Annotated in this window: 48 protein-coding genes (2 of these 48 running past the window's edge); 40 read left to right on the top strand and 8 right to left on the bottom strand. The window is 28.8% G+C overall.

Annotated features, from left to right (window positions below):
• Together CLOPA_RS14405 and CLOPA_RS14400 are read right to left on the bottom strand one after the other, a co-directional pair.
• On the bottom strand, positions 1-1,045 hold the 5' portion of the coding sequence (locus CLOPA_RS14405) for a hypothetical protein (protein WP_015616179.1). Its footprint begins 374 nt before the window's first position; only the first 1,045 of its 1,419 coding nucleotides appear in the window; the start codon lies at positions 1,043-1,045; its stop codon lies off the left edge, out of view.
• A gap of 195 nt (positions 1,046-1,240) precedes the next feature.
• A complete protein-coding gene (locus CLOPA_RS14400) occupies positions 1,241-1,507 on the bottom strand; it encodes a DUF3343 domain-containing protein (RefSeq protein WP_015616178.1) in 267 nt (88 codons plus the stop codon).
• Positions 1,508-1,669: 162 nt separating this feature from the next.
• Between CLOPA_RS14400 and CLOPA_RS14395 the strand changes: the two genes are divergently transcribed.
• Both CLOPA_RS14395 and CLOPA_RS14390 read left to right on the top strand, forming a co-directional pair.
• The gene (locus tag CLOPA_RS14395) at positions 1,670-4,009 is read left to right on the top strand and encodes a U32 family peptidase (protein WP_015616177.1); all 2,340 of its coding nucleotides are present in this window, start codon (positions 1,670-1,672) and stop codon (positions 4,007-4,009) included.
• A 2-nt stretch (positions 4,010-4,011) separates the two neighbouring features.
• On the top strand, positions 4,012-6,378 hold the full coding sequence (locus CLOPA_RS14390) for an endonuclease MutS2 (RefSeq protein ID WP_015616176.1): 2,367 nt from the start codon (positions 4,012-4,014) through the stop codon (positions 6,376-6,378).
• Between the two features lie 152 nt (positions 6,379-6,530).
• Here the strand turns inward: CLOPA_RS14390 and CLOPA_RS14385 are convergent, their stop codons facing one another.
• Positions 6,531-7,994, bottom strand: coding sequence for an aminotransferase class I/II-fold pyridoxal phosphate-dependent enzyme (locus tag CLOPA_RS14385; protein ID WP_015616175.1), 1,464 nt, complete (start codon positions 7,992-7,994; stop codon positions 6,531-6,533).
• 210 nt (positions 7,995-8,204) lie between these two features.
• Here CLOPA_RS14385 and CLOPA_RS14380 point away from each other — a divergent pair, with 210 nt between their 5' ends.
• The 17 genes from CLOPA_RS14380 to CLOPA_RS14300 all read left to right on the top strand — a co-directional run bounded on the left by CLOPA_RS14380 (position 8,205) and on the right by CLOPA_RS14300 (position 30,783).
• Positions 8,205-8,828 carry a 50S ribosomal protein L25 gene (locus CLOPA_RS14380; protein ID WP_015616174.1) on the top strand — a complete coding sequence of 208 codons (624 nt, stop codon included), beginning with the start codon at positions 8,205-8,207 and terminating at the stop codon, positions 8,826-8,828.
• A gap of 228 nt (positions 8,829-9,056) precedes the next feature.
• Positions 9,057-10,790: a phospho-sugar mutase gene (locus tag CLOPA_RS14375; RefSeq protein WP_015616173.1), complete on the top strand. Its 1,734-nt coding sequence runs from the start codon at positions 9,057-9,059 to the stop codon at positions 10,788-10,790.
• 490 nt (positions 10,791-11,280) lie between these two features.
• Complete coding sequence (locus CLOPA_RS14370) at positions 11,281-12,351, top strand: tetratricopeptide repeat protein (protein WP_015616172.1); 1,071 nt, start codon at positions 11,281-11,283, stop codon at positions 12,349-12,351.
• A 403-nt stretch (positions 12,352-12,754) separates the two neighbouring features.
• Complete coding sequence (galU, locus tag CLOPA_RS14365) at positions 12,755-13,660, top strand: UTP--glucose-1-phosphate uridylyltransferase GalU (protein ID WP_015616171.1); 906 nt, start codon at positions 12,755-12,757, stop codon at positions 13,658-13,660.
• Positions 13,661-13,832: 172 nt separating this feature from the next.
• Positions 13,833-16,322, top strand: a complete 2,490-nt coding sequence (locus CLOPA_RS25660) for an Ig-like domain-containing protein (protein ID WP_015616170.1) — start codon at positions 13,833-13,835, stop codon at positions 16,320-16,322.
• Between the two features lie 269 nt (positions 16,323-16,591).
• Positions 16,592-17,461, top strand: a complete 870-nt coding sequence (gene rfbA, locus CLOPA_RS14355) for a glucose-1-phosphate thymidylyltransferase RfbA (RefSeq protein ID WP_015616169.1) — start codon at positions 16,592-16,594, stop codon at positions 17,459-17,461.
• A gap of 14 nt (positions 17,462-17,475) precedes the next feature.
• Positions 17,476-18,531: a dTDP-glucose 4,6-dehydratase gene (gene rfbB / locus CLOPA_RS14350; RefSeq protein ID WP_015616168.1), complete on the top strand. Its 1,056-nt coding sequence runs from the start codon at positions 17,476-17,478 to the stop codon at positions 18,529-18,531.
• Between the two features lie 12 nt (positions 18,532-18,543).
• Positions 18,544-19,101 carry a dTDP-4-dehydrorhamnose 3,5-epimerase gene (gene rfbC / locus CLOPA_RS14345; protein WP_015616167.1) on the top strand — a complete coding sequence of 186 codons (558 nt, stop codon included), beginning with the start codon at positions 18,544-18,546 and terminating at the stop codon, positions 19,099-19,101.
• 227 nt (positions 19,102-19,328) lie between these two features.
• Complete coding sequence (locus tag CLOPA_RS14340; protein ID WP_015616166.1) at positions 19,329-20,723, top strand: sugar transferase; 1,395 nt, start codon at positions 19,329-19,331, stop codon at positions 20,721-20,723.
• A gap of 75 nt (positions 20,724-20,798) precedes the next feature.
• Positions 20,799-21,590 carry an ABC transporter permease gene (locus CLOPA_RS14335; protein ID WP_242834198.1) on the top strand — a complete coding sequence of 264 codons (792 nt, stop codon included), beginning with the start codon at positions 20,799-20,801 and terminating at the stop codon, positions 21,588-21,590.
• 38 nt (positions 21,591-21,628) lie between these two features.
• On the top strand, positions 21,629-22,915 hold the full coding sequence (locus CLOPA_RS14330) for an ABC transporter ATP-binding protein (RefSeq protein WP_015616164.1): 1,287 nt from the start codon (positions 21,629-21,631) through the stop codon (positions 22,913-22,915).
• Positions 22,916-22,951: 36 nt separating this feature from the next.
• Positions 22,952-26,002 carry a glycosyltransferase gene (locus tag CLOPA_RS14325; protein WP_015616163.1) on the top strand — a complete coding sequence of 1,017 codons (3,051 nt, stop codon included), beginning with the start codon at positions 22,952-22,954 and terminating at the stop codon, positions 26,000-26,002.
• A gap of 20 nt (positions 26,003-26,022) precedes the next feature.
• The gene (locus tag CLOPA_RS14320) at positions 26,023-27,342 is read left to right on the top strand and encodes a glycosyltransferase (RefSeq protein ID WP_015616162.1); all 1,320 of its coding nucleotides are present in this window, start codon (positions 26,023-26,025) and stop codon (positions 27,340-27,342) included.
• Between the two features lie 210 nt (positions 27,343-27,552).
• Entirely contained in the window at positions 27,553-28,926 is a 1,374-nt protein-coding gene (locus CLOPA_RS14315) for a DUF2142 domain-containing protein (protein WP_015616161.1), read from the top strand.
• A 238-nt stretch (positions 28,927-29,164) separates the two neighbouring features.
• A complete protein-coding gene (locus CLOPA_RS14310) occupies positions 29,165-30,112 on the top strand; it encodes a glycosyltransferase family 2 protein (RefSeq protein ID WP_015616160.1) in 948 nt (315 codons plus the stop codon).
• Positions 30,105-30,452 (top strand): EamA family transporter, encoded by a 348-nt coding sequence (locus CLOPA_RS14305; RefSeq protein WP_041711503.1) that lies wholly within the window; start codon positions 30,105-30,107, stop codon positions 30,450-30,452. The genes CLOPA_RS14310 and CLOPA_RS14305 overlap by 8 nt, the downstream gene beginning before the upstream one ends.
• On the top strand, positions 30,445-30,783 hold the full coding sequence (locus CLOPA_RS14300; protein WP_015616158.1) for an EamA family transporter: 339 nt from the start codon (positions 30,445-30,447) through the stop codon (positions 30,781-30,783). Before CLOPA_RS14305 ends, CLOPA_RS14300 begins: the two co-directional genes overlap by 8 nt.
• Before the next feature lie 123 nt (positions 30,784-30,906).
• Here CLOPA_RS14300 and CLOPA_RS26155 read toward each other — a convergent pair whose 3' ends face one another.
• Together CLOPA_RS26155 and CLOPA_RS26150 are read right to left on the bottom strand one after the other, a co-directional pair.
• Positions 30,907-31,563 (bottom strand): IS630 family transposase, encoded by a 657-nt coding sequence (locus CLOPA_RS26155; protein WP_051115657.1) that lies wholly within the window; start codon positions 31,561-31,563, stop codon positions 30,907-30,909.
• On the bottom strand, positions 31,481-31,990 hold the full coding sequence (locus CLOPA_RS26150; protein WP_051115656.1) for a helix-turn-helix domain-containing protein: 510 nt from the start codon (positions 31,988-31,990) through the stop codon (positions 31,481-31,483). The genes CLOPA_RS26155 and CLOPA_RS26150 overlap by 83 nt, the downstream gene beginning before the upstream one ends.
• Before the next feature lie 246 nt (positions 31,991-32,236).
• On the opposite strand from CLOPA_RS26150, the gene CLOPA_RS14290 reads away from it, so the two are divergent.
• Entirely contained in the window at positions 32,237-34,810 is a 2,574-nt protein-coding gene (locus CLOPA_RS14290) for an Ig-like domain-containing protein (protein ID WP_172638619.1), read from the top strand.
• Positions 34,811-34,900: 90 nt separating this feature from the next.
• On the opposite strand, the gene CLOPA_RS14285 is transcribed toward CLOPA_RS14290, so the two are convergent.
• Complete coding sequence (locus tag CLOPA_RS14285; protein WP_015616155.1) at positions 34,901-35,890, bottom strand: glycosyltransferase family 2 protein; 990 nt, start codon at positions 35,888-35,890, stop codon at positions 34,901-34,903.
• Positions 35,891-36,182: 292 nt separating this feature from the next.
• On the opposite strand from CLOPA_RS14285, the gene CLOPA_RS14280 reads away from it, so the two are divergent.
• The 12 genes from CLOPA_RS14280 to CLOPA_RS14225 all read left to right on the top strand — a co-directional run bounded on the left by CLOPA_RS14280 (position 36,183) and on the right by CLOPA_RS14225 (position 49,036).
• Positions 36,183-36,734, top strand: coding sequence for a hypothetical protein (locus tag CLOPA_RS14280; RefSeq protein WP_015616154.1), 552 nt, complete (start codon positions 36,183-36,185; stop codon positions 36,732-36,734).
• A 36-nt stretch (positions 36,735-36,770) separates the two neighbouring features.
• On the top strand, positions 36,771-38,201 hold the full coding sequence (locus CLOPA_RS14275) for a DUF6056 family protein (RefSeq protein ID WP_015616153.1): 1,431 nt from the start codon (positions 36,771-36,773) through the stop codon (positions 38,199-38,201).
• Positions 38,202-38,434: 233 nt separating this feature from the next.
• Complete coding sequence (locus tag CLOPA_RS14270; RefSeq protein WP_015616152.1) at positions 38,435-39,337, top strand: glycosyltransferase family 2 protein; 903 nt, start codon at positions 38,435-38,437, stop codon at positions 39,335-39,337.
• Between the two features lie 158 nt (positions 39,338-39,495).
• The gene (locus CLOPA_RS14265) at positions 39,496-40,488 is read left to right on the top strand and encodes a glycosyltransferase family 2 protein (RefSeq protein ID WP_015616151.1); all 993 of its coding nucleotides are present in this window, start codon (positions 39,496-39,498) and stop codon (positions 40,486-40,488) included.
• Between the two features lie 23 nt (positions 40,489-40,511).
• Complete coding sequence (locus CLOPA_RS14260; protein WP_015616150.1) at positions 40,512-41,738, top strand: O-antigen ligase family protein; 1,227 nt, start codon at positions 40,512-40,514, stop codon at positions 41,736-41,738.
• Positions 41,739-41,906: 168 nt separating this feature from the next.
• Complete coding sequence (locus CLOPA_RS14255) at positions 41,907-42,638, top strand: WecB/TagA/CpsF family glycosyltransferase (RefSeq protein WP_015616149.1); 732 nt, start codon at positions 41,907-41,909, stop codon at positions 42,636-42,638.
• A gap of 258 nt (positions 42,639-42,896) precedes the next feature.
• Positions 42,897-43,739, top strand: a complete 843-nt coding sequence (gene rfbD, locus CLOPA_RS14250; protein ID WP_015616148.1) for a dTDP-4-dehydrorhamnose reductase — start codon at positions 42,897-42,899, stop codon at positions 43,737-43,739.
• An 83-nt stretch (positions 43,740-43,822) separates the two neighbouring features.
• Positions 43,823-45,253, top strand: a complete 1,431-nt coding sequence (locus CLOPA_RS14245) for a flippase (protein ID WP_015616147.1) — start codon at positions 43,823-43,825, stop codon at positions 45,251-45,253.
• Between the two features lie 31 nt (positions 45,254-45,284).
• Positions 45,285-46,409 (top strand): glycosyltransferase family 4 protein, encoded by a 1,125-nt coding sequence (locus CLOPA_RS14240; RefSeq protein WP_015616146.1) that lies wholly within the window; start codon positions 45,285-45,287, stop codon positions 46,407-46,409.
• Between the two features lies 1 nt (position 46,410).
• Positions 46,411-47,322 (top strand): glycosyltransferase family 2 protein, encoded by a 912-nt coding sequence (locus CLOPA_RS14235; protein WP_015616145.1) that lies wholly within the window; start codon positions 46,411-46,413, stop codon positions 47,320-47,322.
• A 135-nt stretch (positions 47,323-47,457) separates the two neighbouring features.
• The gene (locus CLOPA_RS14230; protein WP_015616144.1) at positions 47,458-48,024 is read left to right on the top strand and encodes a nitroreductase family protein; all 567 of its coding nucleotides are present in this window, start codon (positions 47,458-47,460) and stop codon (positions 48,022-48,024) included.
• 370 nt (positions 48,025-48,394) lie between these two features.
• Positions 48,395-49,036: a cyclodeaminase/cyclohydrolase family protein gene (locus tag CLOPA_RS14225; protein WP_015616143.1), complete on the top strand. Its 642-nt coding sequence runs from the start codon at positions 48,395-48,397 to the stop codon at positions 49,034-49,036.
• Between the two features lie 170 nt (positions 49,037-49,206).
• Here CLOPA_RS14225 and pdaA read toward each other — a convergent pair whose 3' ends face one another.
• A complete protein-coding gene (gene pdaA, locus CLOPA_RS14220; protein WP_015616142.1) occupies positions 49,207-50,034 on the bottom strand; it encodes a delta-lactam-biosynthetic de-N-acetylase in 828 nt (275 codons plus the stop codon).
• Positions 50,035-50,130: 96 nt separating this feature from the next.
• Between pdaA and CLOPA_RS14215 the strand changes: the two genes are divergently transcribed.
• Entirely contained in the window at positions 50,131-51,897 is a 1,767-nt protein-coding gene (locus tag CLOPA_RS14215) for an Eco57I restriction-modification methylase domain-containing protein (RefSeq protein WP_015616141.1), read from the top strand.
• A 168-nt stretch (positions 51,898-52,065) separates the two neighbouring features.
• Here the strand turns inward: CLOPA_RS14215 and speE are convergent, their stop codons facing one another.
• Positions 52,066-52,893 carry a polyamine aminopropyltransferase gene (gene speE / locus CLOPA_RS14210; RefSeq protein WP_015616140.1) on the bottom strand — a complete coding sequence of 276 codons (828 nt, stop codon included), beginning with the start codon at positions 52,891-52,893 and terminating at the stop codon, positions 52,066-52,068.
• Positions 52,894-53,481: 588 nt separating this feature from the next.
• On the opposite strand from speE, the gene spoIIAA reads away from it, so the two are divergent.
• From spoIIAA to CLOPA_RS14175, 7 genes are all read left to right on the top strand, one after another.
• The gene (gene spoIIAA / locus CLOPA_RS14205) at positions 53,482-53,817 is read left to right on the top strand and encodes an anti-sigma F factor antagonist (RefSeq protein ID WP_015616139.1); all 336 of its coding nucleotides are present in this window, start codon (positions 53,482-53,484) and stop codon (positions 53,815-53,817) included.
• A gap of 69 nt (positions 53,818-53,886) precedes the next feature.
• Positions 53,887-54,321, top strand: a complete 435-nt coding sequence (gene spoIIAB, locus CLOPA_RS14200; protein WP_015616138.1) for an anti-sigma F factor — start codon at positions 53,887-53,889, stop codon at positions 54,319-54,321.
• Between the two features lie 57 nt (positions 54,322-54,378).
• On the top strand, positions 54,379-55,134 hold the full coding sequence (gene sigF / locus CLOPA_RS14195; protein ID WP_041710902.1) for an RNA polymerase sporulation sigma factor SigF: 756 nt from the start codon (positions 54,379-54,381) through the stop codon (positions 55,132-55,134).
• Between the two features lie 284 nt (positions 55,135-55,418).
• Positions 55,419-55,871, top strand: coding sequence for a stage V sporulation protein AC (spoVAC, locus tag CLOPA_RS14190; protein ID WP_015616136.1), 453 nt, complete (start codon positions 55,419-55,421; stop codon positions 55,869-55,871).
• A gap of 5 nt (positions 55,872-55,876) precedes the next feature.
• Positions 55,877-56,887 (top strand): stage V sporulation protein AD, encoded by a 1,011-nt coding sequence (spoVAD, locus tag CLOPA_RS14185; protein ID WP_015616135.1) that lies wholly within the window; start codon positions 55,877-55,879, stop codon positions 56,885-56,887.
• 5 nt (positions 56,888-56,892) lie between these two features.
• Entirely contained in the window at positions 56,893-57,249 is a 357-nt protein-coding gene (gene spoVAE, locus CLOPA_RS14180; protein ID WP_015616134.1) for a stage V sporulation protein AE, read from the top strand.
• Positions 57,246-57,671, top strand: the 5' portion of a protein-coding gene (locus CLOPA_RS14175; protein WP_015616133.1) for a stage V sporulation protein AE. It continues 141 nt past the right edge of the window; only the first 426 of its 567 coding nucleotides appear in the window; the start codon lies at positions 57,246-57,248; the stop codon falls past the right edge of the window. Before spoVAE ends, CLOPA_RS14175 begins: the two co-directional genes overlap by 4 nt.

Genomic DNA, 57,671 nt, shown 5'->3' with positions numbered 1-57,671 from the left:
AATACTCGCTATTTTTTACATTAGTTTTGATATATAAATATATATTAGAAAAAATTAAATATTTTATATCATCATAATTTGTAATGTATATTTCATTAAAAATTGTATTTTTAATTTTTTCAAGTTTATTGGAAATATATATGACTTTAAAAATATATGTGGAATTTAATGATTGTTCATAAGGATAGGAACTAAAATTAATACCATTATTAATGGAAAAACTATTATAAATTTTTTTATCCTTTAACCAATAACACCATATTTGACCATATACTATAAAAAAGGAGCATAGCTCTATATTTATACCTTTAAATAATTCAATGCTTTTATAATTAGGACTTTTACCGTGTACATAAATTAGATTATCTATATTTTTTCCTTTTTTTATGTATAAAATATTTAATAATCCATTAACAATTAGTGCAGAATAATAACTAAAATAAGAAACGTTTGTATCAATTGAATTAAAGTTTGACCATTTTTTTGTATTTACATTAAAAGTTTTATAACCAAGTTCAAAATGACCTATAAATCTTTGATATAATATAAATAGTTCTTTATTTTGCAATGAATAGACATTAAAAGAAATATGATGATCATTTTTAATCTTTTCAATCATTTTGGGATCTGATAAGTTATTTTTTTCATCAACAATTTGATGAAAAAGGGTTACGGTATTATCTTTTTTGTTTAAAATACTGAAAATTATATTAATTTCATTGTTATGTACAATTGCTTTAAAGTAAGTACTAAATATTTCTCTTTTACTATTTTTCATAATTTGTTCTTCGTTCCATATTTTATTGTTATATTTACTTAATACAAGTCCTCCTGTTAAATTTTCATATAAAATAACTATACTGTCATCAGGAAGTATAATTGCTGAAAAATTATTTAAAGCCTTTTTTGTAAGTACATGATGATCTGACCAGGTAGTTTCCTTAAAAAACTTATACATAATACCCTCATCTTTATTATAAAAAAAATTCCAGGTGGTACCGTCAGATTGTTTTATAATATAAAAATTTCTATCAGAAATTATCATTAATCTTACTCCTTTCCATAAAATATTTCTTTATATAAAATATGATTAATTAGTTCATAATTATAACTTTAATTACAACTTAAATTGTAACAATGCTGATTTCCAGCTATTTTAGTATAGAAAATTATAAAAAAAGGCTATTGGAGGATGTCCAAAAGCCAAATTCTTATAAATTAAAAAGATAAATATTTATTACTATATTTTTATATAATTATAATCCTTATCGTTTTTAACCATATTATATATACCATCAATTTTTATTTTAATATTTTTAACCTCAAGCACAATTTCTTTTGTATCTTTAGAATTGAAAATTATAGACTTACTGCAGCCTGAAGAAATTTTTGCTGGTGTTGAAATGAATTCTACATTAATTCCTTTTTTCATTAGTTCATTGTATAAATAAGTTGCTTGACTATTAGAAGCAATAACCATAATATATTTGTCATCGCATACTTCCATAATACCCACTCCTAATTATTTGAAAGCCTTTTTGTAAAATAAAAGAAAGTATAGTTTCTTTAGTACATACTATGTTGTGGCAAATTTAATGTTAGTGATTTATTTTTAAATATAGATATTTTGTTGTATAATAAAAAGCAGAATGTTTTAGGAGAGATGAGAATGAAGAGAACAGAACTACTTGCTCCCTGCGGTAGTATGGAAAGTCTTTATGCAGCAGTACAAAATGGAGCAGATGCAGTTTATTTAGGAGGAAGTAGATTTTCAGCAAGAGCCTATGCCTTTAATTTTGATGATGAAAAACTTATGGAAGCAGTAGATTATTGTCATATTTATGGAGTTAAAGTATATGTAACTGTGAATACCTTAGTAAAGGACAGTGAAATAAAAGACATATTAGATTATATTAAATTTTTATATATAATAGGAGTAGATGCACTGATAATTCAGGATACAGGTTTAGCTTATTTAGTAAGAAAAAATTTCCCTGATTTTGAGCTTCATGGGTCTACTCAAATGACTATACATAATGGTGAAGGGGCTCAGTATTTTAAAAACCTAGGTTTTAACAGAATAGTATTGTCAAGAGAATTAAGTCTTAAGGAAGTAGAATACATTTCTAAGGATTTAAACATTGAAACAGAAATATTTATACATGGAGCTCTTTGTATATGCTACTCAGGGCAATGTCTTATGAGTAGTATTATTGGAGGAAGAAGCGGAAACCGTGGACGATGTGCTCAGCCCTGCAGGCTTCCCTATACTATTTTTAATGAAAATAACAATAAAGAATTTAAGGGATATATATTAAGTCCTAAAGACATATGTACGGTTGATAGCATAGAGGAGATAATTAAAAGTGGAACATCATCACTGAAGATTGAAGGCAGGATGAAACGGCCGGAATATGTGGCAGGAGTAGTAGGTATATACAGAAAGGCTATTGACAGTGTGTATAACAATAGTGAGTTTGATTACCCATCAGAGATTAGAAAACTTAGGCAGCTTTTTAATAGAGAAGGTTTTTCTAAGGCATATATGTTTGGAAATGTTGGCAAAGATATGATGTCCTATTCCTTTCCTAAGAATACAGGCTTATTTTTAGGCAGCGTGAATAAGGATTTCACTATTACTTTAGAGGAAGATCTAAGTGTAAAAGATGGTATAAGAGTTAAAGATGATGGATTTTTAGTAGAAAAAATTTTAAAAAAAGGTTTATCTGTTGAAAGTGCTCGTAGAGGAGATAGGATAAAGCTTATTCCTGAGTCTTATGCTGCCTTTGATAAATTGTATAAAACTTCAGATATAAACTTGCTGGATGAATTAAACTATAGTTTTAAAGATTCTTATGGTAAAAAAATTAATATAGATATTCAGTGTAAATTTAAAATTAATGATCCCTTTGAAATTACTTGCAGCTATGGAGGAGAAACTTTTAAAATTACTGGAGATACAGTTCAAAAGGCAATAAAGAGACCACTGGAAAGAATAAAATTAGAGGAGAATTTAATAAAAACAGGTAATACTCCCTTTAAGATTAAAAATATTGATTTTACAGATTATGAAGAGGGTTTTATGCCTGTATCCGCTATAAATTCTGCAAGGAGAAGTTTGATAGATGAAATTGTAAAATATCAGTGTGGTAAAAATAAGAGGACTTTTCATAAAGTAATTGATTTTAACAGAGAAGAAAAGACTCATAAATCTATGGAGAAACTTATAGTGTCTGTAGAAAATTCAGAGCAGCTTAAAGGATGCATTGAAGCAGGAATAAAAAATGTTGTAATAAATTTTTTTGGAAAAAATTCTGATATAAATATAGAAAATGTTGAAAATGTAGAGGTTTATTTAAAGATTCCCAATATAATTAAGGAAGAATTTAATGTCATATGCGGCTTTATAGATGATAATGTTCATAAAATTAGAGGAATTGTTACGGCTAATGCAGGAATTATAAATAGATATAGAGGGAAATTATGTATAATAGGAGACTATAAGCTGAATATATTTAATAAATATGCTTTGGATTTTTACAGTAAAGATTTGAATGGAACCTATATAAGTACGGAACTCAATAGAAATGAGATAATTAAAATTGTGAAAAGTTCACCTATACCCTGTGGTATACTTGTTTATGGGAAGCTGGAGCTTATGGTAAGTGAGTATTGCCCTATAGGCAGTACTCTGGGAGGAAAATGTACTGAAGCAAATTGTAATAATAAGTGTGTTAATGGAGAATTTAAACTTAAGGACAGAAAAGGTGAAGAATTTATAGTGAAAACTGACAGTTTCTGTAGAAGTTACATATACAATTCATTGCCCTTAAATTTAATTTCCAATTTGAAGGATATAAACAACCTGGGAGATATTAGTTACAGAATGGATTTTATAGATGAGAATAAGGAAGAAGTTATAAAAATTATAAAGGCTTATGAATCATGGAAATTTGAAAATGAATCAGAAAAATTTACACGGGGACATTATAAGCGAGGAGTTGAATAGTATTGAACGAAAAGGCCTTAAGAGTTTTGGAGTACCACAAAATTAAAGAAGAAATAAAAAAGTACACTCAGACCAGTGCGGCTAAGGAGATTATAGATAAGCTAAAGCCTTATGAAAATATATTTGAAATGAAGGAACATTTAGAAGAAACAGAAGAGGCTTTTAAGCTTCTCACTAAAAAAGGCTCTGCGCCATTTGAAGGAGCTTATGATGCAAGAGATGGAATAAGTAGGGCAGGTAAAGGGTCTACACTTATGCCTGTACAGCTTTTAAAAATAGCTAATATACAAAAATGTGCAAGAAGATTTAAGGAGTATGTAGCTCATAATGAGGAGGAAGAAAGCTTTCCGGTAATAGAAGATATATGTGAGGGAATTGTACCTTTAAGGACACTGGAAAATGCTATATTCAATGCCATCATAGGAGAAGAAGAGATATCAGATAGGGCAAGTACTGCACTGTTCAATATAAGAAAGTCTCTTAGGGATAAAATAGCCTCTGTAAAAAATAAAGTTAACTCTCTTGTAAGGGCTTATTCAAATTTTCTTCAAGAAAATATTTATACTATTAGAGGTGACAGATATGTTATTCCTGTAAAGGCTGAATATAAAGCACAGGTTCCTGGACTTGTACATGACCAAAGCTCTTCCGGGGCCACTTTGTTTATTGAGCCTATGGGCCTTGTAAATTTAAATAATGAGATAAAAGAAATCATGCTTAAAGAAAAGGCAGAGATAAATAGAATACTTGAGGAATTATCACAAAAAATTTATGAGAATATAGTACTGGTAGAAAATAATGCAAAGATTGTCTACGAGCTTGATTTCATATTTGCAAAGGCAAAATACGCCAGTGAAATAAATGCTATACGTCCAGGAGTCAACGACAATGGAATAATTGATATAGTTCAGGGAAGACATCCTCTAATAAATCCGGAACAAGTGGTAGCACTAGATGTATATTTAGGTCGTGAATTTACATCTTTAGTAGTAACGGGGCCAAACACAGGTGGAAAAACAGTCACTCTTAAAGCTGTAGGACTTCTAGAGCTTATGGCTATGAGCGGCATACTTATACCAGCAAGAGAGAATTCCACTGTAAGCTTCTTTAAGGAGGTATTTGCAGATATTGGCGATGAGCAGAGCATTGAACAAAGTCTATCTACTTTTTCATCTCATATGACCAATATAGTTCATATTATGGGAAAAGCGGATTCCAGTTCCCTGGTACTTTTTGATGAACTAGGAGCAGGTACAGATCCTACAGAAGGAGCAGCATTGGCGGTATCTATTCTTGAGAATTTAAGAAGTAGAAAGACAAAACTGGTGGCTACAACTCATTACAGTGAGCTTAAGGCTTACGCACTAAAAACCGAGGGTGTTGAAAATGCTTCTGTAGAATTTGATGTAGAAACTTTAAGACCTACCTATAGGTTATTAATTGGAATACCGGGAAAATCCAATGCCTTTGAAATTTCCAAAAGGTTGGGACTTCCAGATTATATAATTGATGAAGCTAGAAAGGGTATTTCAAATGATACACTTAAATTTGAAGATCTTATTCAAACTCTTCAGGAGAGAAGTATAAAAGCTGAGGAAAATGCCAGAAAATCAGAAATGTTAAAGCTTGAAGCAGAGAAATTCAAAGAAAAATATGAAGAAAAGCTTTATTCCTTGAATTCTGCTAGAGAGAAAGTCATAAGTGAGGGAAGAAGGGAAGCTAAAAATATTATTGCTGAGGCTAAAGAAGAGGCAGATGAGATATTAAAAAATATAAGAGAACTGGAGAGAATGGGTTATTCTTCAGAAACAAGGGCAAAGCTTGAAAAAGAAAGAATGAGACTTAAGGAAAGTCTCGATAATGTGGAAGAAAACCCATATGGCGATTTACAAAAGCATAAGGGATTAGCTAGTGTAAAAGAAGGAGAAGAAGTATATATACCTTCCTTGAATATGAAAGGTATTGTGCTTTCACAGCCAGATAGTAAGGGAGAAGTACAAATACAAGCTGGCATAATGAAGATAAATGTAAAGCTTGAAAACCTTACAAAGGGAAAAGAGAATAATGAAAGTAATAAAGAATTAAAAAAGATAAGGAAAAGAGAAGCTAAATTAAATTTAAGGCAGGTTGATTCCTCTATTGATCTGAGAGGAATGGATGGAGAAGAGGCAATGTATAGTGTAGATAAATATCTAGATGAAGCTTATGTTGCTGGACTTAAATCTGTAACGGTAATTCATGGCAAGGGTACGGGAGTACTTAGAAATGTCATCACTGACATGTTAAAAAGGCATCACCATATTAAAAGCTATAGACTTGGAAATTATGGCGAAGGTGGCGCTGGTGTGACTGTAGTGGAGTTGAAATAAAAAAGCACTATCAAGTTTATTCTCTAAATAAATTTGGTAGTGTTTATTTTTAGCAATTTACCCCAGGGGTGTAAGTTTTTTAGATTTTTAATCCTAGAGCTTTTTTCGTAGCATAGCCAAGAAAAAGCATCCTTATTAATTATTAATTTAAATTACACCTTAACTACTTTTATTACTTCAACTTCTGGATCTTCCGTTCCTTGAACGTAAAGGCCTGTAGCCTTAAGTCGTCTTACATAGTCTACTATTTCTTTAGTTATGATTTCTCCAGGACAGAGTACAGGAATGCCTGGTGGATAAGCCATTAAAAATTCTCCGCTTATCATTCCTATGCTTTCATTTATTGGAACAGGAACTTTAGTACTATTAAAGGCCTCTCTAGGAATTAAAATTTGCTCTGGTATAGGAGGGATATCAATGAAGTCTGATTTTTTATCTCCTTTTCCATAATACTTTTTACTTATTTCCTTTAAAATCTTTATCAAATAATCCATATTTTCCTTTGTATCTCCAAATGATCCTACTATTAAGACATTATATAAATCGGATAATTCCATTTGAATATGATATTCATCAGAAAGAATCATATCTAAGTCATAACCTGTAATGCCTAGATCTCTACAGGTTATAGTTACCTTTGTAGGATCGAAGGCATAGGCTCCATTATCTTGAAGAATTTCTTTTCCAAAGCAATAAAATCCAGGAATCTTATTTATTTCATTTCTAGTGTAAGTACAGAGATCTATTGCATAATCAAGAAGCTCTTTACCTTGTGTAGCTATCTGCCTTCTGGCACAATCGAGGGATGCCATTAAAATATAAGAAGGTGAAGTAGTCTGCATTATATTTAAAATTTGTTGAACTCTGTGCATATCTATTCTATCTGAACATACGTGAAGCAGTGAACACTGAGTTAGTGCCCCTATTATTTTGTGAGTACTTTGAGCACACATATCTGCTCCTGCATTTATGGCAGATATAGGCAATCTATCATTAAATCCAAGATGTGGACCGTGAGCTTCATCAACTATTAATGGTATATTGTAGCTGTGAACGATTTTTGCAATTTTTTTTATGTCCGTGGCTACACCATAATAAGTAGGATTAATTATTAAAACAGCTTTTGCATCAGGATTTTCTTTTAGGGTTTCTTCCACAGTCTCAGGTGAAACTCCGTGAGCAATACCTACCTCTTTGTCAAGCTCCGGCTGCATATATACAGGGACAGCTCCGCTTAAAATAATGCCACCTGTAACTGACTTATGGACATTCCTTGGTATAAGTATCTTATCATTATTACTTACTACAGACATAATCATAGCTTCTATAGCTCCAGAAGTACCATGGACAGATATATAGGCTGCTTTTGATCCATAGGCATCTGCAGCTAGTTCCTGAGCTTTTTTTATTGGGCCGGTAGGATGATGAAGACTATCCACTAATTTGAACACTGTAACATCAATTTTAAAAGGATTTTCACCCATGAACTTTTTAAATTCTTCGTCCATACCTTGACCTTTTTTATGACCAGGTACATGAAAGGGAATAGTATTTCTATTTACGTATTCCATTAGCGCATTAAAAAGAGGAGTTTCATTTTGATTAAGTTTATACAACTTTACATAGCACCTTCTTTCAATAAATACAGTCTAAGTCTTTTAAAATAAGGCTTGACATAGGTCTTTTTAAACAATACTTATTATAGTTTAAAGGTTATCCAAATGCAATAAAAATTAATGATAAATGATAATAATTTTTAAATAAGCAATAGATGTATAATTAGCAAAATATATGTCAATAATAGGATAATATAGGGAGGGATATTTATGGAATTAATTAATGCAAATATTAGGAATAAATCTGTTAATCATGCTGCAAAGAAAAATAGAAAAAGTGGTTTAGTACCAGGAATATTATATGGAAAGAATATAGAAAATACTTTGTTTGAAATAGGCGAAATGGAACTGCAAAGAGAGGTTGCCTGTAATGGTGAACATGGCATTCTAAATATAAATATAGATGGTAAAAAGCATAAGACTCTTATTAAGGAAATACAGAAGGATTCAGTAAAACATAAAATTTTACATATTGATTTGGAAGAATTGTCCGAGAACAGTAAATTAGTTACTGAAGTACCACTGACTTTCAAGGGAGAAGACAGTATAAGAAAGTTTGGGGGCATACTTCAAAAATCAAAGGATAGTGTAAAAATAAGATGTGAAGCAGACAATTTACCTAGGAATATAAATGTAGATATATCAAATTTGAGTTTTGGTGATTCACTGAGAGTAGCCGATATTGAAGCAAGTTCAGAAATATCTATTATAGATGATCTTAATAGTATAGTACTCACTGTTACTGGTGCAAGTGGCGGGGATATACCAGATGAAAGTGGTGAAGGTGAGGAAGATACAGAAAATCATAGCGAGGTTCCTTCTACAAGTGTATAAATAATAAGAAATGAAGAAAATTTTATAGTTATTTCGGTCATGTTAATAAATCCCTATTGAGAAATTAATAGAGATTTATTAATTTTTTTGTTTAAAATTGTAAATTGCTAATAATAAGCTTTCATATTTTTAAGAGAGTATATAAGGACTAGAATAGGTTTAAATATATATTCTATTTTATGGATTTTATAGTATAATAAGAATATGAAATATATAGGAGGTTATAGCATGACATTTAAAGAAAATTATGAACACTGGTTAAAATCAGAGTATATTGATGAAAATACTAAAGAAGAATTGACGGGTGTAAAAAATGAAAAAGAAATAGAAGATAGGTTTTATAGAGACTTAGAATTCGGTACAGGAGGACTTAGAGGAGTTATTGCAGCGGGAAGCAATAGAATGAATATATATACTGTAGGTAAAGCCACTCAGGGACTTGCCGATTATTTAAATAAAAACTATACAGGAGAAATTTCTGTTAGCATAGCTTATGATTCAAGGAATATGTCAAAGGAATTTTCTGAAAGATCAGCATCGGTTTTATGTGCTAATGGAATTACAGTGAATCTGTTTGAATCCCTAAGACCAACTCCAGTACTTTCTTATACAGTTAGGCATTTAAAAAGTAAAGCTGGAATAGTAGTAACAGCATCCCATAATCCTAAGCAGTATAACGGTTACAAAGTCTATGACGAGGATGGTGGTCAGGTAACTGATAAAGCAGCTAAAGAAATATTGGATTGTATTAGTGCTATAAGTGAATTTAAGAATGTTAAAACTATGGACTTAGAAAAAGCAAAAGAGGATAAGCTTTTAAATATAATTGGTGAAGAAGTAGATAAAACTTACATTGATAAGGTTAAAGCTCTTACTATAAGAGAAGAATTAGTAAGAAATAGTGCTAAAGATTTAAAAATAATATATACACCTATCCATGGTTCTGGAAATATACCTATAAGAAGAGTACTCAGTGAACTAGGCTATGACAATGTATTTGTAGTAAAAGAGCAGGAATTGCCTGATGGTAATTTTCCAACTGCTTCTTATCCAAATCCAGAGCAACCTTCAGTATTTGAACTAGCATTAAAATTAGCTAAAGAAGTAAATCCTGACGTAATTTTTGGTACTGATCCTGATTGTGATAGAATTGGGGTAGTGGTAAAGGATAAAGAGGGAGAATATAGAGTACTAACTGGTAATCAAACAGGTGTACTTTTAACACATTATATTGTCTCATCTTTAAAGGAGCTTAATAAATTACCGGAAAATGGAACGGTTATAAAAACTATAGTTACTTCTGAAATGACAAGAAGGATAACAGAAGATTTTAATGTTGAACTTATAGACGTGCTTACTGGTTTTAAATATATAGGAGAAAAGATAAAGGAATTTGAAAAAACTGGATCAAATACATACCTGTTTGGATTTGAAGAGAGTTATGGATGCCTTGCTGGAACTTTTGTTAGAGATAAAGATGCAGTAATAGGAGCTACCTTAATATGTGAAATGGCATTATATTATAAGAATAAAGGTTTAAGTTTGTATGATGCTTTAATAGATCTTTATAAAAGATATGGTTTTTATAAAGAAAGTTTAGTATCTTTAGAGCTTAAAGGTAAAGAGGGTCAGGAAAAGATTCAAAAAGCTTTAGAAAATTTAAGACATTCTATGGAAGATAATGTGGCAGAAGTAAAAATAGTAAAGAGTTTTGATTATAAATTAAGTATAGAAAAGGATATAATAAATAATTCACAAAGCGATATAAAACTTCCAAAGTCTAATGTGCTTAAATTTATATTAGAAGATGGATCTTGGTTTGTTGTGAGACCATCAGGAACAGAACCAAAGATGAAAGTGTACATGGCCGTAGTTGGCAAGGACCTTTCAGATGCTGATAGAAAATCTGATGATTTTAATAAGGCTGTTATGGAAATAATAAACAATGCATGTAATAACTAACATAAATCTTAATTTAGCGAATAATTTATGTGGAATTTTTTAAGCTAAATTAGTGAAGAGATTATTGTTGTGAGTCATTAGTATAATTGAACATTATATAGTAATTAGTATATAAAGGGGTTGTCTCACGATGTATATCTATGTATTGTGAGACAGCTTTTTAACTATTCTAATGTTAAATTAAAATATGATTTTTAATAAATAAATGAGGCTGTTCTCAAATTCAATGAATATTTATTCCTTTCAAGACAGCCCCTTTAAATTTTCTTTGAGTTTTAATATAATAATTTATATAAGGCATCTTTAAAGTAGTGATTTTTTATCCGATGGCTAGCCCCTCTAATACTCCCATCTGTTTCAAAGTGGGAGTATTAGAGGGACTGCGGCCCTGGATAACGATTTACCCTAAAGGACAACGATTTCTAAGTATCATAAATTCCAATACTAAGAACTCTGTTTATGCCTAATTATTTTACTGGACGGTGAAAGTATGGAAACAAAACTTAATTTTACAGAAAAAGTATCTAAACTTATTTTTTTAGAATTTAAAAAAGAAAGCATTCCAAGAATATTTAAAATAGAGGTAAATGAAAATTTATATTTACCTGTTAGACCTCTGAGAGTAGCAGATAAGGTTAAAAATAATGAAAAATTTGAAAAAATACCTGTTTCATTCTTTATTGAAGGAATGTTCTATGTACTTGGTGGAGATGAAAATTTTAAATTTAATCATATATATATTGATATATTAAATTCAAATAAAGAAGAAGCTGTTGAATACATAAAGGGTATTGTCTTTGAAGAAGTGAAAAAAAGCTCTTATGAGGATGCCTATATACTGCTTAAAGGACTTCTGGAAATTGAAAGAAATGTGGAAAATTATGATAAAATAATTATGATTTTAGAAGAACTCAGAAAAATTGATAAGAATTTTCAGCAAGAAGAACTATCTATATTAGATCAGGCAGAAAAGCTTCAGGGATATTATAAAGTTTATTTTAACAAAGCAGTAATATATTATGAACAAGAAAAATATGAAGATGCTTGGTTTTATATTAGTACCTATATAGAGAAAGGCAAGGATAATTCTAAGAATGTTCTGGAATTAAAACATATACTTTCTAACATAAGACAGTATGATAAGGGAAAAGCATTAGTATATGATAAACCAAAAGAAGCACTAATGTATCTTATACCTCTGTTAGATGAATTTTCTAACGATGCCATATTAAATTTTAACATAGCTGTAGCCTATAGAGTACTAGGTAACTACGAGAAAGCCATTTACTATCTAAATGAGTCTGTAGCCATTGATAGCAGCATAGTTGAAGTTATAAATGAGTTAGGATTAAATTATGCTGCTCTCAATAATTATGACATTGCCATAAAATATTTGAGGAAAGCTTTTGAAGCTACCAAATCTATAGAAGTTTGTACTAATCTTATAATGTGTTATCTGAATAATGGTGACACAAAGCAGGCAAAACTTCACTTTGATATTGCAAAGAAGATTAATCCTAAGGATGAAATAGTGCTTCAATTGAGCAAAGTTCTAGAGTAATAAGATTAATGGGCTAGTTTAGAGTCATCAAAATTGTTGACAATACTTAATTTTCTCGTAAAAATTCTATTATAAATGAATAAATATCAATGATTATAAAAATTACTTAACGAATATAAGCTTGAAATGATTCGCATAATATGGCAATCTGTAGTAATAATGAAAATATTGTATGCTATGAAATTAAAATTTAAGTATCTTATAATTGTAAAGTGTATAAAGGCAATATATAATAAGTATTAGTGGTATATGTAAAAGTAGAAAATAGTAAATTTCTTTAATGGGTATATTTACCATTAAAGAAGATAACAAATTCTGATGAAATGTTTGTAAAAATTTCTATTAATGTAGTATGCTGAATACTTATTAATTTAAAAATGTAAAGGTGTGGAGGAGAGATTTTATGAAAGTAAAAAAAGCCATAATACCAGCAGCGGGCCTCGGAACAAGGTTTTTGCCAGCAACAAAGGCACAGCCTAAAGAGATGCTTCCAATAGTGGATAAACCAACTATACAATACATAATTGAAGAAGCAGTTTCTTCTGGTATAGAAGAAATTCTTATAATAACAGGCAGGAATAAAAGAGCTATAGAAGATCATTTTGATAAATCTGTAGAACTTGAAAAAGAGCTAGAAAATCATGGTAAAAATGAACTTTTAAGTATAGTAAAAGACATATCCAATATGGCAAATATTTACTACATAAGACAAAAAGAGCCTAAAGGTCTAGGGCATGCTATTAATTGTGCAAAAACTTTTGTTGGAAATGAGCCTTTTGCTGTTATGCTGGGAGATGATGTAGTTGACAGTAAAGTTCCATGTTTAAAACAGCTTATGGATTGTTATGATGAGTATAAGACTACAATTCTTGGAGTACAACAAGTAGCTCATAAAGATGTATCAAAATACGGAATTGTTGATGCCATGCATATAGAAAATTCAGTTTACAAGGTTAAAAATTTAATAGAAAAACCAAAAACTGAAGAAGCACCTACAGATATAGCGATATTGGGAAGGTATATTATTACACCACAAATTTTTGATATATTAAGTAAAACAAAGCCTGGAAAAGGTGGAGAAATTCAACTTACAGATGCTTTAAAAATTCTTATGCACTCAGAAGCTATGTATGCATATACCTTTGAAGGAAAAAGATATGATGTAGGAGACAAATTGGGATTCTTAAAGGCTACAGTTGAATTTGCATTAAAGAGAGATGAACTTAAAGAACCTTTTGTAAAATATTTATTGACTTTAAGGGATAATCCTGTTTTTAAGGATTTGTATGATAGGAATATGGTTAAATAAAATTATTTTCATCTTCTTATCTGTATATAGAAATGGCATGAAAAAAATAAAATGTTTGTGACATTTATTATACAGATAAAATGTTAGTAAAATTTTATTGCTTTATTTATGTAATCAGGCTATAAAATTTTTACATAAAAATACGAATAATATATTGAAAGGAGGTGAAAAAGTGAGTTTTGTAAGAAATAAGAAGATATCTACTTTTATGATTTTTGTATTGATAATTATCTCCTCTATTTTAAATTTTTATAAAACACCTAAAATTTACGCGGGTTCATTGCCTTCACTAATATGCATAGATACACCTCAAAACAATTCAAATACTAATCAAAATCAGATAAATGTAGTGGGTTGGTCGTTGGATGGAAGTGGAATAGGTAAAGTACAGGTATATGTAGATGATGCATATAATGGAGATGCAAAAATAGGTTTATGGAGGCCAGACGTAAATAATGCATTTCCAGGGTATTTAGGAGGAACAACTAGTGGATATAGCTATTCGTTGGACTTAACGGGAGTTAAAAGTGGTGCACATACAATAATGGTAAAAAGTATAGGTAAAAATGGGACAACTATACAGCAAAGTGTTACAATAAATAAAACACTGCCGCCATCGTATATGGCTATAGATAATCCATTAAATAACATCGATGTTAAAAATCAAAACAATACAAATATAGTAGGTTGGTCACTAGACCCAAGTGGAATAAGTAAAGTACAGGTATATGTAGATGATGCATACAGCGGGGATGCAAAAATAGGTTTATGGAGGCCAGATGTAAATAATGCATTTCCAGGGTATTTAGGAGGAACAACTAGTGGATATAGCTATTCGTTGGACTTAACGGGAGTTAAAAGTGGTACACATACAATAATGGTAAAGAGTGTAGGTAAAAATGGGGCAACTATACAGCAAAGTGTTAGAATAAATAAAACACCGCCACCATCGTATATGGCTATAGATAATCCATTAAATAACATCGATGTTAAAAATCAAAACAATACAAATATAGTAGGTTGGTCACTAGACCCAAGTGGAATAAGTAAAGTACAGGTATATGTAGATGATGCATACAAAGGGGATGCAGAAATAGGTTTATGGAGACCGGACGTAAATAATGCATTTCCAGGGTATTCAGGAGGAACAACTAGTGGATATAACTATGCTTTAAATTTGTTAGATATTTCAGATGGTAACCATACACTATTAATTAAGAGCGTAGGTAAAAGCGGAACAGTTATACAGCAAAGTGTTAAATTTAATAAAATAACATCACCGTCAATAATGTGTGTAGATAATCCAGCAGCCTACTCATTTATAAAAAATGATCAATTTAATATATCCGGTTGGTCGTTAAATGCATATGGAGTAAAAAATGTGCAAGTATATTTTGATAATATATACCAAGGAGATGCAAGCATAGGTATTTCAAGACCGGATGTAAATAATGCGTTTCCAGGTTATACTGGTGGTATTAATAGTGGGTTCAATTACAATTTAAATACATCAATTTCAGAAGGCGTACATACAATAATCGTAAAAAGTACTGGGAATGATGGAACTACTATGCAGCAAAATATTTCAATATACAAATTATCTGATAATGAACAGACTTTATCTCCTATAGTGGCGATAGATACTCCTTCAAATAATATGTTTATAAAAAGTGAAAGTGGTAGTTTGAATGTAGGAGGATGGTCAATAAATGCTTTTGGAGTAAAAAAAGTACAAATATATGTAGATAATGCATATATGAGTGATGTGACTACTGGCGTTTTAAGACCAGATGTAAGAAATGTATATCCAAATTATCTAGGAGTTAGTAATAGTGGCTATAGTTATAATTTAAACCTATCATCAATTTCAGATGGAGTCCATACAATAACTGTAAAGAGTACAGGAAATGGAGGAGTAATTGCACAACAAAGTGTTAGGGTATATAAATTTTCTAGTGGTAATCAGTTTGGTACAAGTTATAATTTATTACTTTCAGATATGGTAAATACTCAAATAAATTATGGACAACCAGTTATGGAATCAGGTAATAATTGGGTAAATGCAGATAGAAATACTGTTCAACATTATGTAGATCCAATGAATTTTATGGATACTTATGGAGTTTATCAATTTTTAAGACTTGATTATATACAAGGTGTTACAGTAGATGATTTAAATAAAATACTTGCAGGAAAAGGTGTATTAGATGGAAAAGGAGCACAATTTCTTGCAGCTGCTCAGCAAAGCAATGTAAATCCAATATATCTTGTTTCACATGCATTACTGGAAACTGGCAATGGATATTCTAGATTGGCTACTGGAATAAATGTTAATGGACAAACAGTATATAATCTTTTTGGAATAGGTGCTTATGATTCAAATGCAAATTATTATGGTTCAGTTTATGCATATAACAAAGGATGGTTTAATGTAGATCAGGCAATTTATGGAGGAGCACAATGGATATCTGGTGATTTTATAAATAATAGTCAATATAAGCAAAATACTTTATACAAAATGAGATGGAATCCAGCTTCACCAGGAAATCACCAATATGCTACAGATGTTCGTTGGGCATACAATCAGGTTTATAATATCAAGAATCTTATAGATATGGTTGCAAATCCATCTTTAGAATTTGATATACCACAATATAAATAATTATTTTGGAATAAAAATTACTATTAATGTGATGCATTAATCAATCCATTTGTTGATTAATTGATAGTTTTTATTCTATACATAAAAAATAAGATGAATTTATTGAATAAATTCATCTTATTTTTTATGTGATTTACATAGAGTAAATTTTAAATATCTATAAATATTAATGTACATTGTATTTTAAAAATAGACAAATATTTTGCTTTGTTGTATAATAAATTTGTTTGTTTTAACATTTGTTACGCAAGTAAGGAGGAATTTACATAATGAAAGGAATTATTCTCGCAGGGGGCTCTGGTACTAGATTATACCCAATAACAAAAGCAGTATCAAAGCAAGTACTTCCTATTTATGATAAACCAATGATATATTATCCATTATCTGTATTAATGTTAGCTGAAATAACAGAAATACTTATAATTTCAACTCCAAGAGATATTGGAAGCTTTAAGGAATTACTTGGAGATGGTAGTCAGCTTGGATTAAATTTAAGTTATGCTGTTCAGGATGAACCTAGAGGGCTTGCAGATGCATTTATTGTGGGTGAAAAATTCATAGGAAATGACAGAATAGCATTGGTTCTAGGAGATAACATTTTTTATGGTTATGGATTTACAGAGAGATTAAAAAGGGCTGCAGCAAGAGAATTTGGGTCTACTATATTTGGATATCATGTAAGTAATCCAAGGGCTTTTGGTGTAGTAGAATTTGATGACAACAATAATGTTATTTCTATAGAAGAAAAACCTGAAAAGCCTAAGTCAAATTATGCAGTACCAGGATTATATTTCTATGATAACGATGTGGTTGAAATAGCTAAAAATATAAAGCCTTCTGATAGAGGGGAAATTGAAATAACTGCAGTTAATAATGAATATTTAAGAAGAGGTACTTTAAAGGTAGAATTATTCGGAAGGGGAATGGCTTGGCTTGATACAGGTACTCATAGAGGTCTTTTAGATGCAGCAAATTTTGTAGAAGCAATACAAACAAGACAGGGACTTTTTGTAGCCTGTATAGAAGAAATTGCATACAGAAACAAATTTATTAATAGTGATCAAGTTAGAAAATTGGCAGAACCATTAATGAAGACAGAATACGGAAAGTATCTAATTTCCTTAATCGAAGATAAATAGTAGGGGGCAAAAAAATGAAAACATATTTAGTGACTGGTGGAGCTGGCTTTATTGGTTCAAATTTTGTACACTATATGCTGAATAAGTATAAGAATATAAAATTAATTAATATAGATAAGCTTACATATGCTGGCAATTTAGAAAATTTAAAAGAGGTAGAGAATAATTCTAATTATACTTTTGTCCAGGGGGATATTTGTGATAAAGAAGTTGTAGAAAATATATTTAAAGAAAATGATATAGATTACGTAGTTAATTTTGCAGCTGAATCACATGTAGATAGAAGTATAAGGGAACCTGAACTATTTGCTAAGACAAATGTACTAGGTACTGTAAATCTACTAAATATTGCAAAACAATATTGGGAAACTGAAAATGGATTCAAAGCAGGCAAGAAATATCTTCAGGTATCAACGGATGAAGTATATGGATCTTTAGGGGAAACTGGATATTTTACAGAGATAACTCCTTTAGATTCTCACAGCCCTTACTCCTCCAGTAAAGCTGGTGCAGATTTAATGGTTAAGGCATATTATGATACCTTTAAAATGCCAATAAATATAACAAGATGTTCAAATAACTATGGGCCTTATCAATTTCCAGAAAAATTAATTCCACTTATAGTAAACAATTGTCTGGCTAAGAGAGAGCTACCTATTTATGGTGACGGTTTAAATATTAGAGATTGGCTGTATGTGGAAGATCACTGCAAGGCAATTGATATGGTAATAAACAATGGAAAACTTGGAGAAGTATATAATGTAGGTGGACATAATGAAAGAACAAATATTTACATTGTAAAGACTATAATAGAATACGTTGGCAATAATATAGATAGTACTGTAACAGAAAACTTAATAAAATATGTAGAAGATAGAAAAGGCCATGATAGAAGATATGGCATAGATCCAACTAAAATTAAAGAAGAATTGGGTTGGGAACCGGAAACTACATTTGAGGTTGGAATTAAGAAGACAATTAAATGGTATTTAGATAACAAACAATGGATGGATAACATAACATCCGGTCAATACCAAAACTACTATGAAAAAATGTATGGAAATAACTAAGGGGTGATTTCAGTGGGAAAATTTAATTTTCAGAAAACAGAAATTGAAGGAGTGTACATAATAGAACCTCAAGTATTTGGAGATAACAGAGGATATTTTATGGAAACTTACAATGAAGATGAATTTAAGGAAGCTGGCTTAGGCATGGCATTTGTACAGGATAATCAGTCTAAATCTAAAAAAGGTGTTTTAAGAGGATTACATTTTCAGACGCAGCACTCTCAGGGAAAATTAGTCAGAGTGATAAACGGTGAGGTATTTGACGTAGCAGTAGATTTAAGAGAGAATTCTAAAACTTATGGTAAGTGGGTTGGAGTAAAACTCAGTGATGAAAATAAAAAACAATTTTATATTCCAGAAGGCTTTGCCCATGGATTTTTAGTTCTTTCTGATGAAGCAGAATTTGTTTATAAATGTACAGATTTATATCATCCAGAATTCGAAGGTGGAATTGCTTGGAATGATCCAGAAATAGGAATAGAGTGGCCCACAGAAGGTATTAAAGAATTAATATTCTCAGATAAAGATAAAAAATGGAAAACTTTAACTGAAAGCAAAATAAATTTTTAATTAAAATTTTAGGCTATACCACGAAGTTGTTTACGGTATGCCTTTAATTTTTATTATATCTTATTAATGTATTGACATTTACGAAAAATAATAAAAAGACATTTTAATGTAGAATTTCTATGAAATAGGACTATCGTAGAAACATAAAATGCAGTATAATATTGAAGTGGATTTACAGGACAAGAATATATTATTTAGCAATGCCTGATATAAGAGAGGTTGGTTATATGAAGAAAAAAGCATCACTTACTAATTTATATGAGTTACTATTTACAATTATAGATATTATACTTGTAATTTTAGCAATTTATCTTTCATATATGATTAAATTTAATTTTAACCCTCCAAGATTTAATTATGAACCATTTATTATAACTGCACCTTTTACTATAATAATATATTTGATATTTATGTACGTATATGGATTAGCAGATTTAATTAAGCAATCTATTAGTGAAATTGTTTATTCTGTATTTTTAACAATAATAATGTTATGTATATCAACTATGGCAGTAACATTTTTTTTAAGGGCATTTTCTTATCCAAGAATGGTTATTTTATATAGTTCAGTTATTCAGATTGTTTTATTAAGTATATGGAAGTCCTTTGTATGGAAAATAAAGAGAAATATGTATGGGAAAAAAGATGTTATTATAATTGGAAATGCAAATACAGAGCATGTGGCGAAGAAAATACTCCTAAAGCAAAGTGATTTATATAATATAAAATATATTTGTCATCCGGATTTTGATAATGTAGTTGATTTAATCAATAAAGTAGAGATTGTAATACTGTGTGATGATATTAAAAGTGAATTTAAAGATTATATACTTGATAAATGTTTAATTGAACAAAAAAGCATACTTATAGTGCCTGCCATGAGTGATTTAGCATTGCTAGGATCCAAATTAAATAAAATTGACGATCTTCCGCTGCTAAAGGCAAAGCCTCTATGTTTAACTGAAGAGGAAAAAGCTATAAAAAGGGTGCTGGATGTTATTTTAGCATTTGTAGGTATTGTAATTGCTTCTCCTTTTATGCTGCTTATAGCTATAAGCATAAAATTGTCAGATGGCGGTAATGTATTTTATAAGCAAGAAAGGGTTACAGAAGGTGGAAGAAATTTTAATGTTATAAAATTCAGATCTATGAAAATGAATGCAGAAAAATTATCTGGACCTGTACTTGCCACAGATGAAGACCCTAGAATTACAAAGATAGGTAAAGTAATTAGAGCTATACGAATGGATGAATTACCTCAGTTATTCAATATATTAAATGGTGACATGAGTATTGTTGGTCCTAGACCAGAAAGACCTTTTTATGTTGATAAATTTCAAAAGGAAATACCAGATTATAAATATAGAACAGTAGTAAAGGCTGGTTTAACGGGTCTTGCCCAGGTGCTTGGGAAATATAATACTACTCCAGAAGATAAAGTTAGATATGATATTATGTACATTAAAAATTATTCTATTTTATTAGATATAAAATTAATATTTCAAACTATTAAGATTATATTTTTAAAGGAAAGCACTGAGGGTGTGAAAGAAGAGACAAGTTTAGATGAAATTATTAAAGATAGAAAACTAGATATTAGAATATACAAAAAGATTGAATAAACATAAATAATAAGTTAGTATAAATTTAGTTTGATTTAAATATTAACAATTGAAGGTGATTTGGTGATAAAAAGTATGAAGGATTTTATTGGATATATTAAAGAAATATATGATTCAAAGGAATTGCTTATTAATTTAACGTCTAAAGAATTGAAATTAAAATATAGAAATTCAGTTTTAGGGTTTTTATGGTCCTTTTTAAATCCGATATTGATGTTATTTGTCTATACATTTGCATTTAAAGTTATTATGCAACAAAAGACACCACATTTTACTGTGTTTTTATTATGTGGATTGCTTCCATGGAATTTTTTTGCATCTGGAGTCATGGGAAGTACTACTTCAATAATAGGTAATGCAAATCTAATAAAAAAGGTTTACTTTCCAAGGGAAATAATTCCATTATCTATTATATTTTCGAATTTTGTTAATTTTGTTATAACTCTATTGATTTTATTTGTTGCAATAGTAGCAGAAGGGCTTCATGTTGGCATTCCTCTTATAATGCTACCTGTTGTTTTATTGCTAATATTAGGATTTACAATTGGATTATCTTTGATATTATCATCATTAAATGTTCTATACAGAGATATATCACATTTAGTTGAAGTAATATTTAATTTGTGGCTGTATCTTACACCTATTGTATATCCGTTAACACTTTTGAATAATCATATTTTATTTAAAAGACTAATTATGTTGAATCCAATGACGTTGATGGTAGAGAGTGTGAGGTCAATTTTGTATACTAATACATTTCCATACTATTTATACATATTAGTACTGTTTATAATTGATTTTGTTTTAATATTCTTTGGATTTAGATTGTTTAGAAAGATAGAAGTGGTGTTTGCAGAAGAAATATAAAATGTGAAGAAATTATAGAAAAAGGTGTTGAACATGATATGTCAGTTATAGAATTTAAAAATGTGACAAAACATTTTAAAATATATCAAAATAAGAATTATTCTTTAAAAGAAAAATTTTTAGCAAAAGTTTTGAATAGAGATAAAGTACAGGTACAAATTATTGATGTTCTAAAAGATGCATCGTTCAAAATTGAAAAGGGAGAAACTGTAGGTATAATTGGAGAAAATGGTACAGGAAAGAGTACTAGTCTTAAATTGATATCGAACATATTAAAACCCAATGCAGGAGAAATAATTGTAAATGGTAAAATTTCATCTTTATTAGAAATAGGTGTTGGATTTCAACCAGATTTGTCAGGAAGAGAAAATGTTTATATGTATGGATCTATTTTAGGATTAACTAAATTAGAAATAGATAAAAGATATGATGGCATTGTGGAATTTGCTGAACTTAGTAATTTTATGGATACTCCAGTTAAAAATTATTCTTCTGGTATGTATATGAGGTTGGCATTTTCCGTAGCAGTTAGCGTAGACCCAGATATACTTCTTGTAGATGAAGTGTTAGCTGTAGGTGATGCAAATTTTCAAAAAAAGTGTTTAGATAAAATTCAATCTTTCAAAGAACAGGGAAAGACTATTGTGTTTGTATCTCATGATATGGGTATTGTAAAAAAAATTTGTAATAGAGTTATTTTTATTAAAAAAGGTGGATTTGTTATTGAAGATACGCCAGACAGAATGATTGGATTATATATGAAACTTCTTTATTCATCTAGTGATGAAAAAGAGAGAATAAATAAAGAAATAGAAAGTGGCAAAGCTGAAAAGATAATTGAGAAATCTGATAATATAAATCTTGATATTCATGAAGCAAAAGAATTTTCAACAACTGGGAATAGAGATGGAAATAAGAAATTAGAAATTACGAAAGTATATTTTTCAGATAATGCTGGTATGGCTAGAAATGTATTCAATTCAGGAGAGGATATAAAGGTAAATCTAGAGATTAAGAAAAAGGAAAATGTAGAGGCGACTATTTTATATTTTGACGTATTTAGTGAAGAAGGATGGAGACTTTCATACCATAATTGCAATCAGGATGGAATACTTATTACTGATATAAAGAATAGTAATTTTATTAGTTTTGTAATACAAAACAATCCTTTTTTACATTCAAAATACTATATTTCTGTGGGTTTATGTGATGAAAATTGTGACGAAATTTACGATTATAGAAATAAACACTATTATTTTATAATAAATGAAGGTAATATAAAAGAAGAAGGTAAAGTACAACTTAAATGTGATTGGCGTTTGTAATAACATATGATATAGAGAAAGTGGTGTTAATATAGTATGGACGGAGATAAATCAATTAGTTTTATTATAGTAAATTACAATGGTAAAGATCATTTGAAAGAGTGTTTTTCTACACTGAATAAACTTAATTACCCTAAAGATAAACTAGAATTTATTATGGTGGATAATGGCTCTAAAGATGGATCGGTACAATTTGTGAAAAGTAAGTATAAAAATGTAAAAATAATAAAAAATTCAACAAATGAAGGTTTTGCAAAACCCAATAATGATGCTGCTAAGATTGCTAAAGGGGATTATATAGCATTAATTAATAATGATATGAAAGTAGATTCCAATTGGATTAATGATATGTTAGCAACTTTGCATCAATGTAAAGATGATAGCTATGTTTGTGTAGGAAGTAAAATACTTAATTGGGACGGAAGTAAACTTGATTTTGCTGGTGGTGGAATAAGTTTTTATGGACATGGATATCAAGATGATTTTGCTATGGATATAGAAGAGGCTAATAAAAAGTATAATGAAGATAGAGATTTAATGTTTGCTTGTGGCGGAGCCATGATTATAGACAGGAAAATTTTTCTTTCTATCGGTGGATTTGATGAGGATTATTTTGCCTATAATGAAGATGTTGATTTAGGATGGAGACTATGGTTATTAGGATATAAAGTAAGATTTTGTCATGAATCTATCTGTTATCATAAACATAATAGTACATCAAAAAAATTAAAGAAAATTAAGCTTGATGTTATTTCAAATAGAAATACATTATTTACAATCTATAAAAACTATTCAGAAGATAATGTTTATAGAATTTTATCAGCTTCATTATTAATAAAGTCATATAATACTGATATAGATACAGAAGATCAATTTGGAGAAAATAAAGATATGAAAATTCAATCAGAAGTTATGTTTGAATTTACAAATAAATTATCTAAAATGAAGTTAAAAAGAGAGTATATACAAAAAAATAGAAAAATTACAGATGGACAATTTATAGATAAATTTATGAATCGTGCTTATGATAATCAATTGCTAAAGTTTTTATATAGAAACAATTTATATAATAATACCATAGAAAATTTAATTACTTCATTAAATGTGGAAAAACAGTTTGGTAAAAGAAAAAATAATATGCTTATAATTTCTAGTGATAAAATTGGAAATAAAATGGCTGGACCTGGAATAAGATATTCAGAAATTGCCAAGCAATTATCTGCTATATGTTCAATAACACTTGCAGCACCTAATCAATGTGAATTAAATTTAAAACAGTATGATATAAATTCAGTTGAGTTTAGTATTAACAAAACAAAAGATTTAGTGGATGCATTTAGAACAACTGATATAGTTTTGATTCAAGGTGTTTGGTTAGAACTTATACCAGAATTAAAGCAGTATTGTAATGATAGAATAATTATTGTAGATCTATATGATCCATTTACAATAGAAAATTTAGAAGTACATAAAGCAAAAGATATGGATACCAGAAATCTTTTTAATAATAGTGACTTAAATGCATTACTGAATCAAATTAGATTAGGTGATTATTTTATATGCGCAAATGAAAAGCAAAAAGACTTTTGGATTGGAATGCTCTCTGCATTAAATAAAGTTAATCCAAAAGAATATGATTTATCAAATAAATTAAATAGACTTATTGGTTTAGTACCATTTGGAATTAGTGAAATTGATCCTGTCCATACTAGAGATGCTTTAAAAGAAAAAATTCCCGGATTGAAAGAAAATGATAAAGTATTCATATGGGGGGGGGGAGTTTGGAATTGGTTTGATCCACTATCATTAATTAGTGCAATAGGAGAAATTAGTAAAACTAGAGATGATATTAAATTATTTTTCTTAGGAGTAAAACATCCAAATCCAGATGTTCCCGAGATGGAGATGCTTGCGAAGGCCTTTCACTTATCGGAAGAATTAGGAATAAGAGACAAGTATGTAATCTTTAATATGGATTGGGTAGACTACAATGATAGGCAAAACTTTTTGTTAGAATCATATGCTGGAGTAAGCTGTCACTTTGATAATTTAGAAACAAGATTTTCATTTAGAACAAGAATTTTGGATTATTTATGGGCTAGTCTTCCAATTATAGCCACTGAGGGTGATTATTTTTCCCAGGAAGTATCCGACAAAAAACTGGGTATAGTTGTAAAATTCAAGGATGTTGAAAGCCTAAAAAATGCACTTATAAAAATTGCCGATGACAAAAACTTCTATGATGAATGTAAGAACAATATAAAAGAATATAGAGAACAATATAAATGGAATATAGTTACAAAGCCTCTTAAAGATTTTTGTAAAGATCCTATTAAAAAACAATCAGATATTATAATTAAATCCTATAGTAAAATAGCTGATATTAATCAAATAGTAAAAGATGACTTAGTAGGCCCTATTTATGATTTTACAAGAGTTGGGCAGAAATTTAAATGTAGATATCCAAATTTAACAAAAATACAATTAATGGTGGGTACATATGCAAGACAAAACGATCATAAGATATTTTTTAAATTATATGATACTCTAACTAATGGTTTAATTATAGAGAAGAAAATTGATGCATCGTTACTTGTAGATAATTCATGGCTTGACATAGAATTTGAACCGATTTTAAATTCAGAAGGAAGACAGTTTTACTTTTATATTAAAGCAGATGAGAATGCCAGTGAAGAAAATTCAATAACGGTATTTAGAAGTACTGAAGTCAAAGATAAAGGCTCTATGATGATTGATGGTTCACCAGTAGAAGGAAGTTTAACATATAGGACAGAATGTATATTTACAGATGAATCAATTGATGAAGAAAAAGGAATTATTATTTCAGATAATTACAGCTTACCATTAGATTCAGATGGTAAAGTAAGCAATAAGTATAATGAAAGCTTAAATTTGGGTAATATTAAGCATATGGAAAATTCTATAAGAGATATGCAAGAGCAAGTTAATAATGTATCTGCTAATGTATATAAATTAAATAAGTGGAAAAAAATGATAGATGCCAGGTTTAATAAATTAAAAAGATTTAATATCTTGGGATTTATAAGAAATAATTCCAATAAATAAAATTTAAGAGGTATTTATATATGAAAAAGGTATTATTAATCAGTCCAGATACTATAGCAAAAAAAATGACTGGACCAGGTATAAGATATTTCAACTTTGCAGTGGAGTTAAGTAAAAATTTTAATGTTACTTTATATATACCAAATAGTAAAACAGATTTTAATTTTCAAGGGCAAAAATTTAATCTAATAAAAGGGAATAAAGATAAACTTATAGTCAGTGCATACGACAGCGATTCCATAGTTGTACAGGGAATCGCTTTTAGGCTATATCCATTTCTTAAGAAAATAAAAAAACCTATAGTTGTTGATATATATGATCCAATTACACTTGAAAACCTTGAGTTAAGGAAATTTATTAGTTTAAAGGATAGGCTTACTTACCATGAAACAGATTTGGACTTAATTCTTGAACAACTTTCTTTAGGTGATTACTTTATATGTTCTAGTGAAAAGCAAAAGGACTATTGGCTTGGAATGCTTGCAGCTATAAATAGGGTAAATCCTATAACTTATAATGATAATATACAAATGAAAAAATTAATTGGAGTTGTACCATTTGGTTTTGATAATAAGGGACCTATAAAGACAAAGCAAGTACTAAAAGGAGTATGGCCCAATATTAACAAAGAGGATAAAGTTATAATATGGGGTGGAGGGATATGGAATTGGTTTGATCCATTAACACTTATTGAAGCTATGAATGTTATATGTAAAAAAAGAAAAGATATAAAACTGTTTTTTATGGGGATAGGACATCCAAACATGAAGTGTGATATAACAGTTGCAGAGGAATGTATAAAAAAATCTAAGGAATATGGTTTGTTTAATAAAAATATATTTTTTAATGATTGGGTAGAATATTCTGAAAGACAAAATTTTCTTATGGAAGCAGACTTAGGCGTAAGTACATATTTTAATAATTTAGAAACCAGATTTTCTTTCAGAACTCGAATTTTAGACTATTTATGGTGTGAATTACCTATGGCTTTAACTAGAGGTGATTATATGTCAGAATTAGTTGAGAGTAATAAATTAGGATTTTGTTATAATGAAGGAGAGTATGATGAATTGGCCTCTATTATAATTAAAATACTTGACGATAAAGAAATCTATAAATTGATGAAATTTAATATTAAAATGATAAAGGAACAATTTATGTGGAATAATGTAACTAAACCATTAATGGATTTTTGTTCGAACCCATATATATCAAGTGATAAAGTAAAGAAAGTAAAAATATTCTATAGTTCTAATGGCTTGATAAAATATTATTTAATAAGAATTAAGAGTAAAATTAAATCATTTATAAAGAAAATTATAAAATATAAACTTATTTAAAAAATATGACCAATTATAAATAGAAAAATCTTAGATACATACACAAAACTTTAAAATTATATTATGATTATCCCACAAAAAGTATATTTAATAAGAACTGACCACTATATATTGTGAAGAATCAATGTTCAAAATATTACAAATTGTATGATGGAAATTTATTTATAGCTTATTGTGGTTTAATCATATTATATTTAAGAAAGGTGAATTATGAATAGAATAAGTTTTAAATATTACCATATAAAATTAGAACATATATACGTTATTTTAAGTTTAATATTCGGCATTATATTTGTATTTATTAATGGACCATTTCAAGCTCCAGATGAATATAGTCATTTTTATAGGGCATATCAGATATCAAAAGGTAATTTAATATGTGAACATCATAATAATATGAATGGAGCATATGTGCCCAAAAGTTTAATTATGTCAAATCAAATTAAACTTTCAGAAGATATTCCATTTCATTCTGATAAAAAATTTAATATAAAAAACATAATGTTTGAATTGACACATGTGCAGTTAAATCCTAAAGATGAGATGTTTGTGGCTATTCCTAATACATCAGCATATGCACCTATTATGTATTTACCACAAAGTATGGGGATAGAAATTGGTAAAAAATTCAATTTATCACCACTAGCATTAATGTATCTAGGACGTTTATTTAATCTAATTTTTTCTACAACTATGATATATTTTTCAATGAAAAATATATCTAGTAAAAAAAGTCTTTTGTTTTTGTTTGGATTGATGCCAATGTTATTATATGAATCTGCATCGTTATCGGCTGATGGAGTAACAAATTGTTTATCTATTTTTACTATAAGCTATTTTATTAAATTATCTAAAAATGGAAATGAAGGATTAAAAGTTAAAGAAGTTCTTATAATGTTTTTGTTAATTTGTTTAGTGTCATTAACTAAACAGGTATATTTTTTATTTTCGTTATTATATTTTTTAATTCCAAAATATAAATTTAAAAGTAAAAAACAGCACCTAATTTTAGGATTTTTTATAATAATATTGTCAATATTAATTAATTTATTTTGGATGAATATTTCTGGTGCAAATCATGTCTTGTCTACAAATAGTAATGCTTCACCTAAAGATCAAGTAATTTATATATTACAGCATCCTATATTGTTTATTGAAATATTTGCTAGAACAATAACACTAAATGGAGAATTTTATTTAAAAAGTTTTATTGGTATTTTAGGTTGGCTAGATACTAAATTGCCAAATTATATAATCTATAGCTATGTAATAGTATTGATTGTAGCTTCATTAATTAATAATGAAAATGAAAAAATTAATTTTAAAAATAGAATTATATTATTATTATTATTTTTATCAATTGGTATTTTAGTTGTAACTGCGCTTTATATTACATATACATTAGTTGGTGGCTCAACTGTTGAAGGAGTACAAGGACGTTACTTTATTCCAATAGCGTTACTATTATTTTTAGCATTAGGTATTAAAAATATTAAAATAAAATATTTTAATGTTTTTTGTGTAATTTATGTTATATTAGTGTTAATTTCAACGCAAGTTATACTTTTTAATAGATTTTATTAATTATAAAATTATAAATTTGCAATGTATAAATTAAAAAATAATAATAATTTTGTATATATAAATTATAGTTAAAATTGTAAAATTTTATTTGAAAGTAGTAAATTTATTTTTAAATGGTAGTATTATACTATATTATAAATATGCTATACAGAATGAGAAAAATACTAAATAGTATATAATATCTTTAATAATTCAATACTATTTAAAAAAATTTAAATTGAAGGATGGGTTGTATAATATGAAAATTGCAGTTTTAATTCCATGTTATAATGAGGAATTAACAATTAGTAAAGTGATAGGAGATTTTAAAAAAAAATTACCAAATTCAGACATTTATGTATATGATAATAATTCAAAAGATAGAACTTCGGAAATAGCACGTCAAAGTGGTGCCATAATTATAAAAGAGCCTAGGCAAGGCAAGGGAAATGTTGTAAGAAGTATGTTTAGAGATATAGATGCCGATTATTATGTGATGGTTGACGGTGATGATACTTATCCAGCAGAATTTGCAAAAGAATTGTTAAAACCTATTATAGATGGAGAAGCTGACATGACTATTGGAGATCGATTATCAAATGGGACTTATATGTCAGAAAATAAAAGAGCTTTCCATAACTTTGGGAATAATCTTGTTAAAGGTTTAATAGGAAAGTTATTTAAAAATGATATAAATGATATTATGACAGGATACAGGGCCTTTAATAAATTTTTTGTTAAAACTATGCCTGTATTAAGTGAAGGGTTTGAAATTGAAACTGAGATGAGCATACATGCTTTAGATAAGAAATTTTTATTAAAAGAAATACCTATTGACTATAGAGATAGACCAGAAGGAAGTACTTCAAAGTTAAATACATATAAAGATGGAATAAAGGTGTTAAGAACAATTGTATCTCTTTTTAAAGATTACAAGCCATTTCCATTTTTTTGTGTTTTATCTTTCATTTCATTTATTATTGGATTATTAGTGGGGATTCCTGTGATTTTAGAATTCATAGATACAAGTTTTATTACTAAGTTGCCTTCAGCAGTGCTAGCATTAGGTTTTGTATTAGTTTCAATAGTGCTTTTAACAAATGGGATTATTTTAGATACCTTGGTAAAACAACATAAACAAAATTATGAATTGTTTTTAAATGAATTTAAAATTAAAAATAAGGCTGTTGATGATAAAAATGAATAGTATAATTTTGTCTTTAAAGAAAAATAAAATAGGTATAATGTTGATATTAACAGCAGCCTTGTTTACTGTTGGTGGACAATATTTTTGGAAAATATCAAATATGCATAACATGTTATTTATATTAATTGGATTTTTATTTTATTCTATAGGTGCAGTTGGAATGATTATAGCATTTAAATATGGAAGTTTTTCAGTCATACATCCCATGATGAGTATGGGATATATTTTTACTGTGTTACTAGGGTATTATTTCCTAAATGAAATTATAAATATAGAAAAAATTATAGGACTTATATTGATCATGTTAGGAGTTGTATTAGTAGGTGTTGGTGATGAATAGATTCTTTTTAATTATAATAATTATTGTTATGACATTGCTTGGATCATTTGGAGGGTTCTTTTTTAAAAAATCTACAGTAGGTAATACAATAGTATCCATAATTAAAAGCAAATTTCTATATATAGGTGGCTTTATATATGTAGCTAGTGCTGTTTTAAATATTATAGTCCTTAAGTATATGCCACTATCAGTAGTTTTGCCAATGACAGCTATTACCTACATATGGTCTATGATTATCTCTAGAATTATTTTAAATGAAAAAATAACTGTATTTAAATTAGCGGGAATAATATCAATAATTATAGGGGTTATATTTGTTGCATTTTCTTAATAAAATTTATTTTTATAAATGTTTATTATGTAAATTGATTAAAAAAAAGTTTATGGTAAAATTATGATAAGAGTATTGATTTTAGCAAAAATCATACTATAGATATCCAAGTTCAATAATAAATTATTTATAGTAACTTTTGGCATTAACAAGAGGTTTTATAATAGAATGCATTTTATCTGAATTACAATGAAGAAATAGTTTTTCGATAAATTCTTTAAATTTATCAATAGATTCTCGAGCTTTACACTGAAAACATGTATCTTTAAGCCATTTCCATACGTTTTCTTGTGGGTTTAGCATAGGAGAATATGGTGGTAAATTAATCAGAAACAATTCTTCGTTATGCAGCTGTGCAAATTCTTCGATATTTTTTGCTTTATGGATATTGTAATTGTCCCATATTAAAAATATCTTCTTACCTTTGTTTTGCTCAAGAAGTTGCTTTAAAAACTCAAGCATTTCTATAGAAGTAATGGAATGCTTTGCTGGATATATATTGATTAAAGTATTATAGTTCTTAGATATTTCTGTAGCACCAATAATGTTGAAACCTGCGTGTGTGTTATTACTTTCAACTATAGGGGATTGCCCTACCGGGCTCCAACTTCTGCGATTAACAGATTCTATCCTTATTCCTGTTTCATCTTCAACATATAGGACGGAGTCCTCTGTGTTCTCAATGATAGGTGGTAAGTCAGCTATTTTTTTTAAAGATAGCTTGCAAATAAGGATCTCCTTTAGTTGGTTTATATTGACCTCTTTTAAAAGAAAAACCAAGACTTATTAGTAGTTGTCTTATCCATTCTGCAGAATAAGACTTGCCATATTTTTCTTTAATATATTGAGTCAATAGGGCTGTTGTCCAGCTGGAACGCATAAAACCGAAGGTTTCAGGTGATTTACTTAGGACTACGTCCTTTAAATCCTGAAGCATTTCATCTGTAAAACTACTTTCAGAACCACCACGATTATCTATAATTGAATCTATACCATATTTATTCCATTTATGAATATAAGTAGTTATAGATGCGCGTGTTCTGCAAATAGTTTTCATAATATCATCAGTATGAATTCCGTTATATCTCATTATGACAGCACTTAAAAGAGATTTGGTGTACTTACTCTTTGAACTATTAATTATTTCATTTAATTCATTTATTGTATATCCGTGTAAAGTTTTAACTTCTACTAAATGCATTGCCATATATTTCACTCCAATACTATATTTATTACTTATAGTATTTGGACTTTTATATAAAAAATTCATAAACCTTTATTTATGATATTGGATATCTATATTTATATAAAGATTTTGTTAGATTATACGATTATTTAAAATGTGTGTTGTAATCAATTTTCAATTCATTATGATTTGTTGGCAGATTAAAATATTTTACAACATAAATTTATGGTGGAAGAAGGTGAAATAGTGAAATTAAAACAAAGTATTATGAAAATCATTATTGGAATTTGTGCAATACTTATTTTCATAATAGGTTTTACAAAAGCAGGAACAGTAATGGCTGCTGAAAATAGTAGTTTACCTGCACTTGTATGTGTGGATACTCCTAAAAATAATGATAAGATAAAAGGTAATGTTATAGATATTGCTGGATGGTCATTAAATCAGTCAGGAGTAAAACAGGTACAGGTATCTGTAGATAATGGGAATGCACAAAGTGCGGAAACAGGCTTATCAAGACTTGATGTGGATAGAATATATTCAGCCTATAAATCAGCTAATAGCGGCTATGATTACAGGTTAGATATATCTTCGTTATCTCTTGGAGCCCATAAAATAACAGTAACAAGTACTGGAAATAATGGTGCAGTTGCAACACAGGATTTGACAGTATATAAAGTACCAGAGGATGGAAGAGATAAGACACCGTTAATGAGCATTGATAATCCGAATGATTCAACTTTGCTAAATGATACCACTAATAGTATTACCGTAAACGGATGGTCTTTAAATGGATACGGAGTGCAGAAAGTACAGGTATATTTTGATGATGTTGAGAAGGATGCCACAATAGGACAAGCAAGGGTAGACGTAAATAATATATTCCCAGGATATACAGGAGGATTAAACAGCGGTTATAGCTGTACAATAGATATCCCTAAAATTCCAGACGGAATACATAAAGTAAAAGTAGTAAGTATAGGAAATGATGGTTCTACAATATCACAAAGTATCGATGTGAAAAAAGTTTCTGAGCAGAGTATGCCGGGAATGCTGGCCGTGGATACTCCTAGAAATAATGATAAGATAAAAGGTAATGTTATAGATATTGCTGGATGGTCATTAAATCAGTCAGGAGTAAAACAGGTACAGGTATCTGTAGATAATGGGAATGCACAAAGTGCGGAAACAGGCTTATCAAGACTTGATGTGGATAGAATATATTCAGCCTATAAATCAGCTAATAGTGGCTATGATTACAGGTTAGATATATCTTCGTTATCTCTTGGAGCCCATAAAATAACAGTAACAAGTACTGGAAATAATGGTGCAGTTGCAACACAGGATTTGACAGTATATAAAGTACCTGAGGATGGAAGAGATAAGACACCGTTAATGAGCATTGATAATCCGAATGATTCAACTTTGTTAAATGATACCACTAATAGCGTTACAGTAAATGGGTGGTCTTTAAATGGATATGGAGTACAGAAGGTACAGGTATATTTTGATGGTATGGAGAAAGATGCTGAAATAGGACAAGCAAGGGCAGATGTAGATAAAACATTTCCAGGATATACAGGTGGATTAAACAGCGGATACAGCTGTACAATATATATTCCTAAAATTTCAGATGGCATACATACAGTAAGGGTAGTAAGTATGGGAAATGATGGTTCTACAATATCACAAAGTGTTAATGTGAAAAAAGTTTTTGCACAGAGTATGACGGGATTAGTAACTATAGATACTCCTAAGTATGTGCAAACAAATAGTGGAGAATTAGATGTAGCCGGTTGGTCACTTGACTTATATGGAGTAAAACAGGTACAAGTATCCTTAGATAATGGAACTGAACAAGATGCAGTAATAGGCGTATCAAGACCTGATGTCGCTAAACAATTTTTAGGATATGCAAATGAGGACTCCAGTGGTTTTAATTGTAATTTGGATATTTCATCTTTATCTCCAGGAGCGCATACTTTAAAAGTTACAAGTATAGGTGAAAATGGTACATCAGCGACAAGTAGTACTAAGATATATGTATTATCAAATGGACAAGGATCTCTACCAGATAGATTATGTGTTGACACTCCAAAAAATAATTTAGGTATAAAAGCACAGAATTATTTATTTGATGTTAGTGGTTGGGCATTAAATGCATTTGGTATACAAAAAGTTCAGATATATGTTGATAATCAAAATTATGGAGATGCGCAATTGGGAATATCAAGACCTGATGTAAATAATATATACCCTGGATATAGTGGAGGCGTTCAAAGTGGATATAAATACACATTGAATATTTCTTCTTTATCTTATGGTGCTCATATTATAACTGTGAAAAGCATAGGTGATGATAATTCTGTTACATCCAAAGATGTAGTTATCTATAAAGTACCTGATAATACAGATTCAGCATCTAAGCTTGTTTCATTTTTGTCAACAGGGAATAATGTACAGCAAACTGAGACTGAAGCGGTAAAACTACATGATGGAAATCAAAGTAATAATTGTGTTTATTTTTCAAGTACAGCATTGAGGTCAATAGGTATAAATGTACCAATATGGATGGAAAATACCAAACATTATGTTCCTTATATAACTTCACTTGGATGGACAAGGACATCTGATGTCAATCAATTATATCCAGGTAATATTGTCTTTACTGTTCCGGATTCTACAGGATATCCAAGTCATACTTATGTATTTATGGGCTGGGTAGATCCTAATGATCATACAAAAGCATATGTTGCTGATAATCAAGCTGATATTATTCATATTCGTAGTATGATTGATGCTCCAGGAATAGATGCATATGCTTTTAGTTTTTTTAATTAAGAATTATATCTTAATTAAAAGATGATTCGTAAATATCCCAGTGTAGAATACTAGCACTGGGATATTTTTTATAATATCAAATTTTATATTTTAAACGGTAGACTTTGGCTTTTCATTATTGGAAATTATATTTTCAGATAACCTTTTTTCAATTATATATTTAGGTCTAGCTTTAACTTCACTATAAATCTTTCCTATGTATTCACCAATAATACCTAAACATAGAAGTTGTATTCCTCCAATCATCCATATTGAACAGACAATACTAGTCCACCCAACAACAGTTCTTCCCAAAAACTTCATTATTAATGAGTATATAAAGAATAAAGTACTGATGATAAAAATTATGCCGCCTATAGCTGTAATTATTCTAATTGGTTTAACACTGAAGGATGTAATTCCATCGAAAGCAAAACATAGCATTTTTTTTAATGGGTATTTTGATTCTCCTGCGAATCTCTCATTTCTTTCATATACTACAATAGATGATTTAAAGCCTATAAGAGGAACAATACCTCTTAAAAAAAGATTAACCTCTTTAAATTGTTCTAGTGCTTCCAATGCTCGTTTGCTCATTAATCTATAGTCAGCATGATTAAAAACGATGTCTACTCCCAAGGCTTTCATAAATTTATAAAATGATTCTGCTGTAAATCGTTTAAAAAAAGTATCTTTTTCTCGTTTAGAACGTACTCCATAAACTATATCATTTCCAGCATAGTATTCTTCCACAAAGTTTTCTATGACATTTATATCATCTTGCAAATCAGCATCTAAGGATATAACCATGTCAGCATATTTTTTAGAACCCATTAAACCTGCCAGCAGAGCATTCTGATGACCTTCATTTCTTGATAATTTTAAACCTATAAATATAGGATCACTTATATTTAAATCTTCAATTATATTCCATGTACTATCTTTTGAGCCATCATTTACAAACATTATTTTACTATTCTGAGAAATATAATTTTTAAGAATCATTGCTTTCATCTTTTTGTTTAATTGTTTGGCAGTTTCTCGTAATACGCTTTCTTCATTGTAACAGGGAATTACTAAATACAATGTTTTATTTTCCATGCTTTTCTCCTTTCTATATTTATATATTAGTATAAATATTACCGCTATTAAATAGATAAATTATGGTTTTATTATACTTTAAATATTTTATTGTGTAAAATTAGAACTTTATATATTGGAAATTTTATTATACAATTTATACATTGAATATTCACAAATTTTTCTATAAATATTCTAATAATTTAATGAATATTTAAAATATGTTCATTAATTAATATAAATTTAAAGGATAAGTAGCTAAAACAAGAAATATATGTAAAATAGGATTATTGAAAAAAGGAGGAAGAAAAAATTGAAAGGGTTCAATAAAAAATTAATTTTAATTGTTACTTTTATCATAGCTTTAATGGCTACGATTTTGATAGGATATAATTCAGATAAAAAGAAACAGTTAAAGGTTATAAATCTAGGTAAAGATACTAAAATTGTAGAAAATGAAAAAGAAATATTATATAATATTGATTCTATAAATCTTTCAAATGGCTTAGGCAATATAACGGGATGGGCAATTATAAATGGTATGAATTCTTATAATATTATGCCTACCTTAATTTTAAAGAGTGAAGATGGAGATTTATATAAAGTAAAAACAAGAATAGTTAAGAGAAGAGATATAACGAAAATTTTTAATGGTGAATTTACAGATGATAATACTCATTTAACATGTGTAACTCCAAGCGGACTTGGAGTTACGAAAAATAAAAATGTATATGATAATTCTGGAATAATTTCTGAATTTAACATTGATAATTTAAGAAAAAATCAGAGCTATAAAATTGGTATACAATTACAAGTAAATAAAGCTAATTACTTTGTTTGGACAAATAAGAAAATGAGTTTATAGCAATAAAATTATCAAATACAGTATGGAGGATTAATAATGAAGTATCATATAGATAAAAAAAATGCACTGGGAAAAAATATAATATTAAATGTTATAACATCTAAAAAATTACCTTTTTTTATACTTTTTATAATTATGCTTTATGTTCATATATTGCATAATATGCAGCTAGGTGATGATTTTTGGTTTCAGCAAGCAACTAGAAGTTACTCCTTAGTAGATTATTTGCAGTTAAGATATATGAATTGGACTGGAAGGATCAGTGCAGAATTAATATTATATTTTATTTTTAGAGATGGAGGAGTTGTATGGAAATTTATTAATCCATTATTTATAACTCTTATGGCATATAGTATTAGTAGAATTATTGTAGGTAAAAAAAACGATAAAAATAATTATATATTAAATTGGTACATATGTATAGGTTGGTTATTAATAAGCAAATCTATAATTTTGGATTCAATAATGTGGATTACTGGTTCTATTGTTTATCTTTGGCCTATGTTAGCTGCTTTAGTAGCTGCTATTCCATTTGTAGATGCATTAAAGAAAAGTTACAATAAAAATTTTAGTATATTATATATTTTTTGTGCAGCTTTTGCGTCTATGGGTGAAGAACAAATAGCTCTTGTTCTTGTAGTTTTCATTACAATAATAAACGCTCATATTTATATTAGAGATAAAAAAATTTATAAATATCTAATAATAGAAAATATTATAACAATAGTAGGTTCGGTAGTACTTTTTATTGCACCAGGAAATTTAATTAGAAATCAGGAAGAGACTATTAATTGGCTGCCAAATTATCCTTTATACAGTAAATGGCAAATCATATTTAATGGAGTGCAGTGGCTATTAAATACATTGTTAAATGACAGTAAAATAATACTTTTTCTAGTACTTTTAGTTTTGAGTATATTATTATATAAAAAAAATAGAGGATTAAAAAATAATTTATCTATACTAATACCAATAATAGGATGTATACTTATTTTTAGCGCGATTATCTTCTCATTGGATATAGTTTTACCAAGTAAAATTGTACAGGAAATAAGATTTCCACATGCATATAACTATATATGGAATCATTTGAATACAGTGTTTTTTAATTTTAATATGCCTGATCCTTTTGCCATAAAAAAAATTTCTATAATAAAATTTATTATATGGCCTGTAATAATAGCAACAGTCCCATATTTTATATGGCAGCTCTATGATTTTGAAAGTAGAGGCCTTTATGTAGCTTTAGTTTATATAGCAGGAATATGTTCAGTTATTATTATGTTTATTTCAGCAACTATATATGCATCTGGATCTAGAACATTTTTCGTTCTTGCAATAATGTTTTTTATGGTATTCATTAGTTTGTTGAAAAAGTCTGAATTTCTATTGAAAAAAAGGTATCTATTTATTTTGGCTATTTTTGCAGTAGCTAAGTACATATATATTTTTATATACACTGGATAATTAAATAAAAAAATGCTTAACTCTGGAATATATTAAATTCTTGTATACATATATATTCATAAATTGACTATTACAAATCTAGATGTTAATATAAATTTATGATAGAAGTATTGATACTAGCTAATGGAATTTACTTAGTTAATCTTTTTAGTTACTGAGCTTAGCTAAGTTATTTAGAGTTAAGTAATTTTGATAGTATAATGTAAAACAAATTAGTGAATCGGGAGTAAACAATGATAGAATACGATTTAACCATAATTATAGTAAATTGGAATGCAAAGGAACTTTTAAAAAATTGTCTGGATTCCATATATGAAAATACAAAGGATATAAAATTTGAGATAATAGTTGTAGATAATAATTCTTCTGATGAAAGCTGTAGTATGTTAAAGGATAAATATGCAGATACAGAGGATTTTAAATTAATAGAGAACAAAAATAATAAAGGTTTTGCTGGAGCAAATAATCAGGCTATAAGAATTGCAAAGGGAAAGGCTATTCTTTTATTAAATCCTGATACTATTATTAATGGAGATGTTATACATAAAACTTATGAATGTTTAATTAATGAGGTAAAATTAGGGGTAGCTGGATGTAAGGTGCTTAACCCTGATGGTACACTGCAGCTTGCCTGCAGAAGAATGGCTCCAAGGCCTAAGGATGCCTTTTTTAAGTTGTTTGGAATAAGCAAATTGTTTAAAAAGAATAAAAATCTCACCAGATATAATTTAACTCATGTATCAGAGGATGAGTTTTTGGATGTTGATTCGGTGTCTGGATGTTTTCTCATGATAAAAAAAGAAGTTATTGATAAAATTGGACTTTTAGATGAGACTTTTTTTATGTATGGAGAAGAAATGGATTGGTGCATAAGGGCAAAAAAAGCAGGCTATATTGTGAGATATTGTCCCGTGGGAACAATCATCCACTATAAAGGTGAAAGCAGCAAGCAACTGGGAATAAAGGCAACCTATGAATTTTATAGAGCTATGATTATATTTTATAATAAATACAATAGAGAAGATAATTTATTTATTTTTAATTGGATAGTATATGTTGGAATAGTGCTGCTTGGAATGATTGCCATAGTTAAAAATATAGTAATTCCAAACGGAAGGGTTGGAACTAAAGGATAAGTAATCTAGTAATAAATAATTATAAAGATTACTTAAGGAATATAGGTTTATATATGAACTTTAAAAATTCTTAAATTTATGATTAATGCGTAACAGTATTTGGAAAAAGTAATAATGGAAATCATATAGAGCGCTATAAGAAACAGCAGGAGGACGAAATGGTTGATGTTTCTATAATTATTGTAAATTATAATACTAGAGATTTATTAAAAGATTGCATAAAATCTATTTTAGAAAATACTATACATATAAATTATGAAATTATTGTAGTAGATAATGCATCTAAAGATGATAGTATTACTATGCTTAAAAATGAATTTAAGCAGGTAAAGCTTATTGAGAGTAAAATAAACGGGGGCTTTGCCTATGCCAATAATTTGGGTATAAAAGTAAGTGGGGGAAGATATGTTTTTTTACTAAACAGTGACACTATTATACTTGAAGATGTAATAGAAAAAATGGTTGCATATATGGATGAAAATAAGAAAATAGGACTTCTTGGACCTAAGCTTTTGAATGGAGACAGAACTCATCAAACTTCTATTTCAGCTTTTCCTACTTTTAAGCGAGAAGTATATCATATGTATAAGCTGAAAAATGTATTGAAAATACCTTTTATAAAGAGCTTTTTTGTGAAGTTTGCTGATAAAATAGGATCAAAGGATATAGAACAATATATGAAAAATTTCCAAAGTATTCAGGAGCCAGAAGAGGTACAGGTTCTAGTTGGAGCAGCTTTGCTCATAAGAAGAAAGGTAATTGAAGACATTGGAATGTTGGATGAAAGATATTTTATGTATTATGAAGAAATAGACTTCTGCTATCAGGCATATAAAGCTGGCTGGAGTAGAGTATATTATCCCTATGGCGAGATAGTTCACTTAATTGGACAAAGCAGTGAAAAAATAGGGAATATAACCTTTTATGAAAGGTATAGAAGTATGATTTTGTATTTTAGAAAGAATTATGGCAGATCAAAGGAAATTCAGGTTAGAATAAATTTAGTTATTGCTTTGCTATTAAGAGTTATAGGAGTTACCTTTATGCAAATTTTTAAGTCCTCTGAAATTATAAAGGAGAACAGAAAAGTTTATATAAATACTATAAAGATGGCCTTTAATAAAAAGGCAATTGCAACTAATAGATATTAATTTTTAGAAAGTAGTGATTTGTTATGAAGAGTAAAAATAGTTTAATTTATTACATATTAATTGCTCTAATTATATTATGTCCCATTATGCCAGATGGATTAAGTATTAAAGGCTTGCATAAAATACCTGCCTCTGGCGATATAATGTTATTTATACTAATAATAGTTTTTTTAGTGAGTATTTTCAGATCAAAAGATTCTTTTATATATAATATAAGAAATTTTTTTAATGATCTAATGGGAATTTCACTTACAACTTTGTTAGCAATAATGGTTATATCCATAACTTATGCTGTAGATAGAAGTACCGCCAGAAATGAAAGTGCTAGGTTTTTATCCTTTGTAATATTATATTTTATTGTTAAATATAATATTGACAAAGAAAAGCTTAAAGGTTTAATAACTGCATATATGGTTATATTTACAGGTATAAATCTATACGGTATCTTTCAGAAGATAACAGGTTATGGTCTTTTACAAGGATATACTATGGGCAATAGTAATGTATTGAGAATTAATGCTACCTTTGATAATCAAAATTCCTTTGCAGCATTTTTAATTATTGGAGTTTTCCCTGTAATAATGATGATAATTAGAAGTAAGAGGTTATACAAAAAGAGTATCTACAGTATTTTATTTATAGTAACTTTGTGTAATATTTATTTTGCTGGATCCAGAAACTCATTTTTGGCATTAATAGTTGGAGGAGTAATTGTTTCATTATTATATAGTTGGTATTTCTTGGCTGCATTAGGTGGTATTACAGTAATAGCCTTTATTATACCTTCTGTAAGAGGAAGAGTGTTGCAAATTGCCGTTGGTGATGAAGGGAGAATACAAATTTGGAGAACAGCCCTTAAAATGATAGAAAACCACCCTATATTTGGTGTTGGAAATGGTAATTTTATTCAATTGTATGACAGCTATGTTGCTAAATATAAATATTTAGCCTATAAAAATTATTCCCATTATCCAACTCATAATTCCTATTTAAAAATAGAATCAGAGCTTGGAATAATTGGTGGACTATCATTCATCAGTATAATTGTAAACGCACTTATTAAGATTAAAAAGGTTATAGTTAATATTCATGATAAAGAAATAAATTTATTTTATATTGGATTTTTAGCTTCTGTGGTAGCATTTTTGTTTATGAATTTATTTGAAAATCTATTCTTTGTACCTTCAGTAATAGTTTATTTTTGGATATTTTTAGCTGCTGCTGATGGCCTATTATTCTCTGAGAGATAGTAGGTATCGTCAAAGAAATAACTAGCCAATATGTTAGTCTGTTTTGTATCACACTGCGGCTTACTATCATCAGAACCTGTCTACGTGTATGGTACAAAATATTTGCAGCATCTTTGTGTTGTTATTTATTTTCTGATGCCTTAGCTAATAAAAACTACGGAGGAAATTATGTTTTCTAAAGTACTAAATTATAATATATTCAATAAGAGTAAAAACGAATTAATAAAATATATAACAAATTTAAAAAAAATACATATTATATCGGGAAATCCGGAGGTACTCTATAGTGGTTTATATGATAATTCTATTTTTCAAGGATGCAGTGAAGAAAATTCTGTAATAATTCCAGATGGTATTGGTGTTGTTATAGCTTCTAAAATAGCTAAAAACCCAGTTAAAGAAAAAATTGCAGGCATTGAAGTAATGGATGAAATTATTAAGCTGTGTGAAAGAGAAGGGAAAGGTATATATCTTCTTGGAGCAAAACAGGAACTTCTTGATGAATGTAAAATTAGACTTAGAGATAAATATAAAGGTTTAAACATTGTAGGAAGCCATAATGGATATTTTGATATGGATAATTGTGAAGATATATTGCAGGATATAAAAAATTCTCAGCCACATGCTATTTTTGTGGCAATGGGTTGTCCACGTCAGGAGAAATTTATAAATAAGTATATGAGCGATCTTCCAGCATCTATCTATATGGGTGTAGGAGGAAGCTTTGATGTCATTGCAGGAAAGGTAAATAGGGCACCTAGATGGATGATAAATCTTGGGTTGGAATGGCTTTACAGAGTATCTAAAGAACCTTGGAGAATAAAGCGATTGGGAGTTATTCCAAAGCTTCTATTGAAAGTTATATATAACACATATATAATAAAACAGAAGGTTATGTAGATTAAATTTTCATATTGTTTATCTATATTAGCGTTTCTCATATTGATAAATATATCATACGTATTCAAAAAATAACTAAGCAACATGTTATTTATTTTTAAATATATATGTTGAAATAAATTATATTCATAATAAAATATTTATTTCATTTGAGTAGATGCTAACTAAATGTCATTTATTAAATGAGCAATTTTAATATGAATAAAAATTTTAATAGATAAGGTACATTAATTAATATAATTTGGGGAGTTGGTAATAATGAAAATATTAATAACTGGAGCAAATGGTCAACTGGGAAGAGAACTTCAAAAGCAATATAAAGGAAAAGCTGTAGAGCTTATTCCCACAGATGTAAAGGATCTTGATATAACAGATGTAAAGGCTGTATATAAATTTGTAAAAGAAAATAATCCGGATGTAATTATAAATTGTGCTGCTCACACGCAGGTGGATAAATGTGAAGAACAGGTAGATTTAGCCTATAAGATAAATGCCATAGGACCTAAAAACTTAGCTTCAGCAGCTTTTGCTATAGGAGCTGAAATTGTGCAGGTTTCTACAGATTATGTGTTTGATGGAGAGGGAAATACTGAACTTACAGAGTTTGATATAACAAATCCTCAAACAGTCTATGGAAAAACTAAATTGGATGGAGAAAATTTTGTAAAAACTTTAAATCCAAAATATTATATTGTGAGAACTGCCTGGTTATATGGTGATGGAAATAATTTTGTAAAGACTATGATAAAACTAAGTGAAAATCACAAGGAATTAAAGGTTGTAAATGACCAAGTTGGTACTCCTACCAGTTCAGCAGATTTAGCTAAAGTAATAATAAAGCTTATAGAGGAAAAGAATTATGGATTGTTCCACTGCACCTGTAAGGGAGTATGTTCCTGGTATGATTTTGCAAAAGAAATATTCAGATTAGAAAATATTAACATAAAAGTAATTCCATGTACTACAGAGGAATTTCCAAGACCAGCTAAAAGGCCTAAATATTCTGTGCTTAAAAATTATATGCTTGAACTTACTACAGGTGATATAACAAATCAGTGGCAAGAATCTCTTAAGGAATATATTGAAGAATTACATATATAATTTTAAAACTCGTACTTTAAAGGTGCGAGTTTTAAAATATATGTATTTGTGATTAGTCAAGCCTAGATGGGGAAGGTAATTAGATGAATAGAGTAGCTAAAAATTTTTTGTTAACAATTTCTTCAAGTTTAATATCTCAAGTAATAGTATTTTTTACTGGTTCCTATTATGCAAAAAAAATAGGAGCTTCCTATTTTGGTACTGTTAATACGGTTCAGGCAATGATATTGTATTTTACAATGGTAGTACTTTTTGGACTACAAACCTATGGTACCAGAGAAATTGCCAAGGAGAATAAAAGTATAAAGCAGGTAGTAGGAGATATTCTTGCTTTTAGATTTGCATTATTTATTTTTAGCTTTATAGTTATAATTATTATGTGTTTATTTTTTAAGACAAATGCAAATTTTATAAAAACCTTACTTGTTATATATGGATTAACTCTTTTGCCTACTGCAATGAGTATAGATTGGGTGTTTAATGGTATACAGAAAATGCAATACAATGCAGTGTATAATATTATTAAAAATATAATTCCTTTTATCTTAATATATATTTTTTTAAAAGAAAAGAGTCAGGTTTACTATATACCTTTATTTACCTTCATTGCATTACTTGCAGGGAGTCTATATCAAGTATACATATATTTTTTTAAAGAAAAATTTACTTTAAGAGTAAGTTTAAACAGGGAAAAAATTATTTCCTATATAAATTTCGGCCTTCCCTTTTTAATTTCTGGAATATTGGCCATGATAAATACTAATGTGGACAGAATAATAATAATGTTCAGTAGAGGAAGTGAAGAGGCGGGAATTTATGGCTCTGCGTATTATATAATCCTGTTTTTAATTAATATAGAGACCATGATTTTTACTCCCGTTTTTCCACTTATTATAAATTATTTCAATAGTAAGAATAATGAAGCACTGAAAAAGCTGATGGACAATACTTCAAGAATAATAACTGCCTTTATTATGCCCATGGTTGTTGGCGGAGTGCTTCTTTCAAAAGAAATAATAATACTTCTTTTTGATAATAGTTTTGAAGCTGCTTATGCACCATTTATTATATTGTTAGTATATGCTTTTATACTTTTCTTTAGAGAAATATATGGATGGGGTTTAAATGCTTGCAATATGGAAAAAAAATATCTAAAAGCGGTTACTTTATCTGCCTTAGTCAACCTAGTGTTGAATTTAATATTTACGCCTAAATATGGAATGAACATAGCTGCCATAATAACTGTTATTTCAGAAGTAATTAATATTATAATGATGAGACATTATGCTAAAAAGGTTATAGTAGTTTCAAATTATAAAAATATAGCTAAGGCTATTCTACCCTGCGCTGCCATGGCCATTGTCATAATTATTTTTAAGTATTTTAATGTAAGTACAGTTTTAAATATAGTTTTAAGTGCTTTAATTTATATTATATTGATACTTGTTACTAAATACATAACTTTAGAGGAAATAAAACTTATTTTAGGAGCACGAAAGCAAACAATAAGATGAAAAATATTTTACTTAGAAAGAGAGGTGTATTATGAAATACTGTGTATTATATCCTAAAGCTGAAAATGTTCATTTGATTAAGGATGTGGGAATGATTGCCTATAAACTTAATAGAATATATGGATATGATTCCTATGTAGTCAGCTATAATAATGATAAATATAATTATTTAAATGAAGAGGTAAAGGGTCTTAAAATGGATTTTATTGAAAGAAAACATAAGAATCTTATAAATATATTTTGCTATTTAAAGAAAAATTCTAAGAATATAGATGTACTGCAAATATTTCATATGACTTTCAGCTCAGTAATCTATGCATGTTTGTACAAGTTTTTTAATAGAAAGGGAATAGTTTTTTTAAAGCTTGATTGTACAGAATTACTTTTGGATAGAATAAAAAATATGAAAGCAGCTGAAAAAGTATTTTTTAATTTCTTTTTAAATAGAGTAGACATTATAGGAGTTGAACAAAAAAACATATTTCATAAATTAAAGCTTTTACTGGGAAAACATGATGATAAATTAATGAATATACCAAATGGTATAGATTTTAAAAGTGAATATTTTAAAGAAAATATAAGTTTTAATGATAAAGAAAATATTATTTTGAATGTAGGAAGAATAGGAAGTAGCGAAAAAGCTACGGACTTACTTATGGAAGCCTTTGCCTTAATAGATAAAAATTTAAGAAAAGATTGGAAGCTGGTTTTTGTGGGACCTATTGAGGAGTCCTTTGAAAATACTATAAATAATTTTTTTCAAAAACATGAAGATATGAAGGACAATGTAATATTTAAAGGTGCTATTTTTCATAGAAAAAGATTATTTGAAGAATATAAAAGGGCAAAAATATTTTGTCTAACATCTCAATATGAGAGTGTTGGCATTGCTTTAATAGAAGCTATAGCCTGTGGAGATGTTATTGTTTCTACTAGAGTTGGCATAGCTGAAGAAATTGTGAATGGTGACAATGGAGCTGTAGTAGAGGTTGGAGATGTTAGAGCTATAGCTAATGCTTTGGAAAAATTAATAAGCAGTAATAAACTCAGCAGTTTCTCACAAAGTGTACAGGAAAATTGCAAAGAAAATTACAATTGGGATAATATAGTCGAAAAATTACACTATAAAATAAATAGTATAAGAGGAAATAATTAATATGATGGTAAATCCAAAAGTTTTTATAATAATATTAAATTTTAATTCCTTTCAGGATACCAAGGAATGTTTACAGAGTTTGAAGCAGATAAATTATGATAATTACGAAATAGTAGTTGTAGATAATGCTTCTAAAGACAATTCTTATGAAAAACTAAAAGAGGAATTTGATTCCTACAATATTATAAAGTGCAATGAAAATCTTGGATATGCAAATGGCAACAATATAGGTATAAAATATGCACTAGAAAGAGATGCTGAATACATATGTATACTAAATAATGATGTGGTAGTGAAAAGTGATTTTTTAACTAAAATAATTAAAGTGATGGTGGATAGAAAGGATATAGGAATAGCTGGACCTTGTATATGTAATTATCAGGATAAAAATATTATACAAGCTATGGGAGCTAATATAAATCTCTATAGTGGACTTACTCAAGGTAAATATAAGGGCTATAAATATAATGATATTCCCAAGAGAGATATTTTAGTAGACTATCTTGGAGGAGCTTGTTTTGTCTGTAGGAGAGAAGTATTTGAAAAGATAGGTTTAATACCAGAAAATTATTTTTTATTTTTTGAAGAAACAGAATTTTGTTATAAAGCAGGTAAAAATGGTTATAGATTGCTTTGCATATATGAGAGTAGAATTTATCATAAAGGCTCCTCTACAATTTCAAAATATAGCGGATTAAGTTATTATTTTTTAAACAGGAATAGAGTTATCTTTATAAAAAGAAATGCAAATTTTTTTGAGAAAATTATATTTTCAGTATATATTTTCATAGAAGCTGTAGGGAGAATAATAATTAGAAAAGAATCCCTTACTTTGATTAAGAATATTATTAGTGGATTTAAGGCTGATGCAAAAAATATTGATATGGAAATAGTAAAGTCATTTGTAAAATAGTATACTTGATAATACTTCAATTTGTAATAGTGAGATATTCCGAATTAAAGATTAATAAGATAATTAATCTGAATAATGTCTATTTAACTACGCATAATAAGTTAGAGAATATTAACATGCGAGGAGTGTAGTTAAATGGATTTTTATGATGTAATAAATACTAGAAAAAGTATAAAAAAGTTTAAATCTACGGAAATTAAAGATGACAAGCTTGGCAGAATGATTAATGCAGCTATGATGGCACCTTCATGGAAAAATAAAACTTCTTATAAATTTATTATTGTAGATGATGATTATAAGAAAAATATAATAGCTTCTGCAGTAAATAATAGCTCAGATGAAGCTAAAGAAGCTATAAAGGATGCACCAGTGGTCGCCTTAATTATCGGTGAACCAGAGGATTCAGGTAATATAGATGAGAAACCTCTATATTTGGTTGATAGTGCCATTGCTATGGAACATTTTATATTAGCAGCTTCAAATGAAGGATATGGAGCTTGTTGGATAGCTTCTTTTGAAGAGAAATCCATAAAAGATATATTGAATATACCAGACAATTTTAAGGTAGTGGCTTTGACACCTATCGGTGAGATACAGGAAGAAAAATCTCATAATCCTATAAAGGATGTAAATGAACATGTATTTTTGAATACATGGAATACCCCATTCAGTAGAAAGCATGAGCAAACCTTACTTAGATAAAAATTTTTTGTCTAAATAAATAAGTGCTAGCTAGGTTTAAATTTGAAAAGTGTTATGAAAGTATGTTACACATTAGTAGGAATATGAAAGAAACTATCTTAAAATGTATCAATATACATTAGAGATAGTTTCTTTTTTATATTTAAAATTGAGAAGAAGGTAGTGGTCACTGGCCATGGATCTGGGTCTTGAACATTGATATATACCAAGTATTGATTAAATATGATGTCATTTTATAATTACAATTAATATTTAGTTCATCATATGAAGTTCATGAAAAAATTTTATCTACAAAATTTTTAATATATGTGATAAAATATTACTCGTGTGATGAGAATCTTACAATTTATTTATGAAGGTGGTGCTTAAAATGTATGAAAATATGACAATAGGAGAATTCTCAAAGGTACTTTCCAGTAGTTCACCAGCTCCTGGCGGTGGGGGAGCAGCAGCTTTAACGGCTGCATTAGCAGCTTCACTTACTTCTATGGTATTCAATCTTACTATAGGTAAGAAGGTCTATGAAGGTTATGATGACTCCGTTAAAGAATTATTGGGGAAGAGCTTAAAGGAAGCCGAAAGAGCAAAAGAAGAATTTATTACTTACATAGATAAAGATGGAGAAGCTTTTTTGGAGATAATTAATGCTTTTAAGATGCCTAAAGATACAGAGAGTTCAAGACAGCTGAGAAGTAAGGCAATAGCAAAGGGATATGAAGCAGCAGCCAGGGTTCCTATGGAATTAATTGAAAAGGCAAACAAAATATATGAAGTAATATCCGTTGCCTGTGAATATGGAAATAAATTTGCTGTATCTGATGCAGGTTGTGCTGCTATACTTGCTCATTCAGTGGTGGAGATAGCTATATTAAATATAGGTATAAATTTATCTGGCATAAAGGATGAAACTATAAAAGTTAAACTACAGGAAGAATCACAAAAATTGTTAGAACAAAGCAAAAACAATAAAATGGCAATATTATATGTAGTAGATAAAATGTTAGTCATGTAAATTTAATTTTTTAAATAATCAAGAAATTCTTTTAAAATCATAATTTTTACAAAAATAATAACATTAGTAAAATGCTTACAATATGAAATCATAATTAATTTATTAATAAAAATTTAAAAATTAGGATAAAAATTTGATTTTATCCTAATTTTTAAATTATAGTATAAAACTTATTGTAGATCATTTAAAGTTTTAAATTCATAGCCTCTGCTCTTCCATTCTTTTATAAGTGAATCCAGAATATCTGTATTAGTTTTTGAAACTGCATGAAGTAAATATATACCACCGGGATGAGTTCTCTTTAAAATAAGCTTCTTGGCCTGTTCAGGATTAGGCTGATTATCTTTAAGCCAATCTTTATAGGCAAGACTCCAAAAAATTGTTTTGTAGCCAAGTTTATTAGTATAATTTAGTGAAAGTTCACTATACCTACCCATGGGAGGTCTGAAAAATTTACTCATATCATGACCAGTAGCTTCCTTATAGGCTTCTTCAGTAGAAGTAAGTTGCCATTTAAATTTTTCTTCATTTGTAATAGTGGCCATGGATGGGTGCGTATTAGAATGATTACATACTAAATTGCCTTCATCTGCCATACGTTTAACTAATTCCTTATTTGATTTTATATAGGGTACTGTTACAAAAAATGCAGCCTTTACATTATTGGACTTTAATATATCTAAAATTCTTCCAGTATAACCATTTTCATATCCTTCATCAAAGGTTAAATAGATATATTTATTATTAGTATCACCTACATAATAGCCGTTGTATTTTTTTAGCCACTCCACATCTATGTCAACTCTTGGAATTTTTTCATCAGATGCAGGTACAATATACCAGCTGTTTTCCTTAGTACTTGAATTATCCCCAGTCTTTGTATTTAAATAAGTTTTATTTATACTGTCATTTTTAAATAAAATAGCAGCTGCTGCATTATTACAAAGAGTTGTAGTTAGAGTGATTACAAGGCTTAAAATAATAAATAGTTTTTTCATATTTTCTATCTCCTTGCTCTATGCTATAATTTAATATTGTAGAAATTAATTACTTTTAGTCGATAATATTTTGTACATACTGGAGAGAAATATACAATGGAGTTATTTGAAATATTGGACATTTTTTTAAATGAAATTGATGAATTATATAATACAATTTTACAGCCCATAGATAATGTTTATAAAATTATTTCAATTAAAAATTATAAGCGAAAAATGAATATAGAGGAAAATCAGTATTTTTCAGCGGTTTACTATGAATTTATGAGAAAAAATAAAGAAAAAGGAGTTGTATATACACCTTTAGAAATAGGAAATTATATGATTTTAAATACTATAAAGGTTGAGGATATAATAAAAAATCCCTTTATAAAAATATTGGATCCAGCCTGTGGCTGTGGGAATATTTTAATTTCCTGCTATAAATATTTATTTAAATTATATAGGGAAAATTTAGATATCATAAACAAAAATAATAATATTAAATTAAAGGAAGAAAGTATAAGTATTCACATAATAAAAAATAATTTATTTGGATTTGATATAGATAAAAATGCATTAAAAATATTATCAATAGATTTATTTAGTGAAAGCAATTGTCTATATAATGATAATTTTGTGGAAAGAGATTTTTTAACAGAGGATATAAAAAACAAGTTTAATGTAATTATAAGTAATCCACCTTATGTTGGTCAAAAAGCTGTAGATAGAGAATATAGTTTAAAATTAAAAAAATTATATTCTGAAATATATAAGGATAAAGGCGATATTTCCTATTGTTTTTTTCAAAAAGCCATTTTAAATTTAAAAAAATCTGGGAAGATATCTTTTATAACCTCTAGATATTTTTTAGAATCTCCAAGTGGGGAAGAACTTAGAAAGATTTTTAAAGAGCTATGCTCTATAGAGAAAATAGTGGATTTTTATGGTATAAGGCCCTTTAAACAAGTGGGAATAGATCCTGTTATAATTTTTTTAGTGAATTCTCAAAACATAAAAAAAGATATAGAAATTATAAAGCCTGCTGGTAATATAAAAGAGAATAAGACATTATTTTATAATTCTCTCTTTTTAAATGAAGGTGAATATTATAAAAAATTTTATATTAAAAAAAATATTCTTAATAATAAAGGGTGGATATTACGGGATGAAACAGAAAGAAATATTATAAATAAAATAGAAAAAAACAGTTTTACTAATCTGGCTAATATATGTAACAGTTATCAAGGCATAATTACAGGTTGTGATAAAGCCTTTGTAGTGGATGAAGAGATTATAGAAACTGAAGGTATAGAAAGAAATATATTAGAACCATGGATAAAAAGCAGCTTTATAAAAAAGGGCAGTATAGATAGTACCTGTAAATACATAATATATGCAGATAACATTGACAAAGAAGAAAACTATCCCAATGCCGTAAAGCACATAGAAACTTATAAAGATAAACTTTTGAACAGGAGAGAATGTAAAAATGGTATTAGAAAATGGTATCATTTGCAATGGGGAAGAAATAAAGATATTTTTAATGGGGAAAAAATTATATTCCCATATAAATCTGAAAATAATAGATTCGCATTAGATAGAGGGAGTTTCTTTAGTGCAGATGTATATGCTCTTAAACTTAAGGAAAATATGCCCTTTACCTATGAATATCTTTTATTTGTCCTCAATAGCAAAATATATGAATTCTATTTTAAAACCTTTGGTAAAAAGTTGGGAGAAAATCTGTATGAATACTATCCTAATAATCTTATGAAGCTTTGTATTCCAACTATGACAAATAATTTGGATGATAATTATTTATATGATGTGTTTCAGCTTACAGAGGAAGAAATTAATATAATAAAAAAACAGATTTTATAGAACATGAAAATCTGTTTTTTTATATTACAAAATAAATACTCAATTGAAAATATTGAGTTCATTACCTAGTTGTGTAGTTCATATTAAAAACAACAGGATATTTATGGCACATTCAAATAAATAACTACTAGTATCTTTGGCTACTATTTATTTTCATATGCCTAAGTATTACTTTATTAAGTCCTCTACATATTTTGGAAGCACGAAAGCTGCTTTATGAATTTTTTTAGTATAATATTTAGTATCTAAATCTTCATAGATGCTAAGATCTACATTTTCAGGATCATATTTTTTAGAACCTATGGTAAAACTCCAATATCCTCCTGGATAAGTTGGTATGGCAGCCATAAACAATTTTGTAATCTTGAAAATAGCTTTTGAATCATTAAACACCTTTTTTACAACTTCAGGCAAATAAAAAGGTGTCTCTGTTTGAGCTATAAATATGCCATCCTCTGTAAGGCATTCTTTAATTTTTTCGTAAAAACTGCCACCAAAAAGACCTTCAGCAGCACCAAAAGGATCTGTTGAATCAACTATTATTACATCAAATTCATTTTTGTGTTCATTGACATATTTTATTCCATCACCTATGAAAACTTCACATTTAGGATTTTCTAATGCACAGCTTATTTCAGGTAAATATTTTTTACATTCTTCAACTACATCACCGTCAATTTCACATAAAACCGCTTTTTCTACAGAAGGATGTTTTAAAACTTCTCTTATAACTCCTCCATCTCCTCCGCCTACTACTAATACTTTTTTTGGATTCGGATGTGTAAAAAGAGGAATATGGGCTATCATTTCGTGATATACAAATTCGTCCTTAATAGTAGTTTGTATTATTCCATCCAATACCAGCATTCTTCCAAAGAAATAAGTATCTAATATTGCTAAATCTTGATATTTAGTTTTTTTTGTCACTAAAGTTTCTTTAACTTTATAAGTCATTGCAGCGTCTTCAATTTGAGCTTCTTTTATCCACATTTCCATATGTAAAACACCTGATTTTCAAAATACTAAACAATTTTTATCTGTCAATATTTTTGCTAAATCAGGATACTCACCTACCCTTCATATTTTCATTTATTATACTCGCTAGTTGTTCGGCTTGCATTTTAAAATAGCACTAATATTATAACAATAAGTTTAAAATTCAGCAATATTCAATTATAAATATAGATATCCAATTTCATAATTAAACATTGTTTTAAGCTACAAGGCTTTTTAATTTTATATATTAAAACATAAATTTATATATCAAGTTGTTTATCTATAGTTTAATAGTGGCTAGTGAGAAAAGACGAACTAATGAATGGCAATATTTACGCCCCAGGGGTGTAATTTTTTCTGATTTTAGTTCGCAATCCCCTTATATTACTAATAAATAACCATATTAATTAGTATTTCCAATAACTATTTTAATATTATTTATACAATGGTGTATAAAAAAAATATTATTGGTAAAAATTTAATATGTAAAATATTTTATGGGAAAAGAAGGAAAATAAAGAAAAGTATAGAATTACTTTATATGCCTTGTGTTTACAAAATAAATTACAATAATGGGGGGAAGATTTGATGTATATTGAGTTTTACAAGAATGAAGATAAGTTAATCGTTAAATTAACAGGGGAACTTGATCATCATAGTGCAGAAGAAGTGAGAAATAAAATCGATGATAGAATTGCGAGAAATGGATCCAATAAAGTTATATTAGATTTTTCAAATGTAAACTTTATGGACAGCTCTGGTATTGGTGTGGTTATAGGGCGATATAAAAAGCTTTCTATGAAAAAGGGAGAAATATGCATAGCAAATGTGCAAGAATCTGTAAAAAGGGTATTTGAGCTTTCTGGGATGTTTAAAATAATAAAGTTATATAAAAGTGTACAAGAAGCCATTGAAGTAATCTAGAACTTAAAGTATTCTAACATAGATAGTAAATAAATATAAAATGTAATTATTTTATGCGGGGGGATTTTAATGTACGATAATATGATGAAGGTAGAATTTTTGAGTAAATCTCAAAATGAGAGCTTTGCAAGAGTAGCAGTGGCAGCTTTTGCATCACAGCTGGATCCTACAATCGAAGAAATTACAGATGTTAAAACAGCTGTTTCAGAGGCTGTTACAAATGCAATAATACATGGATATAAGGACAATAAGTCGGGAGTAGTTGAAATTAGAGCTGAATTGAATAAAAATGAAATTACTGTAATTATTATTGATCATGGCTGTGGTATTGAAAATATAGAACAAGCTAGAGAACCACTTTATACTTCAAGGCCAGACCTTGAGAGGTCAGGTATGGGATTTACCGTAATGGAAACTTTTATGGATAGTGTAGAAATAGAATCTAATGATTCTGGAACTAAAATACGTATGAAGAAAAAATTTGAATCTGTTGATATAGATTAGAAAAATTTAAGTTTTTATAACGAGAGGAGGGGAAAAGCGAGTTTTAGCTTATGGAATATGGTGAGAGATGTAATGAAAAGAGAAGGTTATGATTATAATGAAAATGTAAAACTTATTGCTGATGCTCAACAAGGTGATAAAAGTGCATTAAATAGGCTTATAGAAAATAATCTGCCATTGGTGTCAGCTATAAGTAAAAAGTTTTTAAATAGAGGTTACGAATATGATGATATTTTTCAAATAGGATGTTTAGGACTTGTAAAGGCAGTGAATAATTTTGATTCAAAATTTAATGTTAAATTTTCTACCTACGCAGTGCCTATGATAATGGGAGAGATTAAACGTTTTTTAAGAGATGATGGTATAATTAAAGTAAGTAGAAGCATAAAAAATGCTGCAAGAAAAATTCATTATGACAAGGAAATTCTTACTAAAAAATTAAATAGAGATCCTACTATTGAAGAGCTTTCAAGTTTTTCAGGGATGAATGTAGAAGAAATATTATTTGCCACAGAATCTGCAAATAATCTGCAATATCTTTATGATGTAATTCACCAAGATGATGGTTCTCCAGTTATGCTTATAGATAAAATTAGCGAAAATTCTGGGGAAGATGCTAAAGTATTGGATAGGATAGCGCTAAAGGATGCTTTAAATATTTTAGATAAAAAATCAAGGCAGGTCATAATGCTTAGATACTTTAAAGATAAAACCCAGGTACAGGTTGCAAAAATGCTTGGAATAAGTCAGGTCCAGGTATCAAGAATAGAAAAAAAAGTATTAAAAGTAATGAAGGAAAAACTTAGTGGATAGTGTGAAAATAATCACACTATCTTTTTTGATTTAAAAATTTATACAAACTATATTTGTATGTTTAAAAATATGTTAAATGCAGATAATATTTTTAGACAGAGTTAGAGGAATATGAAAATAAATAGTAAGTCAAAGATGATGCGAATATTTTGAACAATACAAGAAAACTGGTGAGCAGGATAGTTGACTATCTGAAGGTTCTGTTGACGCATTAAGATTGAAAATAGACTAGCATACTTAATATTATTTATTTCAATGTGCCTTGAAGGGAAGGAGTAAAATATATGGCGAGTCAAGAAGATAAAGTAAAAGAAAAATTTCATAGGGTGACAAAAGAGAATTCTCCAAAATCTAAAATATATAAAAACTGTATTTGTGCCTTTTTAGTGGGAGGTTTTATCTGTGATGTAGGTGAATTTTTTTATAATTTACTTGTTAGTATGGGCATACCAGTAGATGATACTCTCATATGGGTAACTATTATCATGATATTTATAGGTGCGCTATTAACAGGTATTGGAATTTATGATAAAATAGCAAGTTTTGCTGGTGCAGGAACAGTGGTTCCAATTACGGGATTTGCAAATTCTATAGTTTCTCCAGCCATTGAATTTAAAAGAGAAGGATATGTACTTGGAGTAGGAGCGAAAATGTTTGCAATAGCTGGTCCGGTTTTGGTATATGGAATAACTTCCTCGGTGATAGTTGGTATAGTATATTATTTTATAAGCAGGTGATGAATTTGGGAAAGAGAATGGGAAAGCAAACAATAAAAATTGAAAGTAAGCCTAGAATAATTGCTACATATTCTATAGTGGGACCAAAGGAAGGAGAAGGGCCTTTAAAGGACTATTTTGATTTCATACTAAAGGATGATTTAAATGGTAAGAATAGCTATGAAAAGGCAGAAAGCAGCATTCTATATAGTGCTATTACTGAATGTATAAAGAAAGCTAATCTTACAGAACAGGATATAAACTATTTGTTTGCGGGGGATCTATTAAATCAAATCAGTTCTTCAAATTTCGCTGCAAGAGATCTGAATATACCTTTTATAGGCTTATATGGAGCATGTTCTACTATGACAGAATCTTTAAGTATAGCATCTATTTTTATGGATGGAGGTTATGCTAATAATGTAGTAGCAGCTACATCTTCACATTTTTCATCTGCTGAAAGACAATTTAGATTTCCACTGGAGTATGGAAGTCAAAGGCACCCAACTGCCCATTGGACTGTTACTGGAGCTGGTGCAATGCTAATAAGCAAAGAAGGAAATTTTCCCTATGTAAAATATATAACTACAGGTAAAGTTAAGGACTATGGCATTACTGATGCTAATAATATGGGAGCAGCTATGGCTCCAGCAGCCATAGATACTATTAAACAACATTTTCAGGATACAGGGACAACTCCAAAGGATTATGATTTAATTGCCACTGGCGACCTTGGAAAGTATGGTAAAACTATAACTGAAAAATTACTTAAAGTTTATGGGTATGATATAAATTCTATATATATGGACTGCGGCGATAAAATTTATGGTGGTGACCAAGCTACAAATGCTGGAGGAAGTGGTTGCGGCTGCTCTGCCGTGGTGGATTGTGGATATATATATAAAAACATGTTAAATGGAAAACTAAAAAGAGTATTGATATTGTCTACAGGTGCACTTATGAGTACCACATCTAGCTTGCAGGGTGAAACTATTCCAGGAATAGCTCATGCTGTATCAATAGAATTTGGAGTGTGATATTAATGGATTATATATGGGCTTTTATTATTGGAGGTATAATATGTGTCATTGGTCAGATACTCATGGACAAAACTTCCTTTACCCCTGCAAAAATACTTGTAAGTTTTGTAACTGTAGGTGTAATTCTTGGAGCTTTGAATATTTATGATGTACTTGTAGATATAGGAGGAGAGGGTGCAAGGGTTCCGCTGCCAGGATTTGGATACGTTTTAGCTAAAGCAACTATGAAAGAAGTAGATTCACAAGGGCTTATAGGAGCTTTTATTGGAGGTATAAGGGGCTCTGCTGGTGGGGTTGCAGCATCAATAGTGTTTGGATATATAATGGCTCTCATATTTAACCCTAAAACAAAAAAATGAAAGATTTGAAAAGAAAGGTAATTATAGTTACAGATGGTGATAGAATAGCAAGAAAAGCGGTGGAAACAGCTGCTAAAAATATTCATGGAAGATGTATATCAATGTCCGCAGGTAATCCCACAAGTCTTAGTGGCAGCGATATTATACGACTTATAAAGACAGCAAAGCATGATCCGGTGGTTGTAATGGTAGATGATAGAGGTAATACAGGCAAGGGAAAAGGGGAAAAAGCCATGGAATACATTATTAAAAGTAATGAAGTCGAAGTAATGGGTATAATTGCTGTAGCCTCTAATACATCAGGTGGAAGAGGAGCGGAAGTAAACTTATCTATCGATAAATTTGGTGATTTAGCAAATTGCGCTGTAGATAAATATGGAAACAGACTAAATAATAAAATCTTAAGAGGGGATACAGTTAAC

Origin of the sequence: Clostridium pasteurianum BC1 (assembly GCF_000389635.1) — a bacterium.
Classification (GTDB): Bacteria; Bacillota; Clostridia; order Clostridiales; family Clostridiaceae; genus Clostridium_I; species Clostridium_I pasteurianum_A.
Note: the sequence above shows the minus strand (reverse complement) of the source record. Positions and strands in the feature narration are given on the sequence as shown.

What these genes read in the sequence shown, in the direction of transcription:
- CLOPA_RS14400 (WP_015616178.1), bottom strand. Translation starts at nt 1,507, where the DNA reads ATGGAAGTATGCGATGACAAATATATTATGGTTATTGCTTCTAATAGT.
- CLOPA_RS14395 (WP_015616177.1), top strand. Translation starts at nt 1,670, where the DNA reads ATGAAGAGAACAGAACTACTTGCTCCCTGCGGTAGTATGGAAAGTCTT.
- CLOPA_RS14380 (WP_015616174.1), top strand. Translation starts at nt 8,205, where the DNA reads ATGGAATTAATTAATGCAAATATTAGGAATAAATCTGTTAATCATGCT.
- CLOPA_RS14375 (WP_015616173.1), top strand. Translation starts at nt 9,057, where the DNA reads ATGACATTTAAAGAAAATTATGAACACTGGTTAAAATCAGAGTATATT.
- CLOPA_RS14370 (WP_015616172.1), top strand. Translation starts at nt 11,281, where the DNA reads ATGGAAACAAAACTTAATTTTACAGAAAAAGTATCTAAACTTATTTTT.
- galU (WP_015616171.1), top strand. Translation starts at nt 12,755, where the DNA reads ATGAAAGTAAAAAAAGCCATAATACCAGCAGCGGGCCTCGGAACAAGG.
- rfbA (WP_015616169.1), top strand. Translation starts at nt 16,592, where the DNA reads ATGAAAGGAATTATTCTCGCAGGGGGCTCTGGTACTAGATTATACCCA.
- rfbB (WP_015616168.1), top strand. Translation starts at nt 17,476, where the DNA reads ATGAAAACATATTTAGTGACTGGTGGAGCTGGCTTTATTGGTTCAAAT.
- CLOPA_RS14340 (WP_015616166.1), top strand. Translation starts at nt 19,329, where the DNA reads ATGAAGAAAAAAGCATCACTTACTAATTTATATGAGTTACTATTTACA.
- CLOPA_RS14335 (WP_242834198.1), top strand. Translation starts at nt 20,799, where the DNA reads ATGAAGGATTTTATTGGATATATTAAAGAAATATATGATTCAAAGGAA.
- CLOPA_RS14330 (WP_015616164.1), top strand. Translation starts at nt 21,629, where the DNA reads ATGTCAGTTATAGAATTTAAAAATGTGACAAAACATTTTAAAATATAT.
- CLOPA_RS14325 (WP_015616163.1), top strand. Translation starts at nt 22,952, where the DNA reads ATGGACGGAGATAAATCAATTAGTTTTATTATAGTAAATTACAATGGT.
- CLOPA_RS14320 (WP_015616162.1), top strand. Translation starts at nt 26,023, where the DNA reads ATGAAAAAGGTATTATTAATCAGTCCAGATACTATAGCAAAAAAAATG.
- CLOPA_RS14315 (WP_015616161.1), top strand. Translation starts at nt 27,553, where the DNA reads ATGAATAGAATAAGTTTTAAATATTACCATATAAAATTAGAACATATA.
- CLOPA_RS14310 (WP_015616160.1), top strand. Translation starts at nt 29,165, where the DNA reads ATGAAAATTGCAGTTTTAATTCCATGTTATAATGAGGAATTAACAATT.
- CLOPA_RS14305 (WP_041711503.1), top strand. Translation starts at nt 30,105, where the DNA reads ATGAATAGTATAATTTTGTCTTTAAAGAAAAATAAAATAGGTATAATG.
- CLOPA_RS14300 (WP_015616158.1), top strand. Translation starts at nt 30,445, where the DNA reads ATGAATAGATTCTTTTTAATTATAATAATTATTGTTATGACATTGCTT.
- CLOPA_RS26150 (WP_051115656.1), bottom strand. Translation starts at nt 31,990, where the DNA reads ATGGCAATGCATTTAGTAGAAGTTAAAACTTTACACGGATATACAATA.
- CLOPA_RS14290 (WP_172638619.1), top strand. Translation starts at nt 32,237, where the DNA reads ATGAAAATCATTATTGGAATTTGTGCAATACTTATTTTCATAATAGGT.
- CLOPA_RS14285 (WP_015616155.1), bottom strand. Translation starts at nt 35,890, where the DNA reads ATGGAAAATAAAACATTGTATTTAGTAATTCCCTGTTACAATGAAGAA.
- CLOPA_RS14275 (WP_015616153.1), top strand. Translation starts at nt 36,771, where the DNA reads ATGAAGTATCATATAGATAAAAAAAATGCACTGGGAAAAAATATAATA.
- CLOPA_RS14270 (WP_015616152.1), top strand. Translation starts at nt 38,435, where the DNA reads ATGATAGAATACGATTTAACCATAATTATAGTAAATTGGAATGCAAAG.
- CLOPA_RS14265 (WP_015616151.1), top strand. Translation starts at nt 39,496, where the DNA reads ATGGTTGATGTTTCTATAATTATTGTAAATTATAATACTAGAGATTTA.
- CLOPA_RS14260 (WP_015616150.1), top strand. Translation starts at nt 40,512, where the DNA reads ATGAAGAGTAAAAATAGTTTAATTTATTACATATTAATTGCTCTAATT.
- CLOPA_RS14255 (WP_015616149.1), top strand. Translation starts at nt 41,907, where the DNA reads ATGTTTTCTAAAGTACTAAATTATAATATATTCAATAAGAGTAAAAAC.
- rfbD (WP_015616148.1), top strand. Translation starts at nt 42,897, where the DNA reads ATGAAAATATTAATAACTGGAGCAAATGGTCAACTGGGAAGAGAACTT.
- CLOPA_RS14245 (WP_015616147.1), top strand. Translation starts at nt 43,823, where the DNA reads ATGAATAGAGTAGCTAAAAATTTTTTGTTAACAATTTCTTCAAGTTTA.
- CLOPA_RS14240 (WP_015616146.1), top strand. Translation starts at nt 45,285, where the DNA reads ATGAAATACTGTGTATTATATCCTAAAGCTGAAAATGTTCATTTGATT.
- CLOPA_RS14235 (WP_015616145.1), top strand. Translation starts at nt 46,411, where the DNA reads ATGATGGTAAATCCAAAAGTTTTTATAATAATATTAAATTTTAATTCC.
- CLOPA_RS14230 (WP_015616144.1), top strand. Translation starts at nt 47,458, where the DNA reads ATGGATTTTTATGATGTAATAAATACTAGAAAAAGTATAAAAAAGTTT.
- CLOPA_RS14225 (WP_015616143.1), top strand. Translation starts at nt 48,395, where the DNA reads ATGTATGAAAATATGACAATAGGAGAATTCTCAAAGGTACTTTCCAGT.
- pdaA (WP_015616142.1), bottom strand. Translation starts at nt 50,034, where the DNA reads ATGAAAAAACTATTTATTATTTTAAGCCTTGTAATCACTCTAACTACA.
- CLOPA_RS14215 (WP_015616141.1), top strand. Translation starts at nt 50,131, where the DNA reads ATGGAGTTATTTGAAATATTGGACATTTTTTTAAATGAAATTGATGAA.
- speE (WP_015616140.1), bottom strand. Translation starts at nt 52,893, where the DNA reads ATGGAAATGTGGATAAAAGAAGCTCAAATTGAAGACGCTGCAATGACT.
- spoIIAA (WP_015616139.1), top strand. Translation starts at nt 53,482, where the DNA reads ATGTATATTGAGTTTTACAAGAATGAAGATAAGTTAATCGTTAAATTA.
- spoIIAB (WP_015616138.1), top strand. Translation starts at nt 53,887, where the DNA reads ATGTACGATAATATGATGAAGGTAGAATTTTTGAGTAAATCTCAAAAT.
- sigF (WP_041710902.1), top strand. Translation starts at nt 54,379, where the DNA reads ATGGTGAGAGATGTAATGAAAAGAGAAGGTTATGATTATAATGAAAAT.
- spoVAC (WP_015616136.1), top strand. Translation starts at nt 55,419, where the DNA reads ATGGCGAGTCAAGAAGATAAAGTAAAAGAAAAATTTCATAGGGTGACA.
- spoVAE (WP_015616134.1), top strand. Translation starts at nt 56,893, where the DNA reads ATGGATTATATATGGGCTTTTATTATTGGAGGTATAATATGTGTCATT.